This is a genomic window from Arthrobacter sp. TJ-236 (assembly GCF_058269235.1).
The window spans coordinates 225,245-281,184 of record NZ_JBZCNI010000002.1 but is presented as its reverse complement, the minus strand read 5'-3'; the positions used below and the strand labels follow the sequence as shown (position 1 = coordinate 281,184).

Annotated in this window: 56 protein-coding genes and 1 riboswitch (1 of these 57 cut by a window edge); of the genes, 33 read left to right on the top strand and 23 right to left on the bottom strand. The window is 69.2% G+C overall.

Annotated features, from left to right (window positions below; all coding sequences use genetic code 11):
* Positions 1-943 carry the 5' portion of a Bug family tripartite tricarboxylate transporter substrate binding protein gene (locus AC4D16_RS10030; protein ID WP_490950378.1) on the bottom strand. It extends 65 nt beyond the left edge of the window, so only the first 943 of its 1,008 coding nucleotides appear in the window; its start codon is at positions 941-943; its stop codon lies off the left edge, out of view.
* A 193-nt stretch (positions 944-1,136) separates the two neighbouring features.
* Here AC4D16_RS10030 and AC4D16_RS10025 point away from each other — a divergent pair, with 193 nt between their 5' ends.
* The 3 genes from AC4D16_RS10025 to AC4D16_RS10015 are packed head-to-tail and all read left to right on the top strand — an operon-like array spanning position 1,137 to position 4,287.
* Positions 1,137-2,726, top strand: a complete 1,590-nt coding sequence (locus tag AC4D16_RS10025; RefSeq protein ID WP_490954884.1) for an ATP-binding protein — start codon at positions 1,137-1,139, stop codon at positions 2,724-2,726.
* Entirely contained in the window at positions 2,723-3,490 is a 768-nt protein-coding gene (locus AC4D16_RS10020) for a response regulator (protein WP_490954883.1), read from the top strand. Before AC4D16_RS10025 ends, AC4D16_RS10020 begins: the two co-directional genes overlap by 4 nt.
* Positions 3,491-3,537: 47 nt before the next feature.
* Positions 3,538-4,287, top strand: coding sequence for an NADPH-dependent F420 reductase (locus AC4D16_RS10015; RefSeq protein ID WP_490954882.1), 750 nt, complete (start codon positions 3,538-3,540; stop codon positions 4,285-4,287).
* A gap of 100 nt (positions 4,288-4,387) precedes the next feature.
* On the opposite strand, the gene AC4D16_RS10010 is transcribed toward AC4D16_RS10015, so the two are convergent.
* The 3 genes from AC4D16_RS10010 to AC4D16_RS10000 all read right to left on the bottom strand — a co-directional run bounded on the left by AC4D16_RS10010 (position 4,388) and on the right by AC4D16_RS10000 (position 7,746).
* On the bottom strand, positions 4,388-5,065 hold the full coding sequence (locus tag AC4D16_RS10010; RefSeq protein ID WP_490954881.1) for a response regulator: 678 nt from the start codon (positions 5,063-5,065) through the stop codon (positions 4,388-4,390).
* A complete protein-coding gene (locus tag AC4D16_RS10005; RefSeq protein ID WP_490954880.1) occupies positions 5,058-6,329 on the bottom strand; it encodes a sensor histidine kinase in 1,272 nt (423 codons plus the stop codon). The genes AC4D16_RS10010 and AC4D16_RS10005 overlap by 8 nt, the downstream gene beginning before the upstream one ends.
* 121 nt (positions 6,330-6,450) lie before the next feature.
* Complete coding sequence (locus AC4D16_RS10000; protein WP_490954879.1) at positions 6,451-7,746, bottom strand: LamG domain-containing protein; 1,296 nt, start codon at positions 7,744-7,746, stop codon at positions 6,451-6,453.
* A gap of 16 nt (positions 7,747-7,762) precedes the next feature.
* Positions 7,763-7,837, bottom strand: a riboswitch (cyclic di-GMP riboswitch).
* Positions 7,838-8,162: 325 nt separating this feature from the next.
* Here AC4D16_RS10000 and AC4D16_RS09995 point away from each other — a divergent pair.
* Positions 8,163-10,190: a glycosyltransferase gene (locus AC4D16_RS09995; RefSeq protein ID WP_490955184.1), complete on the top strand. Its 2,028-nt coding sequence runs from the start codon at positions 8,163-8,165 to the stop codon at positions 10,188-10,190.
* Positions 10,191-10,240: 50 nt separating this feature from the next.
* Positions 10,241-12,790, top strand: coding sequence for an OpgC domain-containing protein (gene opgC, locus AC4D16_RS09990; RefSeq protein ID WP_490954878.1), 2,550 nt, complete (start codon positions 10,241-10,243; stop codon positions 12,788-12,790).
* On the opposite strand, the gene AC4D16_RS09985 is transcribed toward opgC, so the two are convergent.
* From AC4D16_RS09985 to AC4D16_RS09965, 5 genes are all read right to left on the bottom strand, one after another.
* A complete protein-coding gene (locus AC4D16_RS09985) occupies positions 12,787-13,410 on the bottom strand; it encodes a DnaJ family domain-containing protein (RefSeq protein ID WP_490955183.1) in 624 nt (207 codons plus the stop codon). The two genes, opgC and AC4D16_RS09985, sit on opposite strands and share 4 nt — an antisense overlap.
* 209 nt (positions 13,411-13,619) lie before the next feature.
* Positions 13,620-15,257: a glycoside hydrolase family 13 protein gene (locus AC4D16_RS09980; RefSeq protein ID WP_490955182.1), complete on the bottom strand. Its 1,638-nt coding sequence runs from the start codon at positions 15,255-15,257 to the stop codon at positions 13,620-13,622.
* A gap of 268 nt (positions 15,258-15,525) precedes the next feature.
* Positions 15,526-17,118 (bottom strand): GH39 family glycosyl hydrolase, encoded by a 1,593-nt coding sequence (locus AC4D16_RS09975; protein WP_490954877.1) that lies wholly within the window; start codon positions 17,116-17,118, stop codon positions 15,526-15,528.
* A complete protein-coding gene (locus AC4D16_RS09970; RefSeq protein WP_490954876.1) occupies positions 17,115-17,912 on the bottom strand; it encodes an IclR family transcriptional regulator in 798 nt (265 codons plus the stop codon). Before AC4D16_RS09970 ends, AC4D16_RS09975 begins: the two co-directional genes overlap by 4 nt.
* 5 nt (positions 17,913-17,917) lie before the next feature.
* On the bottom strand, positions 17,918-18,706 hold the full coding sequence (locus AC4D16_RS09965) for an NAD-dependent epimerase/dehydratase family protein (protein ID WP_490954875.1): 789 nt from the start codon (positions 18,704-18,706) through the stop codon (positions 17,918-17,920).
* Between the two features lie 121 nt (positions 18,707-18,827).
* Here AC4D16_RS09965 and AC4D16_RS09960 point away from each other — a divergent pair, with 121 nt between their 5' ends.
* The 14 genes from AC4D16_RS09960 to AC4D16_RS09895 all read left to right on the top strand — a co-directional run bounded on the left by AC4D16_RS09960 (position 18,828) and on the right by AC4D16_RS09895 (position 32,990).
* Positions 18,828-20,183: an ABC transporter substrate-binding protein gene (locus AC4D16_RS09960; RefSeq protein ID WP_490950388.1), complete on the top strand. Its 1,356-nt coding sequence runs from the start codon at positions 18,828-18,830 to the stop codon at positions 20,181-20,183.
* Positions 20,180-21,151, top strand: coding sequence for a carbohydrate ABC transporter permease (locus AC4D16_RS09955; RefSeq protein WP_490954874.1), 972 nt, complete (start codon positions 20,180-20,182; stop codon positions 21,149-21,151). The genes AC4D16_RS09960 and AC4D16_RS09955 overlap by 4 nt, the downstream gene beginning before the upstream one ends.
* Positions 21,148-22,032: a carbohydrate ABC transporter permease gene (locus tag AC4D16_RS09950; protein WP_490950390.1), complete on the top strand. Its 885-nt coding sequence runs from the start codon at positions 21,148-21,150 to the stop codon at positions 22,030-22,032. The genes AC4D16_RS09955 and AC4D16_RS09950 overlap by 4 nt, the downstream gene beginning before the upstream one ends.
* A 2-nt stretch (positions 22,033-22,034) precedes the next feature.
* Complete coding sequence (locus AC4D16_RS09945) at positions 22,035-23,315, top strand: enolase C-terminal domain-like protein (protein WP_490954873.1); 1,281 nt, start codon at positions 22,035-22,037, stop codon at positions 23,313-23,315.
* A complete protein-coding gene (locus tag AC4D16_RS09940; RefSeq protein WP_490954872.1) occupies positions 23,315-24,589 on the top strand; it encodes a hypothetical protein in 1,275 nt (424 codons plus the stop codon). The genes AC4D16_RS09945 and AC4D16_RS09940 overlap by 1 nt, the downstream gene beginning before the upstream one ends.
* Positions 24,586-25,260 (top strand): bifunctional 4-hydroxy-2-oxoglutarate aldolase/2-dehydro-3-deoxy-phosphogluconate aldolase, encoded by a 675-nt coding sequence (locus tag AC4D16_RS09935; protein ID WP_490950393.1) that lies wholly within the window; start codon positions 24,586-24,588, stop codon positions 25,258-25,260. Before AC4D16_RS09940 ends, AC4D16_RS09935 begins: the two co-directional genes overlap by 4 nt.
* Positions 25,257-26,168 (top strand): 2-hydroxy-3-oxopropionate reductase, encoded by a 912-nt coding sequence (locus AC4D16_RS09930; RefSeq protein ID WP_490954871.1) that lies wholly within the window; start codon positions 25,257-25,259, stop codon positions 26,166-26,168. The genes AC4D16_RS09935 and AC4D16_RS09930 overlap by 4 nt, the downstream gene beginning before the upstream one ends.
* Positions 26,169-26,265: 97 nt before the next feature.
* On the top strand, positions 26,266-26,931 hold the full coding sequence (locus AC4D16_RS09925; RefSeq protein WP_490954870.1) for an SDR family NAD(P)-dependent oxidoreductase: 666 nt from the start codon (positions 26,266-26,268) through the stop codon (positions 26,929-26,931).
* A 34-nt stretch (positions 26,932-26,965) separates the two neighbouring features.
* Positions 26,966-27,811, top strand: coding sequence for an NAD(P)-dependent oxidoreductase (locus AC4D16_RS09920; protein WP_490954869.1), 846 nt, complete (start codon positions 26,966-26,968; stop codon positions 27,809-27,811).
* Between the two features lie 124 nt (positions 27,812-27,935).
* Positions 27,936-28,385 carry a hypothetical protein gene (locus tag AC4D16_RS09915; protein WP_490950397.1) on the top strand — a complete coding sequence of 150 codons (450 nt, stop codon included), beginning with the start codon at positions 27,936-27,938 and terminating at the stop codon, positions 28,383-28,385.
* Between the two features lie 189 nt (positions 28,386-28,574).
* On the top strand, positions 28,575-29,537 hold the full coding sequence (locus tag AC4D16_RS09910; protein ID WP_490954868.1) for an acyl-CoA dehydrogenase family protein: 963 nt from the start codon (positions 28,575-28,577) through the stop codon (positions 29,535-29,537).
* On the top strand, positions 29,534-30,901 hold the full coding sequence (locus AC4D16_RS09905) for a PIG-L family deacetylase (RefSeq protein WP_490954867.1): 1,368 nt from the start codon (positions 29,534-29,536) through the stop codon (positions 30,899-30,901). The genes AC4D16_RS09910 and AC4D16_RS09905 overlap by 4 nt, the downstream gene beginning before the upstream one ends.
* The gene (locus AC4D16_RS09900; protein ID WP_490954866.1) at positions 30,901-31,599 is read left to right on the top strand and encodes a glycosyltransferase family 2 protein; all 699 of its coding nucleotides are present in this window, start codon (positions 30,901-30,903) and stop codon (positions 31,597-31,599) included. Before AC4D16_RS09905 ends, AC4D16_RS09900 begins: the two co-directional genes overlap by 1 nt.
* Positions 31,600-31,763: 164 nt before the next feature.
* Positions 31,764-32,990, top strand: a complete 1,227-nt coding sequence (locus tag AC4D16_RS09895; RefSeq protein WP_490954865.1) for a helix-turn-helix domain-containing protein — start codon at positions 31,764-31,766, stop codon at positions 32,988-32,990.
* Between the two features lie 34 nt (positions 32,991-33,024).
* On the opposite strand, the gene AC4D16_RS09890 is transcribed toward AC4D16_RS09895, so the two are convergent.
* Complete coding sequence (locus AC4D16_RS09890) at positions 33,025-33,453, bottom strand: PGPGW domain-containing protein (protein ID WP_490954864.1); 429 nt, start codon at positions 33,451-33,453, stop codon at positions 33,025-33,027.
* Between the two features lie 212 nt (positions 33,454-33,665).
* Here AC4D16_RS09890 and AC4D16_RS09885 point away from each other — a divergent pair, with 212 nt between their 5' ends.
* The 8 genes from AC4D16_RS09885 (at position 33,666) to AC4D16_RS09850 (ending at position 40,434) form a co-directional block, all read left to right on the top strand.
* Positions 33,666-33,926 (top strand): GlsB/YeaQ/YmgE family stress response membrane protein, encoded by a 261-nt coding sequence (locus AC4D16_RS09885; protein WP_490954863.1) that lies wholly within the window; start codon positions 33,666-33,668, stop codon positions 33,924-33,926.
* Between the two features lie 175 nt (positions 33,927-34,101).
* Positions 34,102-35,310, top strand: a complete 1,209-nt coding sequence (locus AC4D16_RS09880) for a LolA family protein (RefSeq protein WP_490954862.1) — start codon at positions 34,102-34,104, stop codon at positions 35,308-35,310.
* 46 nt (positions 35,311-35,356) lie between these two features.
* Complete coding sequence (locus AC4D16_RS09875; protein WP_490950405.1) at positions 35,357-36,304, top strand: ABC transporter ATP-binding protein; 948 nt, start codon at positions 35,357-35,359, stop codon at positions 36,302-36,304.
* Positions 36,291-37,154: an ABC transporter permease gene (locus tag AC4D16_RS09870; RefSeq protein WP_490954861.1), complete on the top strand. Its 864-nt coding sequence runs from the start codon at positions 36,291-36,293 to the stop codon at positions 37,152-37,154. Before AC4D16_RS09875 ends, AC4D16_RS09870 begins: the two co-directional genes overlap by 14 nt.
* Before the next feature lie 98 nt (positions 37,155-37,252).
* Complete coding sequence (locus AC4D16_RS09865; RefSeq protein ID WP_490950407.1) at positions 37,253-37,834, top strand: TetR family transcriptional regulator; 582 nt, start codon at positions 37,253-37,255, stop codon at positions 37,832-37,834.
* Between the two features lie 171 nt (positions 37,835-38,005).
* Entirely contained in the window at positions 38,006-38,866 is an 861-nt protein-coding gene (locus AC4D16_RS09860; RefSeq protein ID WP_490954860.1) for a nuclease-related domain-containing protein, read from the top strand.
* A gap of 24 nt (positions 38,867-38,890) precedes the next feature.
* The gene (locus AC4D16_RS09855) at positions 38,891-40,069 is read left to right on the top strand and encodes a nuclease-related domain-containing protein (protein WP_490954859.1); all 1,179 of its coding nucleotides are present in this window, start codon (positions 38,891-38,893) and stop codon (positions 40,067-40,069) included.
* The gene (locus AC4D16_RS09850) at positions 40,066-40,434 is read left to right on the top strand and encodes a PH domain-containing protein (RefSeq protein ID WP_490954858.1); all 369 of its coding nucleotides are present in this window, start codon (positions 40,066-40,068) and stop codon (positions 40,432-40,434) included. Before AC4D16_RS09855 ends, AC4D16_RS09850 begins: the two co-directional genes overlap by 4 nt.
* A 10-nt stretch (positions 40,435-40,444) precedes the next feature.
* On the opposite strand, the gene AC4D16_RS09845 is transcribed toward AC4D16_RS09850, so the two are convergent.
* The 4 genes from AC4D16_RS09845 to AC4D16_RS09830 are packed head-to-tail and all read right to left on the bottom strand — an operon-like array spanning position 40,445 to position 44,623.
* Positions 40,445-41,854, bottom strand: a complete 1,410-nt coding sequence (locus tag AC4D16_RS09845) for an amidase (protein ID WP_490954857.1) — start codon at positions 41,852-41,854, stop codon at positions 40,445-40,447.
* Positions 41,851-43,086 (bottom strand): amidohydrolase, encoded by a 1,236-nt coding sequence (locus AC4D16_RS09840; RefSeq protein WP_490954856.1) that lies wholly within the window; start codon positions 43,084-43,086, stop codon positions 41,851-41,853. The genes AC4D16_RS09845 and AC4D16_RS09840 overlap by 4 nt, the downstream gene beginning before the upstream one ends.
* Positions 43,087-43,118: 32 nt before the next feature.
* On the bottom strand, positions 43,119-43,844 hold the full coding sequence (locus tag AC4D16_RS09835) for a hypothetical protein (protein WP_490954855.1): 726 nt from the start codon (positions 43,842-43,844) through the stop codon (positions 43,119-43,121).
* 23 nt (positions 43,845-43,867) lie between these two features.
* A complete protein-coding gene (locus AC4D16_RS09830; protein WP_490954854.1) occupies positions 43,868-44,623 on the bottom strand; it encodes a DUF5058 family protein in 756 nt (251 codons plus the stop codon).
* A 144-nt stretch (positions 44,624-44,767) separates the two neighbouring features.
* On the opposite strand from AC4D16_RS09830, the gene AC4D16_RS09825 reads away from it, so the two are divergent.
* Positions 44,768-45,670: an aldo/keto reductase gene (locus AC4D16_RS09825; RefSeq protein ID WP_490954853.1), complete on the top strand. Its 903-nt coding sequence runs from the start codon at positions 44,768-44,770 to the stop codon at positions 45,668-45,670.
* 25 nt (positions 45,671-45,695) lie between these two features.
* On the opposite strand, the gene AC4D16_RS09820 is transcribed toward AC4D16_RS09825, so the two are convergent.
* The 4 genes from AC4D16_RS09820 to AC4D16_RS09805 form a co-directional block, all read right to left on the bottom strand.
* The gene (locus AC4D16_RS09820; RefSeq protein WP_490954852.1) at positions 45,696-46,079 is read right to left on the bottom strand and encodes a type II toxin-antitoxin system VapC family toxin; all 384 of its coding nucleotides are present in this window, start codon (positions 46,077-46,079) and stop codon (positions 45,696-45,698) included.
* Positions 46,076-46,297, bottom strand: a complete 222-nt coding sequence (locus tag AC4D16_RS09815; RefSeq protein ID WP_490954851.1) for a hypothetical protein — start codon at positions 46,295-46,297, stop codon at positions 46,076-46,078. The genes AC4D16_RS09820 and AC4D16_RS09815 overlap by 4 nt, the downstream gene beginning before the upstream one ends.
* Positions 46,298-46,363: 66 nt before the next feature.
* Entirely contained in the window at positions 46,364-46,663 is a 300-nt protein-coding gene (locus tag AC4D16_RS09810; RefSeq protein WP_490954850.1) for a hypothetical protein, read from the bottom strand.
* A 46-nt stretch (positions 46,664-46,709) separates the two neighbouring features.
* Positions 46,710-48,005, bottom strand: coding sequence for a GmrSD restriction endonuclease domain-containing protein (locus AC4D16_RS09805; protein ID WP_490954849.1), 1,296 nt, complete (start codon positions 48,003-48,005; stop codon positions 46,710-46,712).
* 350 nt (positions 48,006-48,355) lie between these two features.
* Between AC4D16_RS09805 and AC4D16_RS09800 the strand changes: the two genes are divergently transcribed.
* The 4 genes from AC4D16_RS09800 to AC4D16_RS09785 all read left to right on the top strand — a co-directional run bounded on the left by AC4D16_RS09800 (position 48,356) and on the right by AC4D16_RS09785 (position 51,183).
* On the top strand, positions 48,356-48,880 hold the full coding sequence (locus AC4D16_RS09800) for a DUF421 domain-containing protein (RefSeq protein WP_490954848.1): 525 nt from the start codon (positions 48,356-48,358) through the stop codon (positions 48,878-48,880).
* 6 nt (positions 48,881-48,886) lie between these two features.
* A complete protein-coding gene (locus AC4D16_RS09795) occupies positions 48,887-49,615 on the top strand; it encodes an ion transporter (protein ID WP_490954847.1) in 729 nt (242 codons plus the stop codon).
* A gap of 133 nt (positions 49,616-49,748) precedes the next feature.
* On the top strand, positions 49,749-50,516 hold the full coding sequence (locus AC4D16_RS09790; protein WP_490954846.1) for a VldE C-terminal domain-containing protein: 768 nt from the start codon (positions 49,749-49,751) through the stop codon (positions 50,514-50,516).
* 31 nt (positions 50,517-50,547) lie between these two features.
* Positions 50,548-51,183 carry a nuclease-related domain-containing protein gene (locus AC4D16_RS09785; protein ID WP_490954845.1) on the top strand — a complete coding sequence of 212 codons (636 nt, stop codon included), beginning with the start codon at positions 50,548-50,550 and terminating at the stop codon, positions 51,181-51,183.
* Positions 51,184-51,265: 82 nt separating this feature from the next.
* On the opposite strand, the gene dhaK is transcribed toward AC4D16_RS09785, so the two are convergent.
* Genes dhaK through AC4D16_RS09765 form a run of 4 tightly spaced genes read right to left on the bottom strand, consistent with a single transcriptional unit; the run spans position 51,266 to position 54,610 of the window.
* The gene (gene dhaK, locus AC4D16_RS09780; protein ID WP_490954844.1) at positions 51,266-52,261 is read right to left on the bottom strand and encodes a dihydroxyacetone kinase subunit DhaK; all 996 of its coding nucleotides are present in this window, start codon (positions 52,259-52,261) and stop codon (positions 51,266-51,268) included.
* A gap of 50 nt (positions 52,262-52,311) precedes the next feature.
* Entirely contained in the window at positions 52,312-52,944 is a 633-nt protein-coding gene (dhaL, locus tag AC4D16_RS09775; RefSeq protein ID WP_490954843.1) for a dihydroxyacetone kinase subunit DhaL, read from the bottom strand.
* Positions 52,941-53,744 (bottom strand): HAD-IA family hydrolase, encoded by an 804-nt coding sequence (locus AC4D16_RS09770; RefSeq protein WP_490954842.1) that lies wholly within the window; start codon positions 53,742-53,744, stop codon positions 52,941-52,943. Before AC4D16_RS09770 ends, dhaL begins: the two co-directional genes overlap by 4 nt.
* A gap of 2 nt (positions 53,745-53,746) precedes the next feature.
* Positions 53,747-54,610, bottom strand: coding sequence for a class II fructose-bisphosphate aldolase (locus tag AC4D16_RS09765; RefSeq protein ID WP_490954841.1), 864 nt, complete (start codon positions 54,608-54,610; stop codon positions 53,747-53,749).
* A 195-nt stretch (positions 54,611-54,805) separates the two neighbouring features.
* Between AC4D16_RS09765 and AC4D16_RS09760 the strand changes: the two genes are divergently transcribed.
* Complete coding sequence (locus AC4D16_RS09760; RefSeq protein ID WP_490954840.1) at positions 54,806-55,225, top strand: GlcG/HbpS family heme-binding protein; 420 nt, start codon at positions 54,806-54,808, stop codon at positions 55,223-55,225.
* Between the two features lie 42 nt (positions 55,226-55,267).
* Here AC4D16_RS09760 and AC4D16_RS09755 read toward each other — a convergent pair whose 3' ends face one another.
* Positions 55,268-55,747: an SRPBCC family protein gene (locus AC4D16_RS09755; RefSeq protein WP_490954839.1), complete on the bottom strand. Its 480-nt coding sequence runs from the start codon at positions 55,745-55,747 to the stop codon at positions 55,268-55,270.
* Positions 55,748-55,940: the final 193 nt, after the last annotated feature.

Here is a 55,940-nt window from a genome sequence, read left to right as displayed (position 1 = left end):
CGAACTCCTCGCCGGTCAGGAAGGCGTCGCTCCAATTGTTCTCCTCGAGCGTGGCCTTCCAGGTGTCGGTGCCGTGCAGGTCCGTGACGAGCTGCGTGAGCTTCTCCGCCTGGGCGTCGTCGATGTTCCCGGGAGCCACCACACCGCGCCAGTTGGTGAGCACGAGATCCACGCCCTCCTCGGTGAGGGTGGGGGTCTCGGGCAGCTGCGGTGCGGCTTCCTCACCGGACACCGCGAGCGCGCGCAGCGTGCCTGCCTCGACCTGCTCGGCGTACTCGCCGACACCGGAGATGCCCGCGTTGACCTTGTTGCCGAGCAGTGCCGCGAGGGACTCGCCGCCGCCGGAGTAGGGGATGTAGTTCAGCTTGTCGGAGGAGATGCCGGCTTCCTTGAGCACGGACCCCGCGAGGATGTGGTCCGCGCCTCCTGCCGATCCGCCCGTGATGGAGACGCCCTGGCCCTTGGCCTCGACGTCGTCGAGGAGGTCCTGCAGCGTCTGGTAGGGCGACTCGGCCGGCACCACGATCACGAGGGGCTCCTCGGTGAGGCGGGCGATCGGCGTGGTGTCCTCGATGCGGTTGGCGGCGTTGTTGGTCTCGACCGCACCCACCATGACGTAACCCATGACCATGAGCGTGTTGGGGTCCGTCTCCGTGGCGAGCTGCGCGAGGCCGTTGGTACCCCCGGCACCACCGACATTGACCACCTGTGCGTTGCCCACGAGGTCGTTCTCGGTGAGGTCCGTCTCCATGGCACGGCCGGTCTGGTCCCACCCTCCGCCGGGATCGGCGGGGACCACGATGTTGAGGCGCTCGATGGCGCCGTCGTCGCCGCCGGCGGTGGTGCTCTGGGTCATGGAGCTGCAGGCCGAGAGCGCGAGGGCGGAGACGAGGGCGAGGGACGTGATCGCCGAACGGCGCGTCGTGATGCGGGAGGTGGTCATGGGATCTCTTCCTTGAGATTGGGCGCTCGGTGGGAGCGGGAACGTGTGTGATGCGGATCACCACTGCTGTGCTCAGGGTAGGAAGGTGGCTGAGCGGGGGTAAAGCATGCGGTCGTAGTGCTCGTAGTGGTCTTTGTGGTCACCGCCCCGCCCCGGCAGTGCCCCATGTCACACTGGATGGATGATCAGGACGATGTCGCTTCGATCGCAGCTGTTCTTCCTGCAGCTCGCCATCGTCCTCGTCATCGTCGCGGTGGCAGGCGGCACCGCCGTCACCATGCAGCGCCTGCAGATCCGCGAGCAGTACCAGGACCGGATGCTGGGCGTCGCGCAGTCCGTCGCCCAGCTGCCCTCGGTGGTCGAGGCCTTCGACGAGACCGACCCGAGCGCCACCATCCAGCCCATCGCGGACCTCATCCGGCAGTCCACCGGCGTGACCTACGTCGTCGTCACGGATGACGAGGGCATCCGCTACTCGCACCCGAACCCGGACCTGATCGGGGAGCTCGTGTCCACGGATCCGTCCGTGCCGCTCTCCGGTGACACCTTCGTGGGCACCCAGACCGGGACGCTGGGCAAGTCGTGGCGCGCGAAGGTCCCCATCCGCAACAGCGACGGCGGCGTCATCGGCACGGCGTCCGTGGGTGTCCTCGAATCCGAACTCGCCGCCGACCTCTACGAGGACCTCCCCCGCCTGCTCATCTGGCTGATCGTCGCCGCGCTGGTGGGCTCGGCGGGTGCCAGCTGGATCTCGCGCCTGGTCTGGCTGCGGATCTACCGCCTCGAACCCGAGCAGATCGCCACCCTCCTCGAGACACGCGATGCCATGATCCACGGCATCAGCGAAGGGGTGGTGGCCGTCGATGCGCACCACCGGATAGCACTGCTCAACGACGAGGCGAAGCGGCTGCTGGGCCTCGACGACGCCGCCACCGGCCGCCCGGCCGAGGACGTCATGGAGCCCTCCCTCGCGCGGCTGCTCACCGATCCGGCGGACACCGACGAGACCGTGCTCTCCGGCGAGCGCGTGCTCCTCGCACGCACCTCGGACGCCCTGGTGGACGGCACGCGGGTGGGCCGCGTGATGATCCTCCGTGACCGCACCGAGCTCTACCAGCTGCTCACCGATCTCGACGGCGAACGCGACGTCACCCAGGCGCTCCGCGCCCAGGCGCACGAGTTCGCGAACCGCATGCACACCATCTCCGGGCTCCTCGAGCTCGGCAGGACCGAGCAGGCGGTCGACTTCATCTCGCGCTCCGGCCACGGCGGGTCACTCGTCTCCGGGAGCATCGCCCCCGGCATCCAGGACCCGGACGCCGCGAGCCTGCTCATGACGAAGAGCACCATCGCGGCCGAGAAGGGCATCGACCTCATCATCGACGACTCCTCGACCCTCGCACCGGACGGCACCACCGACGTCGTGACCGTCCTCGGCATCCTGATCGACAACGCGCTGGAAGCCGTGACGGCGAGCGGGCGCGGCGACGGCCAGGTCTCGGTGCACGTGGCCACCGAGCCTGGCTCCGTCCGCATCACCGTTGCCGACAACGGCCCCGGCGTGGCCCCGGCGGACCTCGACGGCATCTTCTCCTCCGGGTACTCCACGAAGGACGGCGGCCGGACCGGGACGCGCGGCTTCGGCCTGGCGCTGGTGGACCGCATCGCCCGGCGCCGCTCGGGGCACGTGGTGGTGGACGACGCCGACCTCGGCGGGGCCGAGTTCACCGTCTGGCTCTCACCGTCCCACGTCGAGGCGCGCGCCGGGCTGCAGGTGCCATGACCCTCCCCGCCACCGTTCCCCAGATCCCCACCCTCGTGGTCGACGACGACCACGAGGTTGCGGGGATCCACACCGGCTTCCTGCTCGCGCACGGCGCGTTCGACGTCGTCGGGGCCGCGCACACCGGCACCCGCGCGCTCGAGCTGGCCGAGACCCTGAGGCCCCGGCTGGTGCTGCTGGACATCCACCTGCCGGACATGACGGGCATCGACGTGCTGCGGGCCCTCCGCAACCGCCCCGGCGACCCTCTCGACGTCATCGCGATCACGGCCGCCCGCGAGCTCGACACCGTCCGTGCCGCCGTGGCCGGCGGCGTGCTGCACTACCTCGTGAAGCCGTTCAACGCGGCCGTGCTCAACGAACGGCTGGACCACTACGTCGCCTACCGCCGCGAACTCGACGACCACGCGGCCGCCGGAGGCTCCGCCCTCGACCAGGGGCGGATCGACCAGCTGCTCCGCACGGGCGCGACCCCGGGCGCCGGCCCGGGGAGCGCGTCGGGGACTGCGACGGGCACCGCCACGCTCCTGCCGCCCAAGGGCCTCTCCGCCCCCACGCTCGACGCCGTGATGCTGGACGTCCGTGCGCACGGCGGCGGGACGTCCGCCTCCGAAGTGGCCGAGCGCCTCGGTATGGCGCGCGTCAGTGCCCGCCGGTACCTGGAGTTCCTCGTGGCGCGGGGCCAGGCGCGGATCGTCCCGCAGTACGGGTCCGCGGGGCGGCCGGAGAAGTTCTACGTGTGGACGGACGCGGGCGCCCGCTGAGACCTGACTCCTGAGGAATAACACTGCGCACACGCCGTTGTCCCTGCATGACCGAGAACACAGCCCCGAACACAGCCCCGGACACGACGCCCACACCGACAGGGCACACGCGGACGGCGGCGGACACGTCCGTGCAGCCACGTGGCGTCCGCAGCACCATCGGGTTCATCGGCTCGGGCAACATCGGCGGGCAGCTCGCGCGCCTCGCCGTCGCCCGCGGCTACCGAGTGATCATGAGCAACTCCCGCCGCCCGGAGTCGCTGCAGGAGCTCGTGGCCGAACTCGGTGACAGTGCACGCGCCGGCACGGTGGAGGAGGCGGCCACCGGGGGCGACGTCGTCGTGGTCACCATCCCGCTCAGGAGCATCGATGCCGTCCCCGCCGAGCCGCTGGCGGGCAAGCTCGTCATCGACACGTGCAACTACTACCCGGAGCGCGACGGGCACATCGCCGAACTCGACGACGAGACGACCACCACGAGCGAATTGCTGCAGCGCCACCTCCCCGGGTCCTCCGTGGTGAAGGTGTTCAACGGCATCCACTTCGCGCAGCTGACCACGGACGGCACACCCACGGGGACGCCGGGCCGCCGCGCCCTGCCCATCGCCGGTGACGACTCGGACGCCAAGCAGGCCGTGACCGAGCTCCTCGACGAGTTCGGCTTCGACACCGTCGACGCCGGTGCCCTCGCGGAGGGGTGGCGCTTCCAGCGCGACACCCCCGCCTACGGGCCGCAGCTCGACGCCGACGGCCTGCGCGAGGCGCTCGGGCGGGCTGCCCGCTACGCGGACATGTAGGCAGCCAGTGCATCGGCCGGATCCGTGCGGCTCACACCGGCGTCGGCCCGGTCGGCCCGATCCCAGTCGGTACCGCCCGTACCGGCCGGCATCGTTCCAGTCAGCCGAGCAGTCGGTGCTCGTACGCGAAGGCGACGAGCTGGATGCGCGTGCGGACCTCGAGCTTGCTGAGGATGCTGCGCACGTGGGACTTCACCGTGGCCTCCGAGAGGAACATGCTGCCGCCGATCTCCCCGTTGCTCAATCCCTTCGCCACGAGCAGGAACACGTCACGCTCCCGGCTGGACAGGGCGTCGATCGCACGGAGGTCCGGCAACGGAGGGCGTGCGCGGTGCCCGAACAGGTCGTGCGCGGCTCCGGGTGCGAGTACGGCGTGACCGGCGTGCACGGCCCTGATGCTTGCGAGCAGGAACTCCGGCTCGGCACTCTTGAGCAGGTAGCCACTCGCCCCGGCATGCACGGCCTCCACCACGGCCTCGTCGCGCGTGAACGTGGTGAGGACGATGATCCTGGGCGGGTCGTCGACCCGTCCGGCGAAGAGCTCCATGATGCGGCGCGTCGCCGTCACGCCGTCCAGCACGGGCATCCGCACGTCCATGAGGACGACGTCGATCTCCCCTCGCTCGACGAGCGCCACCGCTTCCTCGCCGGTGCCGCCGCCGCCTGCGAAAGCGAGGTCCGGCTGCGACTCGACGAGCATCTGGATGCCGGCGCGGAACAGCACCTGGTCGTCCACGAGGGCCACCCGGATGACGGTGCCAGGAGCGGCCTCACCCACGGGTGAGCGCTCCCTGGTCCGGCATACCCAAGGCATCGACCTGCCGCGGACCGAAGGGAAGGAACGCCGTCACCCGGAAGTGGTCGCCGTCGGGCCCTGCCGCGAGCCACCCGCCGGCGAGGTGGGCACGTTCACGCATGCCCGAGATACCCCGCCCGGTCGACGGCGATACCACGCGGTCCTCGAGCGGCACCTTCGGATCGGAGGCCACCTGCAGGGCGAGGCCCGGACCGCTCCAGTCGAGGTGCACCCTGACCTCGGTCCCGGCACCGCCGTGTTTGAGAGCGTTCGTCAGGCTCTCCTGGACGATCCGGTAGATCGCGAGCTCCTGACCCGCGGGCAGGTCGACCGGCTCTCCCGAGTGCGTCCTGCTGATCAGGAGGTGGCCCTCCTCCATGGTCGCGGTCAGCGCGTCGAGGTCGTCGAGGCCCGGCTGCGGCGAGTCCACGCCGTCGGCCCGCACGCCCTCGATCACCCGCTGCGCATCGGTGAGGGCCTTCCGCGCGGAATCGCTGATGTTCTCGAGTGCCCGCAGCACCGTGGGCGACTGATCCCTGCTGAGGTAGCGCGAGCCGTCCGCCTGCGCCACGATCACGGCCAGGGAGTGAGCCAGGACATCGTGGAGGTCCCGGGCTATCCGCGTCCGTTCCTGCTCGATCAGAAGATCCACCTCCGTGCTGCGGAGGCTCTCGGCGAAGGCTTCGCGCTCGCGGTCGAGCGCCCGCCGCTCCTCGGAGTTCCGCAGGAGGAAGCCCGCGAGCCAGGCGACGCCGAGAGCGAGGACAGCGAAGGAGCTGAGGATCGTCCACGCCACGACCATCTCGTACCGCGACGCGAAGACGGGACCGCCCAGGTTCGTCAGCTGACCGCTGTACTGGCGCGAGAGAAGGAGGAAACACACCGTCGCGGCCACGACCGGGATGGCCGCGAACCCGATCATGCGGAGCTTGCGCGTCGAATTGGCGATCACGAAGAACAAGGCGAACGCCAGACCGAAGTTCATGGGCCACGTGTTCTCGTTCATCGGCGGCACGAGGGTCACCAGCTGACCCACGAGCAGCACTCCCATGAGGACGAGGGACACCGCTGGCTGCCATGCCGCAACACCGATCATCACGGTGATCATGGCGAGCGGGATCGCCCCGTCCCATGTGACGTAACTCCCGCCCATCCGTCCAGCTTCCGCCACGCACCAGAGGACGAAGAAGACGACGGCGGCGGTCGGCGCGCCCCAGCGGTGGGTGAAGGCGAGAAGGTGGGTCATGGATCCAAGCTAGCCCTGCGACAACCCGCCGAACCGCGACCGGATATGTGTTCAGCCCTGCGGCTGCGAGGAGTAGCCGCAGGGCTGAGTCCCCCGTCGGACGGGCATCCTGCCGCGGGGGCTACTTCCCGCCGAGGACGATCGGCGAGCAGCGTGTCCCCTCGCAGATCTGGTACCTGACGGACGCCCTCGTCGTCGTCGTCGAGTAGCGGCCCGTATTGGGGATGGTGGTCCTGACGCCGTTCGTCACGAGGGTCACCGTCGTCGCCTTCGTCCCCGACCATGCCAGCGCCGTGATGATCCCGCCGCGCACCTTGGCGCTCGCCACGGCGAGCTTGATGGAGGGCACCGGAGCAGGGGCAGGGGCTGGCGCCGGTGCCGGTGCCGGTGCCGGAGCAGGGGCAGGTGCCGGAGCCGGGGCAGGTGCCGGAGCAGGTGCCGGAATCGGAGCAGGGGCAGGTGCCGGAGCAGGGGCTGGCGCCGGAATCGGAGCAGGGGCTGGCGCCGCCGGAACCGGAGCAGGGGCAGGCGCCGGAGCAGGAGCCGGCGTGAAGGAGAAGTCCCTCACCACCACCTTCTCCGGCTTGACCGCCGCAGGGGTGCCTCCGCCGCCGTCGGTCACCCACAGGTTGAAGTGGATGGTCTCGCGAGCGGGCTCGGGGACGTTCTCGCCCTCCAACACCGTGCGCTTGAGCAGCGGCCCGGCGTAGCCCTCCCCCGCGAAGGTCTCGAAGGTGAGCTTGTTCGGCTCCCACACCAGGCGGTGGGTGAGGATTGGGTGGTTGGTGACACCGAAGATCGCGGTGTTGTTGCCCACTCCGGGGGGCTTGGTGGCGTCGAACCAGAAGCCGTGGCCCTGCGTCACCGGCCACACCTGGTTGTAGTTGCTCCCTCCGCCCCAGGAACTGGCCTCGCAGAGGTCCATCTCGTTGTAGCCGGGGGCCACGGCGGGGTCGTAGGTGAAGAGGCACCCCCACACCACTTCCTTCTGCAGCGTGGTGAGGTCCTTCTCGATGGTGGTGCTGTAGGTGCCGTACCCGAAGCCGTGCCGCGTGGTGTTGAACTCCGCCCCGATCGCCGCCTTGCCCGTGGGGTTGGAGAGGGTCATGGTCACATGGCCGTTCGCGTCGGGGCTGCTGACGTTGGCCGGGTCGAAGAGCTTGTTGTAGTTCGGTGCGCCACTCCACCACCGCTTCTCCCAGTTGAAGCCCTTCCAGGCGAAGTCGCCCACCGGGCCGGGGTTGGCCGCCATCGGGGTGGTGTCGGCGGCGGTCGCGGGTGCCGGGACGGCGACCGCCAGCATCAGCGCTGCGGTCACGGCCCCGATGAAGGACGCCGCGTTCCGACGCCGGTGCTGTGGGCGGGTCTCGACGGTGACTGCCTGGCGGGCACGACGACGTACGGGAAAAGGAAGCATGGCGGAGACCTTCTCGTTCGGTAGCCCGGCGGACCTCGAGGGTTCCGTGGCTTTGCGTCACCGGTTCGCACCGGCTTTGCCCTTGTCGCTGAGCGGTTGCCCGAGCGCCGCCGTCGGTCCTCGACCACAGGGCCTCCGGCCCTTCCATCCTCCCGCCGATCCGCCGCCCCCACCCGGCGGATTCGCTCAGCAATGCCTCAGGATTGACGCAGTGGGTCAACCCGGCCTATCCCGTATGGGACCCGTCCGGACACTCAGGTACCTTTGTTCCAGTATTCGCGGCCCCTGACACCGGATGGGCGGCCCAGCGCTACCGGTCCGGCGTCCGGCCGGCACCGAAGCAGTGCCAGGCGCACAGGTAGGAACGGGAGTCCCGCATCATGAGTACCGAACCATCGGGGTCCACGGCCGCAGAGATGAACCCGCACCAGGAGGACTCCGGCGGACGCCGGCTGCTGATCCGCGCCGTGGTGCTCGTGACCACCGTCCTCGGGCTGAACTACATCGTGTGGCGCTGGCTCTACTCGATCAACTGGGATGCATGGTGGATCGCCATACCCCTGGTCCTCGCGGAGACCTACTCGCTCATCGACTCGCTGCTGTTCGGCTTCACGGTCTGGAAGCTGAAGAAGCGCACGCCGCCCGAGGCGCCGGAGGGCCTCACGGTGGACGTTTTCATCACCACGTACAACGAGCCCCTGGATCTCGTCCTGACCACGGCGCGTGCGGCGAAGGCCATCCGCTACCCGCACCGCACATGGATCCTCGACGACGGCAACCGGGCGGAGGTCCGAGAGGCGGCGGACGCCGAGGGGATCGGCTGGATCACGCGCTCGGCGGACTGGAAGGACATGCCGCGGCACGCGAAGGCGGGCAACCTGAACAACGCCCTGACGTCCACGGACGGCGAGTTCCTCGTGATCCTCGATGCCGACCAGATTCCCGATCCGGAGATCCTCCACAGGACGCTCGGGTACTTCACGAACGACAAGATGGCCCTCGTGCAGACCCCGCAGGTCTTCGTGAACGTTCCGGACTCGGACCCGCTCGGCAGCCAGGCGCCGCTGTTCTACGGTCCCATCCAGCAGGGCAAGGACGGCTGGAACGCGGCCTTCTTCTGCGGTTCCAACGCCATCATCCGCCGCGAGGCCCTGATGCAGCTCGGCGTCACGCGCTACGTCACGGAGATCGAACTGGCCCTGCACAAGGCCCTGAAGACCTCGGACAAGGTCATAGCGAAGGCGAAGAAGGGGCTGGATCCGGGCAACGACCGCATGGTCGACGCCCTGGACCTCGTGGCGAAGGACCTGAGGAGGGTGCGCCGCCGCCTGCAGAAGGGGCACGGCATCTCGGAGGTCACCTACGAGTTCCAGCAGCGGATGGTCTCCATCACGCGCCTGCTCGTCAGCGCGGACATCGCTGCGTTCCACGCGGATCTCGCGTCGCTCGAGGACCTCGACATCGCCGGGCTCGACGCCGGTCTGCAGGACGCCTCGGCGTCGACCCCCGCTCTCGCCGTGGTCGACGACGCCGCCCTCGACCAGCTCGCCCAGCGCGCCTGGTCGCCACTCGCAGCGATCGACGCCGTCCGCGTCCTCATCGATTCCGTCAACGCGGACCGCAGCGGGGAGGCGCAGGCCGTGATGCCGATGGCCACCATCTCCGTCACCGAGGACATGGCGACCTGCATGCGGTTGCACTCCCTCGGGTGGGAGTCCGCCTACCACCACGAGAAGCTCGCCGACGGCCTCGCGCCCGAGGACCTCAACTCCATGCTGACCCAGCGCCTCCGGTGGGCGCAGGGCACCATCCAGGTCATGTTCCGCGAGAACCCCTTCGCCCAGAAGGGCCTGACGATCGCCCAGAAGCTGATGTACGGGGCCACCATGTGGAGCTACTTCTCCGGCTTCACGGCCCTGATCTACATCGCGGCGCCCATCATCTACCTGATCTTCGGCATCCTCCCGGTCAACTCCATCAGCATCGAGTTCTTCTCGCGGCTCATCCCCTTCCTCGTGGTGAACCAGCTGCTCTTCGCGATCGTGGGCAAGGGCACCAAGACCTGGCGTGGCCAGCAGTACTCGCTGGCCCTGTTCCCCGTGTGGATCCGCTCGGTCACCTCGGCGTTCGGCAACGTGTACCTGGGACGCAGCCTGGACTTCGCCGTCACCCCGAAGACACTGCAGCAGGATGCGCAGCTCCGCTGGGACCTCGTGAAGCCGCAGCTCTGGGCCATGGGCCTGCTGGTGGGGGCCGCGATCATCGGGATCATCCGCCTCGCTGTGGGCCAGGCGGACGTCCTCGGCACCACCGTAAACATCGTCTGGGTCATCTTCGACCTCGTGATCTTCAGCGTCATCATCGAAGCAGTCCGCTACCGCGGCTACGAGCACTATCAGGCGGACATCGCTCGTGCGAAGGAAAGGCAGGACGCCAGGGAATGACCGGTCTCACCCGGGGGCGGAATCGGCGGAGGGGACCCGTCCGGATTCTGATGGCAGTGTGGTTGACAGCGCTCATCGCGCTCGGCACACCCGCCCTCACCGCGGTTCCCGGCGCCATCGCCGCCCCAGCGGTGACCATGACGACGCAGGACCAGCAGCCCATCGAGGACCCGACGTCGCTCACCGAGGGGCGCTACTTCGGCCCGGAACTCGACTGGTCCGCCTCCGGCGCCCGCGCCTACGCGGACCGGTCCGGCGTGACGCCGTCGTTCTACAGCCGTCCCGTCGCCTACCCGCTCGACGCCGATGCCGAACGCGACCTCGCGGACCTCGCTCGGCAGAACGCACCGCTCGGCGCGCTGGCCGTCGTCTCGCTCGAACCGACCGTTCCGCTCGAGGAGCTCACGGCAGAGGACGCCGCCCACCTGGCGGAGACCCTGGGGCGGATCAGCGAGGGAGTGCGCACCGCGTTCTTCCTCCGCTTCGCACCCGAGATGAACGGCACCTGGTTCGGCTGGGGCCAGCAGCCGGACGCGTACGTGGCCGCCTTCCGCGCCGTCGCGGACGTCGTGCACGCCGAGGTGCCGTCCGCGGCGATGGTGTGGGCGCCGTCGTACGCGGCCGGGTACCCGTTCACGGAGGCGTACGGCGCCGTCGAGGGGCTGGAATCGGGCAGCGTCCCGGCACTCGACAGCAACGGGAACGGCCTGATCGACGGCGGTGACGACCCCTACGCGCCCTACTACCCGGGCGACGACGCCGTGGACTGGGTGGGGCTCTCCCTCTACCACTTCGGGAGTTACGAGAGCGGGCAGGTCGCCGTCACCGACGGCGCCCGCACCTACTCGGGTGCCATCCGGACGTCCGTGCTGCCGGAGCCGGACAAGTTCGCAGACCAGCTCGCCGGCGTGTACGGCGCGGCTCCCGGCGCCCCGCAGATCGACTTCGCGAAGGAGTACGCCTCCGGCAGGGACCAGCGGATGATCGTGCAGACCGCCGCCCTGTTCGATCCCGAGGACGCAGACAGCGCGCCGGAGACCGAGATCAAACGGGCCTGGCTGGAGCAGGTGCTGGCACCCGGCATCGCGGAGGAGTATCCCGAGATCGGGGCCGTCACCTGGCTCGAATCCTCGCGGCCGGAGCCCGAGGCCGAAGGCCACACGGTGGACTGGGGGCTCCTGACAGACGACGGCGCGACGGCGGCGCTCGCCGACACGCTCGCAACGGACCCGGGCCTCCGGCTCGGGCCCATCACCGAGGTGATCGCCCAGGAGGACGCCAACGAGGCGACGTCCCAGGTATGGGAATCAGGCTCGCCCACCAACACGGCGATGAGCTGGCTAGTCGGCTCCGTCGTCGGACTGTTCGTCCTGGTGCTCCTCGCGGGGCTCGCCCGGAGGTTCGTGCCGCAGTGGCGCTACCCGGACGAGCGGAACCCGCGCGACATGCGCCTGGATCTGCTGCGCGGCTGGATCATCACCGCCGTCGTCGTCACCCACATCGAGGTGGCAGGTCCGTGGTCCTTCCTGGCCCTGAACATCGTCGGGGCCATCACGGGTGCTGAACTGTTCGTCATGCTCTCCGGCGTGGTGATGGGCATGGTCTACCCGGTGGCGATCCGCCGGCTCGGCTCGAAGGCCGCGCTGAAGGGCACCCTCAAGCGCGCGCTACGCCTCTACCTGACGTCCCTCGGCGTGATCCTCGCGGTGTACCTGCTCGCTCTCGTGCCCTTCATCGACGCCGATGTGATCACCACGTTCACCGACCGCGGCACGGGCGACGACGGCGGAGGTGCGGCGGGGCGTGTCTACGACCTCTACCCCAATGCCGCCAGGCTGTTCGACTACCCACCGCCCGGGTACGCCATCCGCGACCTGCTGCTCCTGAACATGGGGCCGTGGACGTTCAACATCATGGGTCTGTTCGTGGTGCTGACCCTCAGCGTGCCGCTGCTCGTGGAACTGCTGCGGAAGAAGCTGTGGTGGCTGCTCCTGCTGGTGAGCTGGTCCCTCTACGCCATCGACAGCATCTACCACGTACGCGTGGTCGACTCGCAGTTCCAGGACGTGTTCCCGCTGCTGACGTGGCAGGTCATCTTCGTGCACGGGATCGTGGTGGGCTACTACCGCCGGCAGATCATCGACGCGCTCAGCCGCAACGCCGGGAAGCTCCTCTTCGGCGCCCTGCTCGGTGTCTACGCACTCGGCCTCGGCGTCCTGTGGCTGAACTCGACGTTCCGCCTGGAGCTGCCGTTCGTCCCCGAGGGCTTCTACGAGAGCCTGTACGACGCCGGGTACGTCCGGGTGTTCATGCAGCCCGGGCGCCTGATCGACCTCGCGTTCTTCGTCGTCGCCGCGCACATCGTCCTCACCTGCTTCTGGAAGCCGCTCAACAGGGCTTTCGGCTGGCTGTACATCCCGCTCGGACAGTCCAGCCTGTACGTGTTCATCGTCCACGTGTTCTTCGTGCTCGCCGTGGGAAACCTGCCGGGCCTCGACCGCACCAGCTGGTGGCAGGGCCTCGTGATCCACGCGGTGGTGACGATGATCATCTGGGTCATGGTGAAGAGGAAGTTCCTCTACTCCGTGATCCCGAACTAGTCGGCGCCCCGCCAGATCCGACGCCAGAGGGACCGCTTCTCCGGCGCGGGCGGCGCGGCCTCCTCGGCTGCGCGCCTCGCGGCGGCCCGGCGCTCGCGCCACCGCTCCACCTCCGCATCCACGTCGCGGAGCTTCGTGATGACCGGCGGCCCGCCCTGCAGCTGCCGCCGTGCGTCGATCACGCGGTAGTTGAAGTCCTCGAGGATGTCCCGCACCTGCTTCTCGGTGTACTGGCGGTCCAGGCGGTCGTCGAGCTCGGCGTCCTCGGTGCGCAGCAGGATGGCGCGCGGCCCGAGGCCGGTGATGTTCTCCCGCTGGATCAGGCCCTTGACCCACCAGTCGGGGTCGTGTGCCTCGCCGAGCCCCGGGATCGGCTTGCCGGCCAGCGCCAGGTTGTCGAACTCGCCGCGGGCGATCGCGCGGTCCACGATCAGCCGGGCCCGCTTGACCTCGTCCTCGCCCTGGCGTAGCGGGGCCATCTCGCCGGTCGCCTCGTCGCCGCCGTCGTCGTTCTGCCGTTCGAGTTCGGCGAGCGCATCGCTCGCGTCCCCGGCGCCCCGCGCGGCACGGTACTGGGAGGCCTTGCGCAACCGCTCCTCGTGCTCGTTCGACCCGCCGATGCCACTGCCCTCCTCCGCGTCCCCTCCAGTATTTCGAGGGCCTGCGGCGGAGTGCAACCCGCAGCGGCCCCTCGACACGGCGCCCCGGGGCCTCAGCAGCCTTCACTGCGCGACGTTCGTCACCCGGCCCGGACACCCCGGGACGACGACGGCGGGCCACCCCGTGAGGGCGACCCGCCGTTAATCTTCGAGCGGCCTACCGGGCCGGATCAGACCAGCCAGGCCGTCGTGTCGCCGGGCAGACGGCCGTCCTCGAGCGGCGCGCTGCTCAGCAGCAGCCTGCCCGCGGGCAGGTCCACCGGCGTCGAGCCGAAGTTCGTGACCGAATGCCAGCCGCTCGGCCGCGTGAAGTGGAGCACCTCGTCGGAGCCGCCGTCCACCCATTCGAACTGCTCCTCGCCCTGCAGTTCGCGTCGCAGCGCGAGCGCCCGGCGGTAGAAGCTGAGGTGCGAGGAGGAGTCGGCTTCCTGCACCTGCACGGCGTACTCGCCGAACCACGCCGGCTGCGGGAGGTGGGCGGGGCCGAACCCGAAGCCGAAGGACTCGCCGTCACGCGTCCAGGGCAGCGGCACGCGGCAGCCGTCCCGGCCCACGTCCACGCCCGTGTTGCGGAAGAACGTGGGGTCCTGACGGTCCGCGTCGGCGATGTCCGCCACCTCGTGCAGGCCGAGCTCCTCCCCCTGGTACAGGTAGGCCGAACCGGGCAGCGCGAGCATGAGCTGCGTGACCGCGCGAGCCCGGCGCTCACCGAGCTCGCGGTCCAGCTCGGACTCCGCACCGCCGGCGAGCAGCCAGTCCCGGCCGTGCGTGCTCATCGCCCCGCCCTCGGACGGCGACGGGGCCAGCCCGTAGCGGGTGGCGTGCCGGACGACGTCGTGGTTGGAGAACACCCAGGTGGAGGATGCGCCCGAGGCCGTCGCCTCCGTGAGGTTCTTCGTGATGATGTCGCGGAACTCGCGGGGGTCCCAGCCTGCCTGCAGCAGGTCGAAGTTGAAGGCCTGTCCGAGGCCTTCGGGGCTCGCATACCGCGAGCGACGCTCGGCGTGGACCCAGGCCTCCGCCACGGCGGTGCGCGGCGGCGTGTACTCGTTGAACACCTGGCGCCATTCGGCGAAGACCTCGTGCACCTCGTCGCGGTCCCAGAACGGGTGGAGGCCGTTGTTGTTCTCGTTCTCGGAACCGAGTGCGGCTTTCATGGGCAGCGGTTCGGACATGTCCTTCGTCAGGGCGTGCGCCACGTCCACCCGGAAGCCGTCCACGCCGCGATCGGACCAGAAGCGCAGGGTTGTCAGGAAGTCGTCGCGGACCTCCCGGTTGTCCCAGTTCAGGTCCGGCTGCTCCTTGGCGAAGATGTGCATGTACCACTGGCCGTCGGCCGTGCGCTCCCACGCCGGGCCGCCGAACACGGAGTCCCAGTCCGAGGGCGGCACCGATCCGTCCTGGCCCGAGCCCTCGCGGAAGATGTACCGGTCCCGCGCGGGCGAACCCTTGGGCGAGGCCAGGGCCTCCTGGAACCAGACGTGCCGGTTGGAGGTGTGGTTGGGCACGATGTCCGCGATGAGCTTGATACCGGCGGCGTGCAGCGCGGAGATCATCTCGTCGAAGTCCGCGAGCGTGCCGAGCTTGGGGTCCACGTCGCGGTAGTCGTCGACGTCGTACCCGCCGTCGGCGAGCGCCGAGGGGTAGAAGGGGCTCAGCCAGACGGCGTCGATCCCCAGCGAGGCGAGGTAGGGGATGCGGGACGTGATGCCCTTCAGGTCCCCGATGCCGTCACCGTTCGAATCGGCGAAGCTGCGGGGGTAGATCTGGTAGACGGACGCCTGGCGCCACCAGTTCGGGTCCTGCATGCGCTCGGCGAGTGCCTCGGCGGAGAGGTCGGCGGTCGCGTCGACGGCGGAATCCACTGCGGGGTCGACGGTGGAGCTGACGGGTGCTGTCACGGGGCGGGTTGCCTTTCGGTGGTGGTCCCGCGTGGAGACCTGAGTGCTGGATGCCGTAGTGCGTGCCGTGCGCCTACTCGTACTGCGCAGTGACGTGCACGACCTACTACGGTGCCACGACGGGGCCGTCCGACGCGAACGCAATCGCCTTCCCTCCAGCACGCGGGGAACGTCCTCACGCGTCGGGTTGCTCCTCGAGCAGCACGACGGCCCAGGGCTCCAGCCGCAGCTCGACCTGCAGCACGCCGTCATCACCCGCTCGCACCTCGCTGATGTGGAGCGCTGTGGACGCCGCGTGGAGGGCGGCTTCGTGGTCCCGCGTGAGGTTGAGCGGGTCCCCGAGCGCGTGCCACGCCGCAATCACGTTCCCGTGGGCCGCGTCGAGCGACTCGAGCCGGACGCGGGCCCGCGGGGCGAGCCCCGTGATCCGCACCGTCTGCGTCCTGACCGTTCCCGTCGCCGCCGTCGCGTCCGCGACGTCGCGGGTGTCGAAGGACGCCGGGACGCTCAGGCCGACCTCGTCCGGGTAATGGTGCAGCAGCCCGCTCATGCGGCCCGTGACGGACGAGGTCGAGAGCACTCCGGACGGACCCTCTGCGAGAAGGCGGTCGCCGAGCCGCGACAGCATGCGGTACGCGTGCCAGGTGGGCTTCCGGATGCCGTGGTGGGTGAGCATCCCGAAGCCGCCGTGGAACGGCTCGAGGCCGGCGCCGTTCTCCTCGAAGATGTCCGTGAAGACCCAGTAGGCGAGCGAGTCGACGAGCCCGAGGGTGCGGAGGTTCGAGCGGACGACGAACGTCGCGGCCTGGAGGTGGTCGTGGGTGTGGTCGCGGGGGCTCGAGCTGGAGTTCCACTCCGTCAGATGGATCTCGGCATCCGGGTAGGGGCTCGTGTCGACGATCTGCCTGAGCGTGCGGAGGTCGGTGGGCGTCGCGTCCACTCCGCGCGTGAGTTTGAGACCTTGATCGTGTTCGTCCAACGCCCAATCGGTCGGGTAGGGGTGACACGAGACGAAGTCGACCGGGAGTCCGTGCTCCGCGCAGTACGCGAGGAAGGCCCGCAGCCACACGGGCTGCCAGTCGAGGGCATCGAGATCCGCGGCCCCGACCACCACCGCATGTTCCGCCAGGTTCTCCGTCTCGCCGTCGAAGCGGGCATCCGGCACGAAATTGCTCGTGGACGGACCACCCACGCGCAGCGACGCATCCACGCCTTTCACCGCGGCCGCCGTGACGCGGTACAGCTCGAAGTACTCGGAGCGCGTCCCGCGGAAGAACGGGCTGAGGTTGGGCTCGTTCCAGACCTCGAAGTACCACCGCCGGATCTCCTCGAGCCCGTAGCGGTCACGCCAGTGCTCGACCGTCAGCCGCACGAGCTCCGACCATCTGGCGTTGTCCGTGGGAGGCGAGCCGTGTGCCCCCCACCAGAAGACGGTCGCCTTCTCACGTGCCAACTCGCCCGGGCTGAAGCCGAACTCGACGAAGGGACGGATCCCGGTCTCGAGCAGGCGGTCGAACAGCTCGTCGACGTACCGGAAGGTGGGCTGGACCCGCCCGTCGCGTTCCACGTACACGAACATGTCGTCGTGGAACAGTCCGTGGAACCTGACGTACCCGTAGCCGATCTCACGCTGGGCCAGGGCCAGATGGTCCTGCCAGTCGGCCCGTAGCCCCTCGGCGGCGCGACCTGCTCCGACGACGACGTTCCAGTGATGCCGTAGTGGGAGCCCTTCGTCCGTCGCGTCCGCGACCAGCGGCGCCGGGATCACCTGATGCCCTCCGCGCGAAGGGTCACCGCGAGCGCCGAGGCGTGTCGGCGGATGATGGTGGACACCCGCCGCACCTCGGCCTCCGTCGCCTGGTGCAGCGGTATGGAGCAACTGATCGCATCCGTGGCCGGGATGCGGTAGGGAACGACGGCGGCGACGCAGGACACACCCGTCGTGTTCTCCTCGCGCTCGGAGGCGAATCCCGCGGCGCGGATACCGAGGAGGGCTGCGTCGAGGGCGTCGACGTCGGTGATGGTGTTCGGGGTCAACCGGCTCAACCGGCCCTCGGGCAGGACGGCGGACACCTCGGCGGGACTGAGTTCGGCCAGGAGGGCCTTGCCGAGGGCGGTGGCGTGGGCCGGGAGCTGCCGGCCCACCCGCGAGACGGCCCGGTGGCTCTCGCTCGTCTCGCGCGTGGCGAGGTAGATGACGTTCGACTGCTCGAGTCGGGCGTAGTGCGTCGTGTAGCCCGCCTCGTCACGGATCTCCTCGAGCCGCCGGGTCGCGAAGAGCAGGGCGCCGTCGCGGTCGAGGTAGGACGTACCGACGATCAGCGCCCGCGATCCGACGCCCACCATGGAGCCGTCCCCGGTGAACTCGATCCAGCGCATGGCCGCCATGGTGTGGAGGAGCTGGTGCAGGCTCGACCGCGGGTATCCCGTTGCCCGGTGCAGCGCGGTGACGGACATGGGATCCCGCGCCTCGCCGAGGACCTGCAGGATCTCCAGCGCCCGTTCCGCCGATTTGACGGTCCGCTGCGCGGGCACGGAGGGCTCGATGTCGTTCGTGGCCACCTGCTTCACCACGTCGTCCCCAGGGGGCCGCTCGTGAAGGAGTCACCGAGGAGCGTGGTCAGTGGGAGCTCGTCGGGGTGGCCGAGTGCGGCGGCGTACTGCTCGGCGTCGTCCTCGGGCCGGAACCCGACGCGGGCACCGGCCTCGTGGTTCACCCAGCGACGCGTGTTGGCGGAGACCGCCCACACCACGTGGGCGCCGCCGTCGTCATTGCGCAGGACTGCCTCGACAAGGCGCGCGAGGTCATCGGGCGAGGCCCAGGTGGACAGCGACCGCGCGCTCGACGGTCGCTCCTCCGCGGTGCCGATGCGGGCGGAGACGATGGTCATGCCGAACCGGTCCGCGTACAGCTGCCCGAGGGCTTCGACGGCCACCTTGCTCACGCCGTAGAAGGTGTCGGGCCGCGGGTGCACTTCATCCGACACGAGGGCTTCCTCCGCCGTCGCATAACCGACCGCGTGGATCGAACTCGCGAGCAGGACCCGGCGCACACCTGCTGAACGGGCTGCCTCGAGCACCGTGTAGGTGCCGTGGATGTTGGTCTCCAGGATCTCGCGCCACGGGCGCTCGCCGGGATGACCGGCAAGGTGGACGAGGAGGTCGGTGTCCGTGCAGGCTGTCCGGACGGCCGCTCCATCCGTGATGGACGCCACCACGGCCTGCTCCCCGTCGAGCAGTTCCGGCGGGGCGGCGAGATCGAGCAGCGTCACGGTCCGCCCGGGTGCGACGAGGGCGGGACGGAGCAGCGCGGCGACCTTGCCACTGCCCCCTGTGATCAGTATCCGTTCGCTCATGGTCTGCCTCCCCTGCGGGCTCCTGCCCGCCGATTCCCTTGACACTCCTGATCGTCAACGTTAGCGTAGCGCATGCGTTCACAATGATGGAACGCATTCGCATATGTAAATGGAGCACATTGTGAAGAATCACCCTGCGGCACGAAGAACGACGGCGTTAGTCACCGCAGCACTGATGGTGGGGTCCATCAGCGCCTGCTCGAGCGGATCCTCCACCGCCGCCCCCGAAGGAGACGGGGAGCTCGGCGGCACCATCGAGGTCTGGACCCGCAGCGGCCCGGAACCCGCGGCCACCTACCAGAGGATCTTCGACGCCTTCACCGAGAAGACCGGCGTGGAGGTGGACTTCCAGGCGGTCCTCGAATTCGACACCCAGCTGCAGGCACGCGCCTCACAGCGGGACCTCCCCGACGTCATGATCAATGACGCCAGTTCACTCGGGAACTACGTGAGCCAGGGCCTGCTCCTGCCGATCGACCGGGAATCGCTCGCAGGTCAGGCGGACATCGCCGAGGCGACCTGGGAGCAGAACAAGGGCACCGACGGCACCTACTACGGCGTCCCCTGGTCGCGCCAGGCCAACGCCACGATGATCCGCAAGGATTGGCGTGAGAAGCTCGGGCTCGAGGTCCCCACCACCTGGGACGAGCTGCAGGCCCTTGCGACGGCGTTCGCGACCCAGGACCCGGACGGCAACGGCCAGGACGACACCTACGGCATGGTGGTCCCCGGCAGCGCGAAGAGCGGGTACATCGCCCGATGGGGCAACTCCTACATCTGGCAGGCCGGCGGCGATCTCCTCGAGGACAACGGCGACGGGACCTACACCTCCGTGGTCGACTCCCCCGGGACGGCCGAAGCCATGGAGTTCATGCGCACCCAGTTCTGCACGCCCGGGAACGTGGTACCCGGGTCGCTCAACCTCACCACCGCGGAGACGCCGTTCTTCGCGGAGGGCACGGCGGGCATCTACCTCACGGGGCCGTACAACCTCAGCGTGTTCGACGCCGCCGTCGGCAAGGAGAACGTCGAAGTCATCCCCATGCCGAGTGGTCCCGCGGGCTCCACGACCTTCGCGGAGGGCGAGAACATCTACTACGGCGCAAGTTCCGACATGGTCGAGGAGCAGAAAGCCCTCGCCGAGTTCCTCATCTCGCCGGAAGCCCAGGAGCTGGGCATGGACAGCGCCCTGCAGGACGACGGCGTGGTCAGCCAGCCGGTGGTCCGACTGCCGGTCAACTCGACCGTCGACATCTCCGAGGTGTACGGCGACGAGCGCTGGCAGATCATCGCGGACGACTACGCCGAGGACTCCAAGGCCTTTCCCTGGGCCATCGACTTCCTACCCTTCCGCCAGATCCTCGCCGACGGCATGAACGCCATGATGGCCGACTGCTCGAGCGACATCGGCGCGGGCCTTCAGGCGATCGACGAGGGCTTCACCGCGGAGCTCGAAGCACAGGACCTGGCCCGATGACGCTTCCCGCAACCCGCCCCGCCGCGGAGGTCCGCGCCGGGGCGGGTCGGGGCGCGGGAACCACCGATGCCTTGCCCGCGGGCAGCGGCGCCCGCCGCAAGCCCCTCCGGCGCGCGCTCGTCCCGTGGCTCTTCCTGCTCCCCGGGCTGCTGTTCGCGCTGGTCTTCAAGTTCATCCCCATGCTCGAGGGCTTCCGGCTCAGCGCCTTCAAGGTGCAACCCTTCCTCGGCGACATCTTCGTGGGGTTCGACAACTATGCGCAGGTCATCGGGGACCCACGGTTCCAGGACGCCCTGGGCAACACGGTGGTCCTCGGCATCGGGCAGACCGTGGGCGCTCTCGTCATCGGCCTCGTGCTGGCCCTGCTGCTCGAGGGACAGTCACGGACACTCTTCGTCGTCCGGACGGCCGTGTTCCTGCCGGTCGTCACCGCGATCGCCGTGATCGGTGAGATCTGGCGCATCCTCTTCTTCCCCACGGAGACCGGGTTCCTCAACAGCATCCTCGGAGCCCTCGGCATCCCCCCGCAGCAGTTCCTCTCCGATCCGGCCACGGCCCTGTGGTACGTCATGCTCGTCGGCATCTGGACGAGCGCGCCCTACACCATGGTCATCATCCTCGCCGGCCTCGCGGGTATCGATCGCACCTACTACGAGGCCGCCGCCGTGGACGGTGTGTCCCTCGGGCAGCGGCTGCGCTACATCGTGCTCCCCGGGCTGCGAGCCTCCATCTCGGTGGTCCTGACACTCGCCGCCATCCGCAGCCTCAGGACCTTCACGGAGGTGTACGTCCTGACCGGCGGCGGACCCGCAGGATCCACGGAGGTGTGGATGACACGCATCTACTCGCTGGGCTTCCAGCAGAACGACATCGGCGTGGCGTCGGCGGCGTCGGTCCTGCTGCTCCTCGTCACCCTTGCGCTGACCATCGGCGTCAGGCTGATCACCTCACGGAGGCAGGACAGATGAGCACTCCCACCCGCCGTCCGAACCAGCAGTTCGACACCGCGCTCGGCTGGCGCCCCGGAGTCACCGCACCCAACGTGCTCCGAGTGGTCCTCGCCGTCGTCATCCTCTGCATCTTCGCCGCACCGTTCGTGGTGATCGTGTCCGGCGCCTTCGACGCGAGTACCGACTCCACGCGCGTGAGCCTCTTCCCGAACGATCCCTCGCTCAGGCCCTTCGAGGTCGCCGCGGACAAGGGCGTGTTCGGCTACTTCGCGAACTCACTCGTGATCGTGGGCGGCGGGCTGGCCCTGCAGATCGCCGTCTCGATCCTCACGGCCTACGCGCTGGCCCGTCACCGCTTCCGGGGCGCGGGCCTCGTGCTGCTCCTGTTCCTGCTGACGATGATGCTGCCGGAGGAGGTGATCGCCATCCCCCTCTCGCAGGTCATCGGCGATCTGCCCCTGATCGGTGTCAGCCTGCGGGGCACCCCCTTCGGAGTGATCCTGCCCGTCGCGGTCTGGGGGTTCTCGATCCTTGTCATGACCGAGTTCATGAAGGACATCCCGGACGAGATCGAGGAAGCCGCACGGCTCGACGGCGTGGGTGAGCTGAAGATGCTGTGGCTCATCATCCTCCCGCTCTGCAAGCCCGTGCTCGGTGTCGCGACGATCTTCGGTTTCATGATGATCTGGGACCAGTACCTGCTCCCGCTGATCGCCGCCGATGATCCCTCGGACTACACGCTCACCGTGGCCCTGTCCGTGCTCCGCAACGACGCCCAGGTGGGCCCCGGCGTGCTGCTCGCCGGCGCCCTCCTGGCGCTGCTTCCGAGCCTCGTCATCTACCTGCTCATGCAGAAGTCGCTGATCCGCGGCATAACCTCCGGCGCCACGAAAGGCTGATCGTGCAGATCAAGGACCTCATCATCACCCCCATCGCCTTCCGCGACCCCCCGCTGCTGAACTCCAACGGCGTCCACGAACCCCTCGCGCTCCGCACCATCCTGCAGCTCGTGGTCGAGGACGGCGCGGGTCGCCAGGTCATCGGACTGGGCGAAGGTTCCGGCGAACGCGAGGTGCTCGACCGCCTCGAGCAGGTACGCCCGGCCCTCGTCGGTGCCGGCGTCTTCGATCTCAACGGGATCGAGCGGACGGTGAACGAGGTGCTCGGGGGCGACGCCGGGCCGCTGTCGCGGCTGCAGCGACGCGTCGTGTACTCGATCATCGACGTCGCGTGCCACGACGCCCAGGGGCACCTGACCGGCCTGCCGGTGTCGGAGCTGCTCGGCGGCGCCGTCCGCACGCACGTCCCCTACAGTGCGTACCTCTTCTACAAGTGGGGCGAGCATCCGCCGACCGCCGGCAGCGACACCGGCGGGACGCACGGGGAGGTCACCGAGGACGCCTGGGGGCCCGCCCTCGACCCCGAGGGGATCGTCAGGCAGGCACGCGTCCTGATCGATGCGTTCGGGTTCGGGTCGATCAAGCTCAAGGCAGGGGTCTTCCCGCCAGAGGAGGAGATCGCCGCCATCCGCGCGCTCGCCGCGGCCTTCCCGGGCCACCCCCTGCGGATCGATCCGAACGGCGCCTGGACGGTGGAGACGGCGCTGATGGTGGCCCGCGAACTCCGTGGGACGCTCGAGTACTTCGAGGACCCCGTGCTCGGACTGGACGCGATGTCCGCCGTGGCCCGCGAGGCCGGGATCCCGCTGGCGACGAACATGTGTGTCGTCACGCCCGAGCAGGTGAGGGAAGCCGTGCTCAAGGACTCGGTGCAGATCATCCTGTCGGACCATCACTACTGGGGCGGGCTCCGGCACACCCGAGAACTCGGCGCCCTGTGCGACGCCCTCGGCATCGGGATGTCGATGCACTCCAACTCACATCTCGGCATCTCCCTCGCAGCCATGACGCACGTCGCCGCCGCCACCCCGCAGCTCGCCTACGCGTGCGACACCCACTACCCGTGGAACAGCGCGGACGAGGTGGTGAAGCCGGGCGTGCTCGAGATCCACGACGGCACGGTGGCGGTCCCGACGACGCCCGGCCTCGGAGTCGAGCTGGACCTCGACGAGCTCGCCCGCCTCCATGCCGTGTATGTCGCATCGGGACGGACGACGCGGGACGACACCGGGTACATGCAGGGCATCCAGCCCGCCTACTCGCCGACGCTCCCCCGCTTCTGATGGAACCCCTCGCGGCAACGCTCTACGCCTACCCCTGGGACGTGCCCACCCGAGCGTCCGCCGCCGAACTCGCGGGTCTGGGATTCGACGACGTCACCCTCGCCGCCGCCTACCATGCGGTGCGCGCGGCGACACCGAGGCGGCCGGACCGCCGGGTCGTCGACGCGCCGTCGGGTGTGTACTTCCCGGTCCGCGAGCACATCTGGGGCGAGTCCCGGCTGCGCCCGCGGAACGCGGCGGAGCACACGGGCTCGCAGTCGTTCACCGGCGCGCGCGATCTCCTCGCGGGTTCCGGCATCCGCACCCGCGCCTGGGTGGTGATCACGCACGCCGACGGGGCGGGCGCAGACACGCCGGACCTGTGCGTCATGAACGCCTTCGACGAGACCTACGCCTACGCGCTGTGCCCGTCCCAACCCGACGTCGTCCGGTACGCGGGCACGCTGGTCGCGGAGGCGGCGCGCAGTACCGCCGCTGACGCGATGATCATCGAGGCGTGCGGACCGCTGGGAGTCGCGCACCAGTCGACCCACGAGAAGTCCGCGGGCGCGGACTGGAGCACCACCGACGAGGGCCTCCTCTCCCTGTGCTTCTGCCCGCCCTGCACCGTGGCGTACGGGGACGCGGGGGTGGACGTGCAGCGCCTACGGATCCTCGTGCGCCACGGGATCGGGACGGGGGCGCCCGGCGTCGCGGATGTGCTCGACGACGCCGCCGACGCTGTCCTCGCGGTCCGCCGCAGGGCCACGGCGGCGGTCCGTGACGCCTCCTGCGAGGCCGCGAGAGCCGGTGGTGTCAGGGACCTCGCGTTCTTCGCGGCGCCCGACCCGTGGGCAACAGGTCCGAACACCTCTCTCGAGGCCCTTGTCACCCCACGGAAGGAGGGTGACCGCAGCGACCGTCAGGGACCGGATGCCGTCGTCGTCGACGCCTGGGAGCACGGGGCCGCGAGCCGCGAGCGGGTGCGACGGACGAAGGAGGTGACGGCGCGGCACCGGGGGCTGCGGACGGGCGCGTACACGACCGTCCTACCGCCGTCGCCGGCCGACCCGCAGTCCCTGCGCTCCCACTGGCGCTCGCTGGTCGCAGCCGGAGCCGACGAGCTGCACATCTATCACGGCGGCCTCGCCTCCGCTGCCCGACTCGACTGTGCAGCCGAGGCACTCGCCGACCTGCGGACGGAGGTGCGCGAGTCACCTGCCCCGCCACCTCACCCGTCACCTGACCCAGCACGAGAACCAGCACGAGAACCAGCTCAGGAGCCAGCCTCATGACCGCACTCACCGCACGGCTCGCCGAACGCCCGGTGGTCGCCGTGCTCCGCGCACAGCACGCCGAGCGTTTCCACGACGTCTGCCGCGTCCTGGCCGACAACGGGATCCCTGCCGTCGAGATCACCCTGACCACGGCGGGCGCGCTCGAAGCCATCGCCGCCGCCCGGCGCGAGCTCCCGTCCCACGTCGTCGTGGGTGCGGGAACCGTCCGCACCGAGGAGCAGGCGCTGGCCGCGATCGACGCCGGCGCGCAGTTCCTGGTGAGTCAGATCGCCGACCCGCGGGTCATCGCCGCGGCACGTTCGCGCGGGGTGTCCTTCATCCCGGGGGCGCTGACCCCCACGGAGATCGTGACGGCGTGGGGCTACGGCGTCGAGGCCGTCAAGGTGTCTCCCGTGGGTCCGGTGGGGGGGATCGCCTACATCGAGGAACTCGCCGGGCCGCTCCCGGAGATCCCGCTGTTCCCGACCGGCGGTGTGCTGATCGACGAGGCACCCGGCTACCTCACGGCCGGTGCCGCGCTGATCGGGCTCAGCCGCGACCTCGTGCGGGACGCCTTCGACGACGACGGCGACCTCGATGCCCTCGCCGCACGCGCGCGCCGCGCCATCGGCTTGATCGACAACCGCTGGAACCTGCCGGCCATGCACCAGGAGGAGACCGTCTCATGACCCCATCGACCACCACGACCAGCGCGGCCACCGTTGCCTTCCTCGGCCTCGGCATCATGGGCCTGCCCATGGCCCGCAATCTCGTCGACGCAGGCCACACGGTCGCGGGGTTCAATCGCTCACCGGCCCGAGCGGCAGCCCTCGAGGAACACGGCGGGAGGGCAGCGGCCAGCATCGCCGACGCGGTGGCCGGTGCCGACATCGTGGTGACCATGCTCCCCGACTCGCCGGACGTCGAGGCCGTGGTGCTCGGCGACGGCGGCGTACTCGGAGCCGCGGCACCCGGGACGCTGCTGATCGACATGAGTTCGATCGCCCCGGGGACCTCCCGACGGATCGCCGACGAGGGTGCCGCGCGCGGCATCCGCGTTCTCGATGCACCGGTGAGCGGCGGGGAGCAGGCTGCGATCGACGGAACGCTGTCCGTCATGGTGGGTGGTTCGTCGTCGGACCTCGACAGTGCGCGGCCGGTCCTCGAGGTGCTGGGCAGCACGATCGTCCACGTGGGACCCGCGGGTTCCGGGCAGACGGTGAAGGCCGCGAACCAGTTGATCGTTGCCGGCAACATCCAGATCCTCGCCGAGGCCCTGACACTGCTCGATGCCCAGGGCGTGGACCTGGCGGCGGCTGTCGAGGTGCTCGGAGGGGGGCTCGCGGGGAGCACGGTGCTGCAGCGGAAGGCCGCGGGGATGCTGGAGCACGCGTTCACTCCCGGTTTCCGCGCGGAGCTTCATCACAAGGATCTCGGAATAGCACTCGCGACGGCTCGCGAGGCCTCCGTGGTGCTGCCGATGAGCGGACTGCTGGGTCAGCTCATGGCCTCGCTCGTCGCGACCGGCGACGGCGCACTCGACCATTCTGCCCTGCTGGTCGGTGTCGAGCGGCTGTCCGGCCGGGCTCCGGACTGAGCGTCTGCCGCATGCCCCTCCCTGCGTGAGTCATGACAACGGGACGATCACGAAATGATGACGGAATGATCACGGGGCCTCCCGGCTTACACCTGTCATGACTACTCTCGCGATCATCGGTGCAGGACGCGGCCTCGGGGCCGCCGTAGCTCGGCGTTTCGGCGCCGAGGGATTCTCCGTGGCTCTCATCTCCCGCAACCAGGGCAAGCTCGACGCTCTGGCGGAGGACCTCGGGAAGGTGGGCGTGCACGCCCGCGGGTTCGTCGCCGACGTCCGCGACCCCGCGTCCATCGCCGCCGCGCTCGAGGCTGCGACGGAGACCCTCGGTCCCATCGAGGTGCTCCAGTACAGCCCGCTGCCGCAGAAGGACTTCATGCGTCCCGTCCTCGAGACCACTCCGGAGGACCTCCGGGGGCCGGTCGAGTTCTCCATCTACGGGCCCGTCGCCGCCGTGCACCAGGTGGTTCCCGGCATGCGGTTCCTCGGTGAGAACCGCGGCACCATCCTCTTCGTCAACGGCGGTTCCGCCGTGAAGCCCGGGCGGTCCTTCACCGGTACCTCGGTGGCCTTCGCAGGCCAGGCTGCCTACGCTCAGCTCCTGCACGAGGTGCTCGGGGAGGAGGGCATCCAGGTGTCGCAGCTCGTCATCGGCGGCGCGATCGTCGAGGGCGATCCGGAGAAGGATCCCGACGTCCTCGCCGGTCATCTCTGGGACCTGCACGTGAAGCGGGACACCTTCCGCCGCCAGGTCAGCGAAGATTAGTCACCCGACCATTCGGCAACTCCTGGAGGACAGCATGAAGATCGCACTGCTCGGCGTCGGCCGCATGGGCCACGAACTCGGCGTGCACCTCGTCGCCGCGGGTCACCACGTCACCGCCTGGAACCGCACGGCGGGCGCCGTGGACCGTCTGCGCGACGCCGGGGCAACGGTGGCCGGGACGGCGGAGGACGCCGTGCGCGGCGCCGACGTCGTCGTGACCGTCCTCTTCGGCCCGGACACCGTCCGGGAGGTGGTGCTGTCCGGTCTCGAGGTGCCTGCTGACGCCGTGTGGCTCGACGTCACGACGGTCTCCCCCGAGGACGCCCGGGAGTTCGCCGAGTACGCGTCGGCCGCAGGCGTCCGCTACGTGCACGGGCCCGTGATCGGCAGCCTCGCGCCCGCGCGTGCCGGGCAGTTGGGCGTGCTCCTCGGAGGTGCGGAAGCGGACGTCGACGTCGTCGAACCCCTCGCGGCGCTGTGGGCCGATCCGGAGCGCCTGCGCCGCGTCGCCACGGCGTCGGACGCCGCGACCGGCAAGCTCCTGGCCAATCTCGCGCTGGGCGTCTCGCTGCAGGGACTCGTGGAGGCACTGCGCCTCGGCGCCGCCAACGGCCTCGACGCCGCTGCGGTCATGGACCTCCTCACAGGCACGGGCCTCGGCGTGATCGCCGGGATGAAGGGGCCCGTGATCACCGGCGGCACATTCGGCGACACCCAGTTCTCCGCCGACCTGCTGGCGAAGGACGCGAGGCTGATCCTCCGCTCCACACCCGATCCGCTGCCCGCCGTCACAGCGCTGCTGCAGTCCCTCACGGAAGCGCAGCGGGCCGGCCGGGGCGACGACGACATCGCGGTCATCGCGAAGCCGGAGCTCCGCTAGTCACCCGCCCCCGGCGCACGATCCGGGCTTCCGCACCTCCGCGTGGCCCGGTCGCCCCGGCCACCGCGGGAGAGGGGCGCGTCTGCACTGTCTGACCGTCGGCGGAAGTGGGTACGGTACGAGCATGGCAACCATCGACACCCCCGGTCCCGACGCAACCCATCAGCGCCCTGAGGGCGTCTCCGACATCACCGTCGAGGCCCTCGGCAAACTCTCCGAGGCACTCGAGGTCGTGGAGCACGCACGCGGCTACCTCTACGGCTTCCACCGCCTGACGGGCAAGGCCGATCTCAACCTGTCCGACGCCGAGGAGCTGTTCCGCAAGGCCGGCCACACGGAGATCGCGGACAAACTGGCCACGGAGATCATCGGGCGCAACGTGATCAAGGGTCGCTGGACCTTCCAGATCATGGAGGACTACGACGACCACTACTACGCCGAGTTCAAGGCCTTCGAGAAGGAGGCCCGCGACTCCCTCGTCGAGGGCAAGCGGCACCTGTTCGAGGCCGAGATGAAAGAGGACCGCCGCACCAAGGGCCTCGAACACCACGAGGCGCTCCCCCCGGAGGCCTGAGCAGGGGCACATTGCCGCCGCGCGCTCGGAAGTCAAGACCGGATGTCGATTGCCGACTGGTCAGTACACTGCGAAGATGACCCGCCCCCGGATCCACCGTTCGAGAGTCGGCCGCGCGTGACGACCACCGGGGTCGCGTCACCCCTGGATTCACTGACACTCCAGGCGAACGCGGCACGAGGGTCGCTCGTGAGATCGCTCGCCCTCGCCCACGCGCTCGGCGACGGCGTTCCCCTTCCCGGGTCGGGGCGGACCGCCGAGACCTGGGACGCCCTCACCACCCTCGCCGCCATCGACCTGTCGATCGCCCGCGTCGTCGAACCACACCTCGATGCGCTGGCCATCATCGATCAGGCGAACCGAGGAGCGCCGACGGCGCTCCCCCCATCAGGCGTCTGGGGAGTCTTCGCCGCCGAGAGCCCCGGGCTCGCGCTCCAGGCCTCGGAGGAACCGGACGGGGCCTGGACGCTCACGGGCACGAAGCCCTGGTGCTCCCTCGCCGAGCACCTCGATCATGCCGTCGTGACGGCGCGGGTCGACGGCGGGCGCCGCGCCTTCGCCGTCGACCTCCGACGTGACGGCGTGACGTTCGAGCCGGCGGACACCTGGGTGAGCCACGGCCTACCGCTCGTGACCAGCTGCTCCGTGACCTTCGATGCGGTCGCCGCGATACCGCTGGGGGCCACCGACTGGTATCTCCGGCGCGACGGCTTCGCCTGGGGCGGTATGGGTGTGGCGGCCTGCTGGTACGGCGGTGCGCTCGGCGTTGCCAGAACGCTCCTGGGCGCCGCAGGGCGGCGCTCCCCGGACCAGGTGATGCTCATGCACCTCGGCCGGGTCGACACCGCCCTCCACGAGACCCGGACCCTTCTCGCCGACGCGGCGGACGCCGTCGACACCGGACGCGCGGCGGGCCAGGACGGTGCCTTGATCGCGGCGCGGGTCCGCGCCTCCGCCTTCCGGTCCGCCGAGCTGGTCCTCGAAGCGGCGTCCCACGCACTGGGTCCGCAGCCGCTGGCCTTCGACGAGCAGCATGCCGCACGGGTCGCCGACCTGAACCTCTACCTCCGCCAGCACCATGCGGAACGCGACGACGCCTCGCTGGGGCAGCGCGTCCTGGATCTCGCGCACGGGGGCGTATCACCGTGGTGACCTTCACGCACGACGCCGAAGGAACACCGGAGAGTCACTGGCGCACCTGGCAGCAGGACCGGGAGGCCACCGACGAGCTGCGGGTGGACGAATTGTTCGACGGTCGGCTCCCCGCGCGCTTCGTCCTCCTCGCCGCACATCCCGATGACGAGACCCTCGGCGCCGGCGGCCTGCTCGCCCGTCTCGCGCGTGAGGGTGTCCGCTGCGACGTCGTCGTCCTGACCGACGGTGAGGGCTCCCACCCCTCCTCCCCCACGCACGCCCCCGGGCAACTCGCCGAGGTGCGGCGCGCGGAGGTGACCGGCGCCCTGCAGGTGCTGGCGCCGTCCGCGCAGCTCACCTTCGAGGGCCTGCCCGACGGCGGCCTCACCCGCCCCGCGGTCGAAGCCGCCCTCCTCCGCCATCTGGGCGACGGCGACGATCCGCGCACGCTCGTCGCAGCGCCTTGGCGACGCGACGGACACACAGACCACGACGTCGTCGGACACGCTGCCGCCGAGGTGTGTTCCGCGCGGGACATCGCGCTGCTCGAATACCCCATCTGGCTGTGGCACTGGGGTACGGCGACGGACCAGGCGCAGGACCTCGCTGACCTCACCCTGCACAGGCTCGACCCCGACGACCACGAGCGGAAGCGCTCGGCCCTCGCTCTCCACGTATCGCAGACGGCGCCCCTCTCCGACGCGCCCGGTGACGAGGTCCTGCTCACTCCCGCCGTGATCGAGCACTTCGAGCGCGACGTCGAAGCCTTCTTCGTCAGTGGTGGCTCCTCGACCTTCGAACGGCTGCACCAGGACAAGGCCGATCCGTGGGACGTGACGGACCGCTTCTACGAGCAGCGCAAACGGGCCCTGACCATGGGGAGCCTGCCACGGCAGCGCTTCGAACAGACCCTCGAGATCGGTTGCTCGGTCGGCGCCCTGACCCAGGAGCTGGCCGCGCGTTCCGACATGCTCCTGGCGCTCGACACCAGCGAGACCGCGGTCCGCCGGGCGAACGAGGCGCTCATCCTCGACGAGGCCGCGACGGCCCGGCTCGCCACCGTTCCCCGCGACTGGCCGGAGGATGATGGTCCCTTCGACCTGATCGTGCTCTCCGAGACCGGCTACTTCCTCTCCTCGGACCAGCTCGACGACGTCATACGCCTCATCCGCACCTCACTCACGGACGACGGCGTCCTCGTCCTCTGCCACTGGCGCTACCCGATCGAGGGCTGGGAACTCGACGGCGACGCCGTGCACGAGCGTGTTCGACGCCTCTCCGGTCTGTCGACCCTGGCCCTCCACACCGAGGAGGACTTCCTGCTGGAGGTTCTCGTCGCCGCTCCTGCCGTGTCGGTGGCTCGGCGAGAGGGCCTGCTGTGATGCCCGGGCAGGTGGCCGTCGTGGTCCCCGCCCGCAACGAGGAGGACTCGCTGCCCGCGTGTCTGGCGTCGCTCGACACCGCGCGCCGGCAGTTGCTGCGCACCATCCCGCGGGTCCTCGTCTCGGTGACGGTGGTCCTCGACCGGTGCACGGACGGATCGGAACGCATAGCCCGCAGGACCCCGGGCGTCTCGGTCATCGCCGGTTCGTTCGGCTCGGTGGGAGCGGCCCGGCACGCCGGCGCCCGCTTCGCGCTGGCGCAATCGCGCAGCCTGCCGAGTTCCACGTGGATTGCCGCCACCGACGCGGACACGACGGTGCCGCGCGACTGGCTCGTTCGTTTCCACCGGCTCGCGGCGGACCACGACCTCGTGCTGGGCACCGTCCGGCCCGTCCTGACCGCCGACAACACCGAGCGGCTGCAGCTCTGGGCGGACTCGTACTCCGCGGTCGAAGGGCATGGTCACGTGCACGGCGCAAACCTGGGGATCAGGGGCAGTACCTACGAGGGGGTCGGCGGTTTCCGGCCACTGACACATGACGAGGACGTCGACCTCGCGGCCCGGGCGAAGGCCTCCGGCGCACGATGGACGGCGACCGCCGCGCTGCAGGTCACCACGTCCTCGCGCACGGTGGGCCGCGTGCCCGGGGGGTTCTCCTCCTACCTGCGCGAACTCGGCACCCCGATCACGCGCTGACCGGGCCATGGGGCCTCGGTACCCAGGGACGGCGTTTACGACGTTGTAGTGAATGTCCGCGGGGTCTGCTACACATGGGGAGTCACGAATCGATGCCGGCGTGGTCCGGGCCTCGTGGCCGTGCTCGAGGGGGGTTCGACAGGTTCTATGGCAACGGTGATTCCATGAGGTTCGGCGAGATGCTGCGCCAGGCGCGCACCGCCAAAGGCATGACGCAGGCGGAACTGGGCGACGGCGCGTACTCCAGCCGGTTCATCTCGCTACTCGAGCATGACCAGCGCCAGCCGACACCCGGCATGGTGCAGCACTTCGCGGAGCGTCTGGGCATGGACGCGCGCACCCTCACCTGGTGGGTCGAGACGCCGACGGCCGGCGACGAATCAGCGCTCACCCTCGCCGTCTTCGCGGCGAACTACGCACGGGACATGCGCGACAACGAGCTCGCGGCCGCGGAGGCGGAACATGCCGCCAACATCGCCCTCGAGCAACGGGACGGATCGGCATGGTGGCTCATGTCCATGCTTCACGCGCAATCCCTGATCACGCTGCGCCGCCTTCCCGAGGCGGAGGCCGTGCTCTTGCACATGAAGTCTTCGACGCTGCTACCGTCCACGCCCGAACTCTGCGCGATCGTCCTCGGTCGCCTGTCGGTCATCGCGCGGAGCACCGGGCGCCTGACCGAGGCGCTCGAGCTCGCGCGGGAGGCCACGGCGGTCGCGGAGGTCCTGAGCCGTTCCTCACCTGCCCGCCTGCAGACCGCCTTCATCCTGATCGCAGCCCTCGCGGTCAAGGGCGATCTCGATGAGGCGTGGGACGTGGCGCTGGGGCTCGACATGACCGACGCAGGGCCGTCCGTGCCCTCCATCCAGATCGCGCTGGGTGCCTGGGCCATCGGCAATGTCGCCTTCCGGCGGGGCGACGTCGCCGAGGGTCGGCTCCAGCACGATCTCGCCGGGCGATTGCTCGCACCCCAGGCCGATCTCGAGGTCTGGTCGGACTTCCACAGTGCCAGCGCCCGCATGAAGATGCAGGCCGGTCTCCTCGACGACTCGGTTCGCGAGTCGATCAGGAAAGCCGAGGTGGGGTTGTCACTGGTCGGCACCGAGGGTCAGGTGCTCGAACTGACACTCACGCGGGTGAGGGTTGCTCTGGTGACTGAGGACCTCGCCGAGGCGGAGTCCCTCTTGAAGCAGCTCACCCAGGGTCGGGATCTCCTCGACTTCGAGGCCGACACCGATCTCGAGTACTGCCTCGGCCAGTACTACCTGGCGCGGGGTTCACGGAAGCAGGCCGAGCACCACCTCTCCGCGGCGGCACGCCTGTACTCGGAGGCAGGCGCCGATGAGAAGGCCTTCGAGCTTCTGGAGCAGGTGCGCGCACTCGGCGCCTGATGCAGGGCTCGTGGGACTGACGCGTTCCACGCCGTCACCGTGACGCGCCCGGCCTCCGCGGCCGGAACCTCCTGATGCTGTAGACGATGAAGACGGCCGCCAGCACGCCGGAGATGATCAGCCCCGATCCCACGTTCCAGCCGCCGGGCAACCACCACCGCTCCTCGAGCGGCCACCAGCCCGGCATCGGCGGCTGCAGACCCCAGACCACGCCAACGATGATCAGCAGGAGTGCGCCGGTGAAGCTCAGCACGATGGCGCCGGTGGTCCGCACTCCCTGCGCTGCCGCCGCGAAGGCCCTGCTCTTGACGGGCTGCAGCGCCCGCCGCGCCCAGTCGTACTGCTGCGCCAGGACGGCCAGCCCGGCAACCAAGGCGAGCAACCCCGGTCCCGGCAGCACCAGGGCGGCCACGCCGACCAGCACGAGCACCCACCCGACCGCGAGCCCCACGATCCTGCTCACTCCGTGGGGTCTGGACCGGCCGGCGGAGACTGCGCCGTGCGATTCGCCACACTCCCTCTTCCCGGTCGTCCTCCCGGTCATCGAAAATTCCTCAGCATGCTTTGCATTCCTCTATCGTTGATGGTCAGGCCACCCGCGGCAAGGCGTCGCACCCTTCAGCCGACGGGTTGCAGGCCTGGTTCCCTCTCGCGCTCATCGACAAGGAGCAGATCATGATCGGATTCATCGTTGCGGGGCTCATCATCGGTGCGCTCGCACGCCTCATCAAGCCCGGCAGGCAGAACCTGGGCTTCATCGCCACCCTCCTGCTGGGCCTCGTCGGGTCGGTGATCGGCGGCTCGATCGCGAGCCTGCTCCACACCGGCAACGTCTTCGAGTTGAACGTCCTCGGCTTCATCGTGTCGGTGATCGCGGCAGTGCTCCTGATCGGCGTCGCGGAGAGCGTCGCCGGCCGCCGGCGCGTGGGCCGCTAGCCCTGCGGGGCCACCCGGGGGAGGTCGGTAGGCGCGCCCGTTCCCGCTCGACGACGGAATCACGGCACGCACTCCACCTCCCATTCGTTCCACTACTACACGTTGTAGAACATGTCGGCCCCGAGGTGTAGCGTGTGGCTCAAGTGGGGTACGTAATCGTTCGGAAGGCTCTCTCATGAACAAGAACTGGCGCTGGCTCCCCGCCGGCATCGTCCCGGTCGTCATCGTAGGTGCCGCCGTGAGCGGCTCCGCAGTGGCCGAGGCACAACCACAGCTGCCCGCGAAGACCGCTCAGGAGTTGCTCGAGTTCGTGGCCACCAGCTCCGACGACGCCTACTCGGGCACCGTCGAGCAGTCGTCGGACCTCGGACTGCCGGACCTCGCCATGGCCACCCCGCCGGGCGCCACCTCGAGTTCCGACCCCACCTCCACCGCGCTCGAACTGCTGACCGGTGAGCACACCGCCCAGGTGTACGTCGACGGCCCGGAGAAGGCCCGTGTGCAGGTCTTGGACCAGCTCGCGCAGCGTGACGTCATCGTGAACGAGGACGAGGTCTGGAGCTACAACTCCCAGACCAACGAGGCCGTCCACGCCGTCCTGCCGGACAAGGAGCAGGTCAAGGCCGAGCTCGAGGCCACCCTGCAGCAGAAGGCAGCCGAATACCCCGAGGTGCAGAACCTCCCCCGCACGCCGGCCGAACTCGCTCAGGTCTTCCTCGCCGAGGTGGATCCCAGCACCGAGGTGACCGTGGACGGCACCAGCCGCGTCGCCGGCCGGAGCGCCTACGAGCTCCTCCTGACACCCGAGGATCCCGCGACCCTGATCGGCTCCATCTCGGTGGCCGTCGATTCCGAGACCGGCGTTCCGCTCAGCGTCACCGTTCAGGCCAAGGGCCAGGAGGAAGCCGCTTTCCAGGCCGGCTTCAGCTCGGTCGACTTCACCGCACCGGTTGCGAGCATCTTCCAGTTCGCCGCCCCGGCCGGCGCCACCGTCACCGAACTGCCAACAGCCGAGGAGGCTCGCGCCGAGCTCGAAGCCAAGCGCGGCTCGCTCGATCCCGAGGCCGTGGACCCCGAGCGGCCCACGATCATCGGCGAGGACTGGAGCACCATCGTCGAGCTGCCTGCCGGCAGCGCGGCCAAGCTCGGGCTGAACCCCGGCACGGGCGAGAGCGCCGGCATGGGCGACATCATGGAGATCAAGCCGGGCATGGACCCCGAGGAGGTCGCCGGAGCGCAGGCCCTGCTCGAGCAGGCTCTCATGCAGGTCGACGGCGGGCGCGCCCTGCAGACCTCGCTCGTCTCCGTTCTCATCACCGATGACGGCCGTATCCTCGCAGGCGCTGTAGGCGTCGACCAGCTCGTCGCTGCCGCCCAACAGTGACCGCAGCAGCACCCGCGCAGTCCGGACCCACGGTTCGGACTGCGCGGTGACGGGCGCGCGCTTCGCCATCGAGACGCATGGCCTCAGTAAGACCTTCGGCCAGCAGAAGGCCGTCGACGGCGTGGACCTCGCCGTCCCGCGCGGCACCGTCTTCGGCTTCCTCGGGCCCAACGGGTCCGGCAAGACCACCACCATCCGGATGCTGCTGGGGTTGAGCGCCGCCTCGAGCGGCGAGATCCGACTGCTCGACGGCGTGATGCCGCGCGACGCGCGGGGCGTCCTACCCAGGGTGGGAGCCCTCGTCGAGGGGCCGGCCATCTACCCGTTCCTCTCCGGCCGTGCCAATCTGCAGCGGTTCGACGCAGCAGATCGCCACACGTCCCCGTCCACTCGCAACGCTCGCGTCGATGCCGCCCTCGAGCGCGTCGGCCTCGGCCATGCTGCCAAGAAACGGGCCCACGCCTATTCGCTGGGGATGAAGCAGCGCCTCGGCATCGCCAATGCCCTGCTCGCTCCCCGGGATCTGCTCATCCTCGACGAGCCCACCAACGGCCTCGACCCGCAGGGCACGCGGGAGGTCCGCAACCTCATCAAATCCCTGTCCGACGACGGCACCACGATCTTCGTCTCGAGCCACCTGCTCGCGGAGGTGGAGCAGATGTGCTCCATGATCGCGGTGATGAGCGCCGGTCGGCTCGTGGCGCAGGGCACGCTCGATGAGCTCCGGGCCGTCGGTACCGCACGGGTCCGGATCGAGACGCCGGACTACGCGGACGCCCATCGCGTGCTCACCGGCCTCGGCCTCACGCCCCAACTGCACGGGCGCGACGACGTCATCACCGCGGAGCTGTCCGTCGACGGCCTGCAGCCGGAGACGGTCAACGCGGCGCTAGTGCACGCCGACGTCAGGGTGCGCGGATTCGAAGCCAGCGGCGCCTCGCTCGAGGACCGGTTCGTCGCACTCACAGGAGAGGGATTCGATGTCGCAGGCTGACGGAACCGCAGTCGAGGCCAGGCCGAAGGGCTCGCTCGGGCTCACGCTCGTCCTGTCGGAGATCACGGTGCTGTTCCGGCGACTCCGGACCTGGGCGATGATCGGTGCCCTGGCGCTGATCCCCATCCTCATCGCCGTCGTCGTCCGGGTGTCCTCGGACGGCTCCGCCAGCGGGCGCGGTCCCGCCTTCCTCAACAGCATCACGGAGAACGGATTGTTCGTCTCCCTGACCGCGCTCACCGTCGCCATCCCGCTGTTCCTGCCCCTGACCATCGGCGTCGTGGCCGGTGACACCATTGCGGGTGAGGCGAACCTGGGGACCCTGCGCTATCTGCTGGTCGCACCGGCCGGGCGCATCCGGCTGCTCCTGGTCAAGTACGCCGGCGCTGCCGTCTTCTGCTTCGTCGCCACGCTCACGGTCGTCATCACCGGTGCGATCATCGGCGCAATCCTCTTCCCCATCGGACCGGTCACGCTGCTCTCCGGCGACACGGTCGGAATCGGCGGCTACTTCGGGCGGCTGCTCCTCCTCGCGTTGTACGTGACGGTGTCCCTGCTGGGTCTCAGCGCGATCGGCCTGTTCATCTCGACCCTCACCACCATTCCTGTCGGAGCCATGGCCGCAACGGCCGCGCTCGCCGCCGTCGCGCAGATCCTCGGCGCCCTGCCGCAGCTCGAGTGGCTGCACCCGTGGTTGTTCACCAACTACTGGCTCGGGTTCGCCGACTTCCTGCGGCAGCCCATCGTATGGACCTCGTTCCTCGACAACGCCCTCCTTCAGGCCGGGTACATCGCGGTCTTCGGAGCGCTGGCGTACGGGCGCTTCAGCACCAAGGACATCCTGAGCTGAGACGTCCGGCGCCGCTGCTTCCCTGAGGTGTCCGTCATCGAGAAGGGTCACCCGGAGCCGAGACGCACCGGGCTGCTGGTCACTCCTACACTGGGGCCATGACAGGGAGAGTAGTGCGCGGGCCGTACGCGAAGGGCGAGCAGAGGCGGCGCATGATCGTCGAGACGGCGACGGACGTCTTCGCGACCGCAGGGTTCGAGGGGGCGGCGCTCAAGCGTGTCGCCGAACTCGTGGGCGTGCAGGAGGCCACCCTCTTCCACTACTTCAGCAGCAAGCAGGAACTGCAGCAGGCCGTGCTCGCCGAGCGGGACGAACGCGCCCGGGAACTCGCCGGGGAGAAGGGCATCACCATCGACGACCTCCCCACGATCGCCGCGCACAACGAGGACCAGCCAGGACTCACCGCCCTGCACGCGGTGGCCTCGGCGACAGCGCATCAGCCCTCTCACGCCTCGCACCGGTACTTCCACGACCGCTACGTGGGCCTGGTACACAACGTCGCCCAGGACGTCCGTGAGCGGCAGCGCTCGGGAGAGTACCGGGCGGACATCGACGCCGAATGGGCCGCACGCCTGCTCCTCGGTACGTTCGACGGTCTTCAGCTGCAATGGCTGTATGACAGGAGCGTCAGCATGGAGGAAGGGCTGCGCCAGGCGATCGCGCTGCTGAAAGCCCGCTGAGGCCTGCGACGGACGCGGTCCGGGTGCGTTCATCCTGATGCAAACCTGCCGACAAACAGAGCCGAGCAGGCGCGGCCATACGAGGTAGCGGGCATAGGTTCGAAGGGACCGGGCATCCCGTCCGGTCACGCGAACCCCACGGGGCACACCCATGACGTCGAGGACCGCCCGATGACTGCTGACCTGAGAGCAGAATCGACTGCAGGCCTTGCGCCGGACGCCGGTCCGAAGGGCGGGGTTCCGGCTCCACCCGCGACCATCGGCCCGCTCCGCCGGCGCGCTGCCGGGCAGGCCGTCATGGAACAGGTACTGACGCTGCAGGCAGCGGCCCCGCCCCGCGGCTTCCTAGGCAGAATGTTCGGCGTACCGCTGCTGCCTGCGTCCGCGCGGTCCTGGTACACAGGGGCGCTCGGCGAGCGCCTGGTGGGCCGTGTCCTCGCCACCCTCGGTCCCGAATGGACGGTGCTGCACGCCGTCCCGGTCGGCACCCGGTCCGCGGACATCGACCACGTGGTGATCGGACCGGCCGGCGTCTTCACGATCAACACGAAGCACCACGAGGGGGCCAGGATCTGGACGGCCAAGGGAACGTTCATGGTGAACGGCACCCGGGTGCCCTACCTCCGGAACTCGGCACACGAAGGCGCCCGCGCCGCGAAGTTGCTCTCCGCGGCGGTTCGTGACGACGTGACCGCCGAAGCCCTGATCGTCGTCGTCGGTAGCCGTCAGCTCACCCGGCGCGAGAAGCACGAGTCGGTCTCCGTCCTCACGCCCCATGAGGTCCGCGCATGGCTCGGATGCCGCCCCGAGGTGTTCTCGCCCGATCAGGTGGCACTCCTGTCCGCGGCCGCAGCCCAGCCTGGTACGTGGACACGCACCGCACCGACCCTCCGGAACCCGGCCGACGTCGTCGGGCACTTCGACGCGCTGGTGCGCGCCGTGAAGCAGGCACGACGACGGCGTATCTGCTGGCTGCTGGCCGCACCGGCAGCGTTCCTCGTGTCGGCGGCGGGCATCTTCCCGCCGCTCTGACCACCCCACGCCGCAAGGATCACGATGCTTCATTTCCCCTCGACCAGCACTGCAGCGGACACTGCGCGCGCAGCCAACGTAGCCCGCCTTCACCGGCTCCTCGACGATCACGTCTGGGCCTTCAGCAACTGCCGCGTGGACGTGCCGGGGCAGCCGGTGGCCGAGGTCGACTGGCTGTTCTACAACGCCGTCAAGGGCACATTCCTCGTCAGCGAGTGGAAGCATTTCCCGTCGCCCGTCCTGGAGGCCACGGACGAGGGAAAGCCGTGGGTCCTCGCCGATGGGACCACCGTCTCGAACCCTGTGGAGCAGGTGAGCAAACAGGCCAAGGCAGTCCGGAAAGCCTTGCGTGGCATCCGGGATCAGCATTTTCCTGCTGTCGAGGAATTGGCCGTCAATCCGTACCAGGCGGTGTACTCACCGCAGGTGACCGGTGCAACGCAGCTCGAACGATTGCGCTTTGGCCGCGTGCACACCACGCTCGACGACCTTGCCGTGACGATCGAACGGATCACCGGCCCCGCTGCGCTCGTCGTCGAGGGCTCTGCGTGCCGCATCGAGTTGGCAGAGGCACTGGCGGAGCTGTTCCGATGCTCCATCTCGAACGGAGTCCGGCGGAAAATCGCGCCCCCGCCGCCCGCTCCCGTGCCGACGGCACATCGCGTTGCAGCGATCCACCGCGAACTGGCAGCCCTGCACCTCGAACTGGCTGCCCTCCTCGACACCGGCGCTGCCGCCCACACCGGTGCGGGCGGCGGAACGGACAGCAATGCCGGTGCCGACCGGACGGAAATCGTCCCACCCGGCCGTGATGCCTCCCCGCCCTCTACAGCTACCCGAGCAGTGGTGACGAAGGCGCCATCGAAAGGGCCGCACGCGATGGTTGGTCCGATCGTCAAGGCTCACGTCGAACGGCTCGTACCGGCAGCCTCGGCGTCACCTGAAGACGTGAGGAACGCTCTGCTCGCGAGCCTCAGGGACGAGCGATTGAGGTCGAGCGGCCTCCACGTGGGGCTGTTCGGCTCGCTCGTCGGCACGCACATCACAGGAGGGATCGGGTTGAAGGCACTCGTGCCCGGCGGGCTCAGGGCGTGGTGCATCGCCCAGGCCGCCGGATCGGGGATGCTGGTCGAACCGGACACAGCGGATCCGTCGATCCTGCGACGCGCAGCCTCGACCCGCCAACAGAAAGATGTCGGATGAACCAGGTAGCGCACGGTCGGCCCGAGCAGCTGCACATGATCGTCGCCGGCCTTCTTCAGGGCGAACAGCCCATCGCCGTCTACGACTGCATCGGCGTGGGGACGGGCTTCATCGGCCTGACCAATCAGCGGGTGATCCTCCAGGACAAGAGCTTCGTGGGCAATAAGGTGGCGCTCACGTCACTGCCGTACCGCAACATCCAGGCGGTATCGATGCTGACCAACAAGTCGATGCTGGGGAAGTTCGCGTCCAGTTCGTCGATCGCGGTCTCGGCCGGCTCCAAAGCCTTCGAAGCGGACTTCCGGGGAGACGAGAAGGCCAAGCACGCCCACGACGTCATCCTCTGGCACATCATCAACCGTTGAGCGGCGGGCCTCACAGGTCCGGCGTGCGCTTCGCCCAGCCCGTCGCCTGCTCGAAGGCGTGGACCACCCGCAGCAGGTCGACGTCGCCGCCGTGCGGCATGGCGAGCTGCAGACCGACCGGCAGACCGCCGTCGCTGAAGCCCGACGGTACCGAGACGGCCGGTAGACCCGTCGCGGAAATCAGGGTGGCCGAGCGCATCCAGTCGAGGTACGTCCCGAACTCCACGCCGTTCACCGACGTCGGGTAGCGCTGGGCCGCATCGAACGGGAGGACCTGCGCGGCCGGAGTGGCGAGGACGTCGTACCGGCCGAACCACCGGCGCACGCTCGTGTCGAGCCTGGTCCGGGCGAGTGCGGCGTCCACGAGGTCCTGAGCGGTCAGGGCCAGCCCCTGCTCCACGTTCCACCGGATCTCCTGCTTGATCACGTCGCCGTGCTTCCGCACCAGCTCGCCGAGGCCGAGCACGAAGTCGAAGGCCCGCGTGGTCGTGAAGACGCGGTCGGCGTCGCGCAGGTCCGGAGCCGCGTCCTCGACGGTGGCACCGAGATCGGTGAACACCTGCAGCTGCCCCTCGAGCACGCGCAGCACCTCGCGGTCCACGGGGACGCCGAGCCCCGCGTCGGCGGACCACCCGATGCGCAGGCCCGTGAGGTCGCGCTCCAGCGGGTCGCCGAAGGACCCCCGCACCGGGTAGGCGTAGGGGACGGCCGCATCGGCACCCGCGATCGCCGTCATGCCGAGCGCGATGTCCTCGACGCTACGCGCCATCAGCCCGGTGCGGCTCAGCCAGGCCCAGGCGTTACGCGTGGGCACGGAGGGCACAACGCCGATGGACGGCCGATACCCGACGATGTTGCAGAAGGACGCCGGGATCCGCAGCGATCCGCCCATGTCGCTGCCGTCGCCCAGTGGCTGGATCCGCGCCGCGATGGACGCCGCCACTCCCCCGCTGCTGCCACCCGCACTCCGGGTGATGTCGTAGGGATTCACGGTGGTGCCGAACACCTCGTTGAAGGTGTGCGACCCGGCGGCGAACTCGGGCACGTTGGTCTTGCCGGTCGTCACCACTCCCGCGGCGCGGAGGCGCCCGATGACGAGGTCGTCGAACGTGGGAACGAAGTCCTTGAAGATCGCCGACCCCTGCGTGGTGCGCATGCCCCGCGTGTTGTGGGTGTCCTTATGCGTCATCGGCAGCCCGTGGAGCGGCGGGAGGTCGGCGCCCGACGTCGTCAGCCGGTCCGCGGCGGCCGCGAGCGCCGCCGCTCCCTCGCGGTCCTGGGTGACGACGGCGTTGATCGCGCCGTTGACGGCGTCGATCCGCGCGAAGTGCGCTTCGAGCGCTTCCCGCGCAGACACCTCGCCACGCCGGATGGCGCCGGTCAGCTCGACGGCGGAGAGCTCGTGCAGCTCAGCGGTCACGCGGGCGTCCCGACCTGCGAGAGCAGCGCCGTCATGGCAGCGCGCACACCCGTGGTCAGGGTCGGCTCGAGGGCGGGCGCGAAGAAGGGCGAGTGGTTACCGGGCGGCGGGGTGTCGCCGTCGAGCAGTGCCTGCGGGTGCCCGCCGAAGAACCAGTAGACGCTCGGCACGCCGATGGCCTCGGCCAGCAGTCCGAAGTCCTCGCTGCCCATCACGGGCGGCGACTCGATCACGGCGTCCTCGCCCAGCACCTCAGCGAGCACCGCCATCAGGTCCGTCGTCGAGTCGGGATCGTTGTAGCACTGCGGGAAGCTCGTGATCTCCTCGATGGTCGGCTCCGGCGCACCCGACGCCGCTGCTTCCGCGCTGATGATCCGGCGGAGGGAGGCGAGCACACGCTCGCGTACGGCGGGGTCGAACGTCCGGACGTTGAGGGTGAACTCAGCCGTCGCAGGGATGATGTTCTCCTTCAGCCCCGCATGGAACGTGCCGATGGTGACCACGGCCGACTTCATCGGGTGCACCTCCCGCGAGACGACGGTCTGCAGCCGGACCACCATGTGGGCGCCGAGGACTATCGGGTCGATCGACTGCTCGGGCTGCGAGCCGTGCGCCTGCTTGCCCTGCACGGTGACGCGCCAGGAGTCGGCCATCGCCATGGCCGTGCCCTTGCTGATGTTGACGGTTCCTGTGAGTCCGGGCCACACGTGCTGCCCGTAGATGATGGAAGGCTTCGGCGCTGTGTCCCACAGCCCGTCCTCGACCATGGCCTCCGCCCCTTCGCCGATCTCCTCACCGGGCTGGAAGATGAAGACGACGGTGCCGGACCAGGCGTCGAGGTTCTCGGTCAGCAGCTGGGCGGCGGTCAGGCCGACCGTGATGTGGGTGTCGTGCCCGCAGCCGTGCATCACCGGGACCGCGGTCCCGTCGGCGAGTGCGCCCGTCGTCGTGCTCGCGTAGTCCAGGCCCGTGTCCTCCAGCATGGGTAGGCCGTCCGTGTCGGCGCGGTAGCCGATCACCGGTCCGTCGCCGTTCCGGAGGACGCAGACCACTCCGGTCCCGCCGCACATGAAGGTGTCCAGCCCCAGGTGCGTCAGCTTCTCGAGGATGAACGCGGCGGTGTGCGTCTCCTGCATGGAGAGTTCCGGGTGGGCGTGGAGGTGCCGGTACAGCTCGTGCATCGCCGTGGTGTGGGTGTCGGTGAGCTCGAAGACTGCGGTGTCGATGGCCATGGTGTCCTTCCGGAGGAGCGGCTGGGGGTGGTCTAGTTCACGAGTACATCAGGTGACGCGCTCTCCGCGCGAGAACGGAGGAACCACGCGAGCACTGCGGTGAGCAACACGGTGATACCGGTGGCGCCCTTCGTGAGGATGGGGAACATCGGCACGAGCACGAAGAGCACGAGGAGCGCGACGACGACGGCGATCACCGTGACGCGCGGCTGCTTCATGGTGACGATGAGCTGCACCAGCACCCCGCCGATGATCGCCGGGAAGATGTACAGGCGGGCGACGTCGGTGACCGGCGTCGGGATCACGCTCACCAGCCACGTGCCGAGGATGCCCACGAAGAGGAGCATCGAGAACACGTGCACCATGGCAGCGCCGCAGATGGCCATGAGCGCCGAGAACTCGCCGCGCTTCGTACCCGCCTTCGCACCGATCGCCGCCTGGGCCACGAGAGCGGAGGGCAGCAGCTTGTTCGCGATGTTGCCGATCATGAACGCCTGGTACATGCCGGCGGGGCCGAGCACCGGGAAGTACGTGATGGGCTCGACGATCCAGAACACGGCGAAGGCGGCGGCCACCGCGAGGTAGGCCGTCCAGATCATGCCGGGGCTGATCCCGAGGTTCGTGAAAAATACCAGGTAGAGCGGCGCCGCGAGTGAGAGCAGCAGGCCGAACCCCATGGTGAGCTGTCCCCAGCGGGTGGTGGTGCGGTCGAACTCGGCGATGGAGCCCGATGCGAGAACGGGTGTGGTGGTAGCCATGGTGTGCCTTTCGGGGAGACGGATCAGGCGGCCGGGGCCATGCCGGAAGTGTGGGCTGCGTAGGCGCCGATCAGGCCGACGATGATCGAGATGCCGAGGCCCCACTCGCGCAGCCAGGTGGCAGAGGTCCGGCTCGCGAGCAGCAGGCAGACGCCCATGGTTATCGCGGAGATGACCACGGTCAGGATGTGCACCGGTGTCTTCACGAGTTCGGCGGCACCGAGGCTCGCGAACGCGGCGATGAGCGCGGCTGCGGGGACGATCATCATGAGCTTCGGGTTGACCGACCGCAGTTTCGAGTCGCCGCGCTTGAGGATCGGCGTGAGGATCAGCGCTCCGAGCATCCATCCTGCGCCGGAGAGGCTCATGGCCATGAACGCGACCACGAAGACGGCCTGCGTGTAGTCCGGTCCACCGAGCGTCGCGCCCATGGTCCCGGCGGCGAGGCTGGCCGACGCCGACTCCGTCGCGGCGGATCCCACGAGACCGACCCGGACGAGCACGGCGGGCGTCCCGAAGAGGGTCAGCAGAGCGATGCTCACGAGGACGACGGCGAGGGACGGCCCGATCGCGGCGACCGCTCCCGCCCGGAAGGACGTTCTCAGCTCCTCCGCCGAGATGTCCGCCGCCGGTCCGGCCTTGCGCGCGGCCCTCATGTAGATGAGCGACTGCACGATGATCGTCCCGAACACGGCCACCGCCAGCACCCAGAGGATCGGCATGTTCGCGATGCCCAGGATGTCGGTGGAGAGTCCGTCGGGAGTGAGGTTCCGCTGCATGGCAACTCCGGGGTCGAGGCGGGTGGATGGGTGTCTTCGACGCTAGGCGTCAGCGGTTTCACCGGTGTTTCCCCTCCGTGAAGATCAGCACCCTGAGCGTTTCAGGCGACGGCGGGCGCTGGACCTCCCCGGTAGCCTGAGGCAATGAATGCCCTCGAAGACCTTCCCCCGTACATCTACGGGACCACCCGGTTGGGGCACGACGACGTCGCCCCCGCCCAGCAGGCACGCATGGCACGCACGGCGATCGACGCCGGGCTGTGGCTCCACACCTCCCGCCAGTACGATCACGCCCTCGAGGTCCTCGGCACCGCCTTCGCCGACAAGCCGTCGATGATCCCGCCGGTCATCGTGAAGCTGGGCGGCGGAACGGTCGACGACGTCCGTGCCACCGTCGCGGAGAACATCGAGCCGCTGGGCATCAGCTCGATCGACATCGGGCAGCTCACCGGCGCGGGTGCGTTCGCCGAGGACATGGTCTTAGGCGGTCAGACGCTGACCGACCTTGAGCTCATTCGCGACGAGGGCCTCGTGCGTCGCTTCGTCCTCGAGATCTTCCCGTGGACATCCGAGGCACCACTCGCCGCGCTGCGGGCCGGTCATCTGGACGGGTTGGTCGACGGCTACATCTTCTACCTGAACCCGCTGCAGCGCTTCGCGTCGAACGAGCTCTGGGACGAGCTGCTGGCGCAGGACAAAGCCATCATCTCGATGCGCACCGTCGCCGGAGCTCCTGTCCACACCCTCCGCGACGTTCCCGGCGCCGCATGGCAGCCCTATCGGCAGGAGCGCGCCATCGAGGTGGCTCCCGTGTTCGACCGGTCCGGCGTCGCCAGCTGGCCGGAGTTCTGCATGCGCTTCGCGCACAGCACGCCCGGAGTGGTGTCCACCGTCGGTTCGACGAGCCGCGAGGAGAACCTGAAGGAGTTGCTCGCCGTCAGTCGCGACATCCAGCCGCTCCCGCAGGACATCGTCGACGAGCTGTACGCACTGCAGCGCCGCTGGTCGGACGAGACGGACATCCACGCAGAGCCCTGGAGCATGTAGCGCTGCTCCGGTCTGGCACTGCCCCCTACGCGGGCACGACGGTGACGGGACAGCGGACACCTGGCGCGCCGCTGATTCGCCGGTCGGCCGTCACCAGGGAACAACCCAGTGCTTCCGCGAGCGCAACATACCCGGCGTCGTAGGCGGACAGGTTCGCCCGGAGTTCCCACATGCGCTCCAGCGCGCCTGCCAGCGGATGGCGAGTCAGCCCGAGATCGCGCCAGACGATCAGCGCGTTCAAGCCATCATCAGCAGTGATCCTGCGCGCGGAGACGAGTCGACGCAGACCGCTGACCACTTCGGAGTCGATGAGGTGCGGAACCTGAAGCGATTCGCTCGCGAGCAGATCGCGCGTCGGCCCGGCGTTCAGGAGTCCGGACAGCGCGGCTGACGCGTCGAGCACGATCATCGAGCATTGCGATCAGCGTCAAGCGATTCGACGATCGATGCAGCATCAACGCCGAGGTCGGGCAACGTCCACATGAGTGATGGGTTCAGAGCGCGGCGGGACACTGCTGACAACTCACGCACGGCAAGCGCGCTCAGCGACGACCCGTCGATGTCGGCGAGCTGTTGCAACCGTTCCACGACGTCGTCCGGCACATTTCGAAGATAGAGGGTCCTCATGTTGCACAATGCTAGCAATACGCAAGCACAGTGCAGTGCTGCGCCGGTCTGACCTCGGAAGTCTCCCTAACCTCCCATCGGGATGAACATCGCCCCGATGACGAAGACGACCAGAAGGATCGGCACCACCACGTAGAGCACGACGACCGAGATGTTCAGGATGAGCGCGAGCTTCCCCGTCCTCAGCGGAAGCTCCTTCCTCGTCGCTGCCGCCAAGACGATCCCCACGATTCCCGCGAAGAAGCTCAGAATCACGAGGAGTGGGAAGAACGGAATGCCGGTCTCCCTGATGAACAGGATCCACATTGCTGAGAACACGATGAAGAGCGCGTTGATGATGCCGATACTGAGAGCTGCTTTTCTCATGCCGCCTTCTCGAGGGTGGGTGTGAACAAGTTCTCCGGACGTGTCACTACTCGCAGCCCACGCCGTCGTCGTTCCCGTCGAACTTCGGCTGGAAGCCGGGGTCGCCCGGGTAGATCGGGGCGGCCCCGGCAGCACGGACCGCATCGCAGTTCTGATAGAACGGCGCCGGCCCTACAGGCGCTGGGGCGACCGGCGCGGGGGCGACCGGAACCGGGACGACGACAGGCTCGGGGACCACGGGCGCCGGGGCAGGAACGACGGGCACGACGACGGGCGCGGGGGCCGGCACCGCAGCCTCGTTGGTCGGCGCGGCCACGGACGGCGCCACCTGGTTCGTCGGCGCGAGGATGCCGTTGCAGTCAGACAGCACGCGCGCCATCGCATCGCGCTCGGCCTGCGTGACCCACAGCGCGTAGGTCGCCTTCACGGAGACCTGCCGCGCCACGTACTCACAGCGGTACCCCTTGTTCGGCGGCAGCCAGGTGGCGGCGTCACCCGCGCCCTTCTGCTGGTTCGTGGGCCCGTCGGTCGCCTGGAGGTTGAGCGGATCGTTCGCGAAGGCGACCCGCTGATCAGCGGTCAGCCGTTGCGCACCCTTCTGCCAGGCGTCGGACAGGGCGACGACGTGGTCGATCTGCACGTCGTCGCTCGTCGTCTGCCCGCGCTTGAACGCGATCGTGGTTCCCGTGTAGGGGTCGGCCAGCGTGCCCGACTGCACCTTGCACGGTACCGAGTTCGTGTGGACGATGTCCGCCAGGTCCCGGTTGAGCATGTCGTTGCGGGTGTCGCAGCCGTTGCGGTCCACGTCGAGCCACGCCTGCCCGAACTGCTGGCGGTCGTAGCCGGTCTTCGGCGCCCTGCCCTTGATGGGCAGCGTCTCCAGTAGGGCGAGCGCGGTGGTGTTCGCGGCCGGCTGGTCCGATGGCGCTGCCGGCGTTCCGGTGGCCTCGACGACGGCGTCGGCGTCGAGCGGGGCGACGTCCGACGTCGTCGGGCTGGGTGTGGGAGTTGCCGTGAGTGACGGTGACGGTGTTGCGGACCGCGTCGGCGAGGACGTGGGAGCGCTGGTGCTGGGGGCGCTCGTCCCTGCACGCCCGGTGGTCGGTGCAGTGGTCTGCTCCGCAACGGCCGTGGGCGCCGAGTCCGACGCCGGAGCGATGGCGCTTCCCAGCATCATGACGACGACGGCAGCGCCTGCCGTCATTGCCCCGGCCCGTCGTCCCCGGAGCTGCGCCCATGATGGCCTACTGGTGAGGAGTGTGTACATGCCGGTGAAGAACGCGAAGATCGCGGCCATGACCAGTGCGCCGCTCAACCCGTTGCTGATGAGCCCGATGACCACGAGGAAGAGGGCAAGGCCGGCGGTGATGGCCGTGAGGAGGCGGACCTTCGGCCGGAAAGTCGTAGGTCTTGAGGGCTGAGACGGGCCCGGTGATGCGGTGATGGGATCCCCCAGAGATCGTTGACGCGATGACGTGCCGAGCGCAGCTTATCGGTGCGCGGGCGAGGCAGCCGCCCACACTCGGCCCGCCGTCAACCGGCAGGCGGAAGCGGCTACCGGCGCCGCAGCATCAGTAAGGTGGACGCGAGCCTCAGTGAAGGAGACCACGATGATGAGCTCTTGCACGATGTCCGGCATCTGCTTCCCGGGCCCTGACACCACGCCTGACGTCGGTACGGACAGAGGCGACCATGTGGTTTGACTCCTGGGCGGACATCCTCCGGGTCCTGATCGTGGGCGCGGTGTCCTACGCCACCCTGATCGGCCTCCTGCGAATTTCGGGGAAGAGGACGCTGAGCCAACTCAATGCCTTCGACTTCATCATCACCGTCGCTCTGGGCTCCACCCTCGCGACCATCCTCCTCAGTTCCGACGTCGCCTACGCCGAAGGGGTCGCCGCACTGGTTCTCCTCGCAGGGCTGCAGTTCGCCGTCGCCTGGGTGTCCGGCCGCCGGCCGGGAGCACGCAACGCGATCACTGCGAAGCCCACAGCCCTCGTCGTCGACGGCCGCCTGCAGCACGGCGAGCTCCGCCGCAACCGGCTCACCGAGTCCGAGGTGCTGCAGGCCGTCCGCAGTACCGGCACGGGCGATCTGTCCTCGGTCGCCGCCGTCGTCCTGGAGACCAACGGCACCCTCAGCGTCATCCCCACGGAGGCACTGGGGAGCGGCTCCGCCATGAGCGGCATCATCGGCTACCCCCGCGACGACGACTGACCAGCGATGACCGACATCGAAGGCGCGGAGGTACCGCCGGAGACCGCGCTGCGCCGGGCCGAGGCCGTGGCCGCCCGGCTGGACAAGCCGATGGGCATCCTCGGCGTCATCTTCCTCTTCGTGGTGCTCGGCCAGCTACTGGCCACCAGCCCCGGGATGATCCTGTTCTTCACCATCCTGGGCTGGGTCTTCTGGGCGGTGTTCGTCGCCGAGTTCCTGCTGCGCGCGTACATCGCGGGCTTCAGCCGGGCGTTCTGGAAGAAGAGCTGGTGGCAGGTCGTCTTCCTCCTGGTGCCCTTCCTGCGCTTCTTCCGGGCGTTGCAGGCGCTGCGGGTCGTCCGCCTGGCCCGATTCGCCCGCTTCGGCGGCATCATCTCCGCGGGTGTGCGCGGATCGCGCTCGGCCGGACGGCTTCTCTCGAGCCGCATCGGATGGCTGGCGGCCGTGACCGCCGTCGTCATCCTGGCCTCCAGCCAACTGCTGTACGCGACGGGCACGCACACCTCCTACGCGGACGCCCTCTTCGAATCGGCGATGGCCACCATCACCGGCACAGGGATCACCCCGACCACCCCCTTCGCGCGCGTCCTCCAGGTACTGCTCGCCGTCTACTCGGTCGCCGTCTTCGCCACCCTCGCAGGATCACTCGGCGCTTTCTTCCTGCGCGGCGCAGCCTCGCCTTCCCCGTCGTCCGACGATCCCGCCATGGAACTACCTCCGCGTCCCGTCGATTAACCTTCTGGGTGCTGTCCTGTTCCGATCGTGAGCCAGCGCCCGACGACGACGGAAGGTTCGGCCGACATGAGCACGGTGCGCACAGCACGAGCGAGCAGGCGTCCGACGGCGCGTGTCATGGCAGGCGCCGCCCGTGCCCAGTAGCACCGCTGTCCGCCGCCGACGACGTTCGGCCGGCGTCCTACTCGGGCTCGTGGTGGTCGGCGCCCTCTGCGCGGTGCTCGCGTTCGTCGGCCCCGGCCTCATCAGCGGTGTGCGCTCCGGCGCCGGCCCGTTGCTCGGCACCTCCGACTGCACCGTCGAGACGGCGGACGGGACAATCGGGCTCGACCGCGAGGAGGCCCAGCTGGCGACGACGGCGGTCGCGCTGCAGGCGCGCGGCCTGGCCTCACCCGACACGGCGGGGATCGACGACGCCGTCCTGCAGGCGCTCACCACCGGACCGGCGGACGACGCCGGGCCCGTGCTGCGGTGCGAGGGAACCGCTGCCGACGGGCTGCCGCAGGAGGAGTTGACCGCGACAGGGCTCACGCCGCGCGCGGAAGGCGTGCGCACGGCGATGACCGAGGTCTTCGGCGAGCAGAGCCTCGGCGGCTTCGAGCCCGGCGGCGTGGGCCAGGGCCACGGCGGCGAGTCGACGCACTACGACGGCCGCGCGGTGGACGTGTTCTTCCGGCCGGTCAGCGAGGACAACCGGCGTTCAGGCTGGATGGTCGCCCACTGGTTGGTGGCCCACGCCGACGAGCTGAATATCCAATACGTGATCTTCGACGACCGCTTCTGGAGCTCCCGCAACTCCCGCGGGAGCTGGCAGAATTACGACGCGCCTCAGCCTGCGAACGAGATCCTGCGGCACCTCGACCACGTGCACGTGGACGTGCTGCGGGGCGGCGACCTCTGAGTCACACGCACTACTCGTTGGTGGAGGAATCATGAGGTTGATCGCGTCGAGCGAGAACGTCGACGCCCGGAGTCACGCCGAACGTAGGGTCGCCGGATCGCTCCGGGACATCCGTTCCGATGACGGTGTGGCCTTCCATTCGGTCCCCCTTCCTCGACACCGCAAGAAGGTGATGGGTGAGGTGGACTTCGTGGTCCTGTGGAAGGGTGCGGTCCTGGTCCTGGAGGTCAAGGGAGGACAGATCGGGCAGGCCGGTGACGGTGTCTGGTACTCGACGGACCGGGGAGGCCATGACCATGCGATGCGGCGCAGCCCGTGGGATCAAGCCGGAGACGCCACTTTCGCGCTCTTGGAGATCCTCACCCGTCTGTCGGACGACGCCGGGTGGCCGTTCGCGTTCGCCGTCGTGACCCCTGACCAGCCTCAAGCTGCGGATCCGGAGTGGGATCCGCAACAGCACATCGGGTCGGAACGGATGACCCCGGCCGGGTTGAAGCACGCTCTGGACGAAATGGCCCGACTGGCCTGCCCCTTACCAGAAGACCCCGACCACCCCCGACGCTTGGATGTGGGTCCGATGGAGAACCTCTCGGCGGTCTTCACGCTCCTGTGTCGCGAGGTCGACGCCATGCGGACCGGCCCGCAGACCGAGAGCGCGCGCCCCTGATCGAAGCCCCTCGAACTCGAGCAGCACAGAGAGGCGGGCCGGGCACCCGAAGGTGACCGGCCCGCCGTCGTGTGTGATGAACCTAGAACGTGCGGATGGGGATCTCCGCTGGGTCCGCGAGCAGCGACTCGATCTCGTCGTCGAGCTTCACCAGCGTGATGGACGCGCCGGCCATGTCCAGGGACGTGCAGTACTCCCCCACATAGTTGCGGCTCACCGTGATGCCCTGCTCCGCGAGACGCTTGTGCGCCTGCCCGTACAACAGGTACAGCTCGCTGATCGGGGTGCCGCCGAGGCCGTTCACCATGAGGGCCACGCGGTCGCCGCTCTCGAACGGCAGGTCCTTGACCACCGGGGCCAGGAGCTCCTCGACGATCTCGTTGGCCGACATCATCTTCGCCCGACGACGCCCCGGCTCACCGTGGATGCCCACGCCCATCTCGATCTCGTCCTCGCCCAGCTCGAACAGCGGGCTGCCCTTCGCCGGCGGCGTGCACGCGGTCAGCGCGACGCCCATGGTGCGGGTCACGGAGTTGACCTTCTCGCCGATCCGGATGACCTCGTCGAGATCCGCACCGCGCTCGGCGGCAGCGGCCACGGCCTTGATGACGAAGAAGTTACCCGCCACGCCGCGGCGGCCGATCGTGTAGGTCGAGTCCTCCACGGAGACGTCGTCGTTGATGAAGAGCGTCTTCACCTCGATGCCCTCGGCGGAGGACATCTCCTGCGCCATCTCGAACACCATCTTGTCGCCGGTGTAGTTGTTGACCAGCAGCAGCACGCCCTTCGGCGACGCCATGAGCTTGGTCGTCTCGTACACGTAGTCGAAAGGCGGGGCGGCGAAGACGTCACCCGGGCAGGCGGCGTCGAGCATGCCCTTGCCCACGATCATCACGTGCGCGGGCTCATGCCCCGACCCGGAGCCCTGCACGATCGATACCTTGTTCTGGTCCGGACCGTCGGCGCGCATGATCAGGTTGTACTCGGGCACGTACTTCAGGGTGTCCGGGTTCGCGAGCGCCAGGCCCTCGAGCATCTCGGGGACGAACTGCTGCGGATTATTGACGAACTTCTTCATGGGTTCTCCACTTCGTTGTGAGTCGGGATGAATGGGGACGGGAGGAAGAATCAGGGCCAGTCGGCCACGATGCGCTCGGCGATGATGGCCACGGCCACCGCCCCGGCGTCGGGCGAACCGATGCTGCGCTCCCCGCTGTAGCTGGCGCGGCCGCGGCGGGCCTCCATGGTCGACGTCGCATCCGCGCACTCGCGGATCTTTGCCGCGAACGCTGCCCGGCAGTCCGACGGCGAGGCGCCGGCCGCAAGCTGCCGTTCGAGTTCGTCGGTCGCGGGGATGAGGGCGTCGAGCAGGGTCTTGTCGCCGAGGTCGGCATTGCCGCGGGCCTTGATGCCGTCGGTGGCTCCGCGCAGCATGGCGACGACGGCGGTGCCGTCGATCGTGTACACCGTCTTCGCGGCGGCGGATGCCCTCAGGAACGCCGTGCCCCACAGCGGTCCGGACGTGCCGCCGATCCTGCTGGAGATCGCGATGGCGATCTGCTGGAGGAACGTGGCGACGTCGTCGCGCTTGAACGAGTCCCAGTCCGCAAGGACCTTCTCGAAGCCGCGGGCCAGGGAGTAGCCGAGGTCGCCGTCGCCCACCACGGCGTCGACGTCGCCGAACTCCTTCTCCTTCTCGACGGCGGTCTTCGCCAGCGAGTGGACGGTGAACTCGACGTCGGCGAGGTCGGTGGCGCTCATGGTGTCTCCGTTTCGTGAGTCGGTGCGAGAGGGGCCGGCTGGGCCAGCAGATCGAGCAGGGTGGCGAGCGTGACGGTCCCGGACGGCGTGACGCCCACAGGGCTTGCGAGCACCTCGGCGTCCTCGCCGGGATCCCCGAGGGAGCTGACCACGAGGGACGCCCCCGTGAAGTCCTCCTCGCGCGTGAACCCGCTGACCGTCACCACGGTGCGGAGCCCGGCGCCGACCGCGGCGCGGAGCCCGTTGCTGCTGTCCTCGACGACGATCGCATCGTCCGGGGACACCCCCAGCTCGGAGAGCGCCAGCAGGTAGATGTCCGGTGCGGGTTTCTTCGCGGGCACCACGTCCCCGGCGAACACCGAGAACTGCGCCGCGAGGGAGGGCCCGACGGCGTGCGTCAGGACCGCGCGCACCGCGGGCTCCGCGGAGGTGGAGGCGACGGCGAGGGTCCACCCGGCGTCGTGCGCCTCCTGCACGATCCGCGCGATGCCGGGCCGGGCCGGCATGACGCCGCTCTCCACGAGCTCCGTGTAGACGGACGTCTTCCGCTTGTGCCAGGCGAGGATCGCGGCGTCGACCGCGGCGTCGTCGTTCAGTCCGAGCGACGCGGTCAGAGACGGCGTGAGGATGCTCCGCATCCGCTCCTTCCCGCCGCCGATCTTCACTTTCTCCGCGTACTCCTCGACGCTCCATTGCGCGGGCACGTCGAAGTCCGTGAAGGTCTGGTTGAAGGCGGGGAGGTGACCGTACTGTTCGGTGTCGGCGAGCACGCCGTCGCAGTCGAAGATGAGGGCCGGCATGGTCAGCGGCCGCCCTTGCCCGCGCTGCCGAACTGGGCGCAGAGGTCGGTGACCATCGCAACGGTGTCCGCCCGCGTGTGCTTGAACAGCGACGGCGGATCCCATTTGTTGTTCTGCTCGGCCTGCTTGAGGAACGCGAGGCTGGACTGCATGTACTGCTCCTTGAGGGCCGTGGAGATGTTGACCTTCGCGCAGCCGCGGGCTATGAGGTCGGCGAACTGCTCGGGGCTCAGGCCGCTGCCGCCGTGCAGGGCGATGGGCAGGTTGCGTGCCTCGACGATCTGCGTGACGCGGTCGACGTCGAGCACCGGCGCGGCCTTGTAGCTGCCGTGGGCGTTGCCGATCGAGGGGGCGAAGACGTCGATCCCGGTGGCGTCGATGAACGCGAGCGCCACCTCGAGGCTCTGCTGCTTGGACACCTCGTCGGACCCGTGATCGTCCTCGACGCCGGTGATGGCCTCGATCTCGCCCTCCACCTGCGCACCGTAGCTGCGGGCCTCGGCGACGACGTCGATGGTCTGCCGCTGGTTCTCCTCCACCGGCAGCTCGGAGGCGTCGAACAGCACCGAGTTCCAGCCGGCCTTCAGGCATTCGGTGACCACCGCGCGGTCGGGGCAGTGGTCCAGGTGCAGGGTGACGGGCACCTCGATGCCGCGCGTCATGGACTGCCACATGTCGAACAGCACCCGCGAGCCGACGGAGCGCACGGTCTTCACAGAGGTCTGCAGGATCACCGGGGAGTTGGCCTCCACGGCTCCGGCGAGTACGCCCTCCATGGTGAGGTCGTTGAAGATGTTGATGGCGGGCACCCCGTAGCGGGCCTGGAAGGCCGGCTCCACGATGTCCTTCAGCGGTACGACGCCCATGGCGATGACTCCTTACGTAGGCTGCTCCCCACGCTAGGGGCACGCCGCCCGCGCCGGAATGGGTGTAACCCCTCCCTCCCCTCTGGGGGTAATCACCACCTCGCCAGGGCGCGCCGCCGGGTGGTTGAGTGGGGCGCGGCCGGCCCGGCCGCTCTCTACCCCTCCTGAACGAACTTCGACGACGAAGGACACCCCATGCCCCAGGGATCAGTGCTCGAGACCATCACCTCCGAGGAAGCCCGCCGCGTGATCGACGCCGCCGCGGCGAAGGCCACGGAGATCGGCCAGCCGATGGACATCGCCGTGGTGGACGCCGGCGGCAACCTGAAGGCGCACCTGCGGATGGACGGCGCGAACATCGGCAGCATCACCATCTCGATCAACAAGGCCTACACGTCCATCGCGTTCCAGTGCGAGACCGGCGACCTGCAGGGCGTCACCCGTCAGGACGGCCCCATCTACGGGCTGAGCGATGCGCACGGCGGACGTCTCGCGGTGTTCCCTGGCGGCATCCCGCTCGTGCGCAACGGCAGCATCATGGGCGCCATCGGCGTCTCCACCGGCACCATCGAGCAGGACCAGGAAGTGGCGACGGCGGGCGTCGCCGCCTACTGAGACGGCTGGTGAGAGTTCAATCGAGAACGCACGACGACGGCGCTACGTGCCGGCCTCGGCGATCCGCTTGATCGCGGCGAGCGTCCTCGGGATGCCCTCGTGGGCGAGCCGGGTTCGGTCGGCGATCTGGGCGGGGGCATCATCCCCGAACTTCTCCGCGAAGAAGGCGATGCCTTCCGGCAGGAAGTCCCACGATTCGGTGACGACAGTTTCCGTTCCCACCGGGGCCAGCGTGTAGCCCCAGCGCACCCTGTCACCGCCGACCAACCACGCGAACTCGCGTCCGCGGTCGGCGGCGACCACCTGCGATCGGGTCTCCCACGTACGGTTGGGAAGTACGTTGCGTCCGGTGAACCAGGCACCGAGCTGGCCTGCCTCGGCGGCGTCCTCCCACCAGCACTGCGTGCAGACCGGGCTCCACTCGCCAGTGCGGGTGACGTCCGCGACGAGGTCGTAGACGCTCTCTACCGACGCCTCGATGGCGATTGATTCCTCGTGATGCAGGGCTGCTGGCTGGCTCATGCGCCCATTGTCACAGAGGGCCTCCCGGACCCACCGCTTCCGGGCCGCGCCCTGCCGAGTCAGAGCATGCTGCGGTTAGGTTGGGCGGCACTCGCCTGACCTGCCCCAAAATTTATGCGAGATTGCGACCTAGTCCGCCAGCTGACGGCTTCACCAATAGTTGCCACCGAGTTGACCCGGTCAGATGATGCTT

Bases quoted from the DNA above. Each gene is read 5' to 3' on its own strand.
- AC4D16_RS10005 (WP_490954880.1), bottom strand. From the start codon at position 6,329: ATGACCCACCTTCTCGCCTTCACCCACCGCTGGGGCGCGCCGACCGCC.
- AC4D16_RS09895 (WP_490954865.1), top strand. From the start codon at position 31,764: ATGAGGTTCGGCGAGATGCTGCGCCAGGCGCGCACCGCCAAAGGCATG.
- AC4D16_RS09870 (WP_490954861.1), top strand. From the start codon at position 36,291: ATGTCGCAGGCTGACGGAACCGCAGTCGAGGCCAGGCCGAAGGGCTCG.
- AC4D16_RS09995 (WP_490955184.1), top strand. From the start codon at position 8,163: ATGAACCCGCACCAGGAGGACTCCGGCGGACGCCGGCTGCTGATCCGC.
- AC4D16_RS09760 (WP_490954840.1), top strand. From the start codon at position 54,806: ATGCCCCAGGGATCAGTGCTCGAGACCATCACCTCCGAGGAAGCCCGC.
- AC4D16_RS10015 (WP_490954882.1), top strand. From the start codon at position 3,538: ATGACCGAGAACACAGCCCCGAACACAGCCCCGGACACGACGCCCACA.
- AC4D16_RS09920 (WP_490954869.1), top strand. From the start codon at position 26,966: ATGAAGATCGCACTGCTCGGCGTCGGCCGCATGGGCCACGAACTCGGC.
- AC4D16_RS09930 (WP_490954871.1), top strand. From the start codon at position 25,257: ATGACCCCATCGACCACCACGACCAGCGCGGCCACCGTTGCCTTCCTC.
- AC4D16_RS09765 (WP_490954841.1), bottom strand. From the start codon at position 54,610: ATGGGCGTCGTACCGCTGAAGGACATCGTGGAGCCGGCCTTCCAGGCC.
- AC4D16_RS09955 (WP_490954874.1), top strand. From the start codon at position 20,180: ATGACGCTTCCCGCAACCCGCCCCGCCGCGGAGGTCCGCGCCGGGGCG.
- opgC (WP_490954878.1), top strand. From the start codon at position 10,241: ATGGCAGTGTGGTTGACAGCGCTCATCGCGCTCGGCACACCCGCCCTC.
- AC4D16_RS09755 (WP_490954839.1), bottom strand. From the start codon at position 55,747: ATGAGCCAGCCAGCAGCCCTGCATCACGAGGAATCAATCGCCATCGAG.
- AC4D16_RS09850 (WP_490954858.1), top strand. From the start codon at position 40,066: ATGAACCAGGTAGCGCACGGTCGGCCCGAGCAGCTGCACATGATCGTC.
- AC4D16_RS09810 (WP_490954850.1), bottom strand. From the start codon at position 46,663: ATGAGAAAAGCAGCTCTCAGTATCGGCATCATCAACGCGCTCTTCATC.
- AC4D16_RS09940 (WP_490954872.1), top strand. From the start codon at position 23,315: ATGGAACCCCTCGCGGCAACGCTCTACGCCTACCCCTGGGACGTGCCC.
- AC4D16_RS09915 (WP_490950397.1), top strand. From the start codon at position 27,936: ATGGCAACCATCGACACCCCCGGTCCCGACGCAACCCATCAGCGCCCT.
- AC4D16_RS09840 (WP_490954856.1), bottom strand. From the start codon at position 43,086: ATGGCCATCGACACCGCAGTCTTCGAGCTCACCGACACCCACACCACG.
- AC4D16_RS09800 (WP_490954848.1), top strand. From the start codon at position 48,356: ATGTGGTTTGACTCCTGGGCGGACATCCTCCGGGTCCTGATCGTGGGC.
- AC4D16_RS09785 (WP_490954845.1), top strand. From the start codon at position 50,548: ATGAGGTTGATCGCGTCGAGCGAGAACGTCGACGCCCGGAGTCACGCC.
- AC4D16_RS09885 (WP_490954863.1), top strand. From the start codon at position 33,666: ATGATCGGATTCATCGTTGCGGGGCTCATCATCGGTGCGCTCGCACGC.
- dhaK (WP_490954844.1), bottom strand. From the start codon at position 52,261: ATGAAGAAGTTCGTCAATAATCCGCAGCAGTTCGTCCCCGAGATGCTC.
- AC4D16_RS09865 (WP_490950407.1), top strand. From the start codon at position 37,253: ATGACAGGGAGAGTAGTGCGCGGGCCGTACGCGAAGGGCGAGCAGAGG.
- AC4D16_RS09835 (WP_490954855.1), bottom strand. From the start codon at position 43,844: ATGGCTACCACCACACCCGTTCTCGCATCGGGCTCCATCGCCGAGTTC.
- AC4D16_RS10025 (WP_490954884.1), top strand. From the start codon at position 1,137: ATGTCGCTTCGATCGCAGCTGTTCTTCCTGCAGCTCGCCATCGTCCTC.
- AC4D16_RS09860 (WP_490954860.1), top strand. From the start codon at position 38,006: ATGACTGCTGACCTGAGAGCAGAATCGACTGCAGGCCTTGCGCCGGAC.
- AC4D16_RS10000 (WP_490954879.1), bottom strand. From the start codon at position 7,746: ATGCTTCCTTTTCCCGTACGTCGTCGTGCCCGCCAGGCAGTCACCGTC.
- AC4D16_RS09935 (WP_490950393.1), top strand. From the start codon at position 24,586: ATGACCGCACTCACCGCACGGCTCGCCGAACGCCCGGTGGTCGCCGTG.
- AC4D16_RS10020 (WP_490954883.1), top strand. From the start codon at position 2,723: ATGACCCTCCCCGCCACCGTTCCCCAGATCCCCACCCTCGTGGTCGAC.
- dhaL (WP_490954843.1), bottom strand. From the start codon at position 52,944: ATGAGCGCCACCGACCTCGCCGACGTCGAGTTCACCGTCCACTCGCTG.
- AC4D16_RS09830 (WP_490954854.1), bottom strand. From the start codon at position 44,623: ATGCAGCGGAACCTCACTCCCGACGGACTCTCCACCGACATCCTGGGC.
- AC4D16_RS09880 (WP_490954862.1), top strand. From the start codon at position 34,102: ATGAACAAGAACTGGCGCTGGCTCCCCGCCGGCATCGTCCCGGTCGTC.
- AC4D16_RS09815 (WP_490954851.1), bottom strand. From the start codon at position 46,297: ATGAGGACCCTCTATCTTCGAAATGTGCCGGACGACGTCGTGGAACGG.
- AC4D16_RS09980 (WP_490955182.1), bottom strand. From the start codon at position 15,257: ATGCAGGACCCGAACTGGTGGCGCCAGGCGTCCGTCTACCAGATCTAC.
- AC4D16_RS09825 (WP_490954853.1), top strand. From the start codon at position 44,768: ATGAATGCCCTCGAAGACCTTCCCCCGTACATCTACGGGACCACCCGG.
- AC4D16_RS09965 (WP_490954875.1), bottom strand. From the start codon at position 18,706: ATGAGCGAACGGATACTGATCACAGGGGGCAGTGGCAAGGTCGCCGCG.
- AC4D16_RS09795 (WP_490954847.1), top strand. From the start codon at position 48,887: ATGACCGACATCGAAGGCGCGGAGGTACCGCCGGAGACCGCGCTGCGC.
- AC4D16_RS09950 (WP_490950390.1), top strand. From the start codon at position 21,148: ATGAGCACTCCCACCCGCCGTCCGAACCAGCAGTTCGACACCGCGCTC.
- AC4D16_RS09925 (WP_490954870.1), top strand. From the start codon at position 26,266: ATGACTACTCTCGCGATCATCGGTGCAGGACGCGGCCTCGGGGCCGCC.
- AC4D16_RS09770 (WP_490954842.1), bottom strand. From the start codon at position 53,744: ATGCCGGCCCTCATCTTCGACTGCGACGGCGTGCTCGCCGACACCGAA.
- AC4D16_RS09900 (WP_490954866.1), top strand. From the start codon at position 30,901: ATGCCCGGGCAGGTGGCCGTCGTGGTCCCCGCCCGCAACGAGGAGGAC.
- AC4D16_RS09820 (WP_490954852.1), bottom strand. From the start codon at position 46,079: ATGATCGTGCTCGACGCGTCAGCCGCGCTGTCCGGACTCCTGAACGCC.
- AC4D16_RS09855 (WP_490954859.1), top strand. From the start codon at position 38,891: ATGCTTCATTTCCCCTCGACCAGCACTGCAGCGGACACTGCGCGCGCA.